Origin of the sequence: Saccharopolyspora sp. NPDC050389, assembly GCF_040655595.1 — a bacterium.
Taxonomy (GTDB): Bacteria; Actinomycetota; Actinomycetes; order Mycobacteriales; family Pseudonocardiaceae; genus Saccharopolyspora.
Genome location: NZ_JBFAKG010000039.1, coordinates 1 through 54,678 on the forward strand (window position 1 = coordinate 1; position 54,678 = coordinate 54,678).

The following is a 54,678-nucleotide window of genomic DNA, read 5'->3' on the forward strand; positions in this document are numbered from 1 at the left end:
CCCGCGGCGGTGCCGGTTGCGCCAGGTGGGCTAAGCGGCTGCGCCGCTTCAAAGACAAAACGCCCGCGTTACCACATCCGCACGTCACCACATCCCAAACAGCCTCTATAGCAGCCCAAAAGACTCACAGCCCCGGACCTGCGGAAACGCTGCTCCCTCGCGTCGCGGCCGCCGTGCGTACCGTGGCCGCATGGTGCGTGTGATCGGTGCGACCAGGCTCACGAGGATCACCGGCGAGGACTCGTGCAACCGCACGGCCAGCCGGTTCGGCATCCACGCGACGGATCTCGGGATCATGTGGGACGACGGCCGGGGCGGTGTGCTCGCGGCGTTCGGGGACACCTACGGCGACGGTTGGGGCGGGCACGGCGCGGGCCCCAAGCGCGCCGACTGGCGGTACAACGTGATCGCGCGGTCCACCAACACCGATCTGGACGCCGGCCTGAAGTTCGACTCGGTCCTGCCGCGCGCGGACGGCATGGCCGGGCAGGTGCTTCCCGGCGACCGGACCGGGGTGCGCGAGCACACCGTGATCCCGACCGCGGGCATCGCGATCGGCGGCCGCAACTACCTGCACTACATGTCCGTGCGGCGGTGGGGGATGCCGGGCGTGTGGCACACGAACTACGGCGCGCTCGCGTACTCCGACGACGGCGGGGCCACCTGGACGAAGTCGGAGACGGCGGTGTGGCCGAACTCGCGGCAGCCCTGGTCGAGCCGGTTCCGGCGCCGCGACCAGGGCGGGCACCCGTTCCAGATGATCGGTTTCGCCGGCGTGCTGGACCGCCGCGCCTACCTGCTCGGCACCCCGAGCGGCCGGTTCGGCGCCGGGCACCTCGCCCGCGTCGGCGCCGACGACCTGCTCGAACCGGCGGCCTACGAGTACTGGACCGGCACCGGCTGGGGCGACGACCCGATCGCCGCCGCGCCCGTGCTGCCCGCGCCGGTCGCCGAGCTGTCGGTGCAGTACAACCGGCACTTCGACCGGTGGTTCGCGGTGCACCTCGACGAGCAGCGCGCGGCGATCGTGCTGCGCACCGCGCCGGAGCTCACCGGGCCGTGGACCGCCGGTGAGGTCGTGGTGTCCGGCGCCGACTGCCCGGGGCTCTACGGCGGCTTCCAGCATCCGTGGGCCGCGGACCGGCCGGCGATCTACTTCGCCCTGACCCAGTGGGGCCCGTACAACGTTGACTTCTTCCGCGCCGACCTGGCGTGAACCGGCCACCCGTTGAGCAGTGACCCGTGTGCACTTTCTGTCGCTATAGCAGCACAAAGTGCACACGGGTCTTTGAAGCCGCGCGTGCTCTCGCCGGCTGGGCCGTCGGGATGATGTTGCGGTCGGCCGCGTCACTTCCTGGTTCCGAGCCCGTTGTGTATCGAAAAGCCGCACGACGAGGTGAGGTTGAAGATGCGGATCAGAGGTGTCCTGGCTGCGCTAGCGGCCCTGCTCGCGGTCACCGCGGTGGCGACGCCCGCGACGGCCCAGCCCGACACGGCCGACGCGCCGTCCGGCGTGAACGACTGGAGCTGCCAGCCCAGCGCCGAGCACCCGACGCCGGTGGTCCTGGTCCACGGCCTCGGCGGTGCCGCCACCACGAACTGGGCGTACCTGGGGCCGGTGCTGGCCGACCAGGGCTACTGCGCCTTCGCCCTGACCTACGGCCTCCCGCCCGGGGTACCGCAGGTCACCGGCGGTTTCGCGCCGATGGAGGAGAGCGCACCCGAGCTCGCCGACTTCGTCGACCGGGTGCTGGCCGCCACCGGCGCCGAGAAGGTCGACCTGGTCGGCCACTCCGAGGGCACCGTGATGCCGCAGTACTACCTGAAGTTCCTGGGCGGAGCGGAGAAGGTGCAGCGCTACGTCGCGATCACCCCGCTCTACGACGGCACGACGCTGCAGAACACCTCGGAGCTGCTCGACCGGCTGGCCGAGGAGCTGCCGATCGTCGGCGAAGTCCCGGACGAGCTGTGCGGTTCGTGCCGCCAGTTCTTCAAGGACTCCGAGTTCATGACGAAGCTCAACGCGGGCGGTGCCGCGGTGCCCGGTATCGAGTACACGACGATCATGACCAAGTACGACCAGCTGGTCACCCCGTACACCAGCGGCCACCTGGACGCGCCGAACGCGACCAACATCGTGCTCCAGGACGTCTGCCCGCAGGACTTCTCCGAGCACCTCGCGGTGGCGTTCAACCCGCACGTCGGGCGCATGGTGCTCAACGCCCTCGACCCCGCCGACGCCCAGCCCGTGCGGTGCTGATCCCGGTCGTCGGCGGCCGCTTCCGCCCTCGCCGCCCTCGTCACTCACACCGCTACCGGCACTGCTGAGGGGGACGAGCCCGGAACACCTTCATTAACCAGAACCGGTTCGAGGTCACGACCCCTCGAACCGTAGGCTAAGCACCATGAGTGCCTCTGTGTTGACCGCTGTGGCCTGGCCCTATGCGAACGGTCCACGGCACATCGGCCACGTCTCCGGTTTCGGTGTGCCCTCGGACGTCTTCTCGCGCTACCAGCGAATGGCCGGCAACCGGGTGCTCATGGTGTCCGGCACCGACGAGCACGGCACGCCGATCTCGGTGCAGGCCGAGAAGGAGGGCCTGACCACCCGTCAGCTCGCCGACAAGTACAACCGGGTGATCGCCGAGGACCTGCAGGGCCTCGGCCTGTCCTACGACCTGTTCACCCGCACCACCACGGGCAACCACTACGAGGTCGTCCAGCAGATCTTCCTCGCGCTGTACCGCAACGGCTACGTGCTGCCGAAGACCACCACCGGCGCGATCAGCCCGTCCACCGGCCGCACGCTGCCCGACCGCTACATCGAGGGCACCTGCCCGATCTGCGGTTACGACGGCGCGCGCGGCGACCAGTGCGACAACTGCGGCAACCAGCTCGACCCGGCCGACCTGATCAACCCGGTGTCCCGGATCAACGGCGAGAAGCCGGAGTTCGTCGAGACCGAGCACCTGTTCCTGGACCTGCCCGCGTTCACCGAGTCGCTGGGCAAGTGGCTGTCCACGCGCACCGGCTGGCGGCCCAACGTCCTGAAGTTCGCCCAGAACCTGGTCGAGGACATGCGGCCCCGGGCGATCAGCCGGGACCTGGACTGGGGCGTGCCGATCCCGCTGGACGGCTGGCGCGACCAGCCGATGAAGCGGTTCTACGTCTGGTTCGACGCGGTGATCGGCTACCTGTCGGCCAGCGTCGAGTGGGCCCGCCGGACCGGTGACGCGGACGCCTGGAAGCAGTGGTGGACCGACCCGGCCGCCCAGGGCTACTACTTCATGGGCAAGGACAACATCACCTTCCACGCCCAGATCTGGCCGACGCTGCTGATGGGCCACAACGGCCAGGGCGACCGCGGCGGCGAGGTCGGCCCGTACGGCGAGCTGAACCTGCCGGACGAGATCGTCTCCAGCGAGTTCCTCACCATGAGCGGGTCGAAGTTCTCCACCTCCCGCGGCACGGTGATCTACGTGCGGGACTTCCTGCGCGAGTTCGGCCCGGACACCCTGCGGTACTTCATCTCGGTCGCTGGGCCGGAGAACCAGGACACCGACTTCACCTGGGACGAGTTCGTCCGGCGCACCAACTTCGAGCTGGCCAACGAGTGGGGCAACCTGGTCAACCGGTCCATCTCGATGGCCGCGAAGAACAACGGCGCGGTGCCCGCGCCGACCGCGCCCCACGCCGCCGACGAAGAGCTGAAGGCGTTGTCCCGCAACGCTTTCGGCACCGTCGGCGCGCACCTGCAGCGGTCCCGGTTCAAGGCCGCCTCGCAGGAGGCCATGCGGGTCGTCTCGGCGGCGAACAAGTACCTGTCCGACCAGGAGCCGTGGAAGCTCAAGGACGACCCGGACCGGCGGGACGCCGTGCTGCACACGGCGCTGCAGGTGGTTTCCGACGCCAACACGCTGCTCACCCCGTTCCTGCCGCATTCGGCGCAGAAGGTGCACGAGCTGCTCGGCGGCACCGGGGTCTGGTCGGCGCAGCCGGAGATCCGCGAGGTGACCGACCTGGACGACGAGAGCATCGAGTACCCGGTGCTGATGGGCGACTACGCCGGCGAGCAGGCTGCGTGGCGGTCCACCGAGATCGAGGTCGGCACGCCGCTGCAGAAGCCGACGCCGCTGTTCGCCAAGCTGGACCCGAAGCTCGGCGAGACCGGCCCCGAGTGGGCCCCGATCGAGAGCTGATTCTTCGACGTGGAGGGCATCTTCGGGCAGGCGAGCCGCCCGGAGGTGCCCTCCACCGCGTGGGAGGTGCGATGAGCAAGCGGGACAAGAAGCGGGAGTTGCCGCCGGTGCCGGAGGCGCTGCCGGCCTCGGCGGTCGACGCGCACACCCATCTCGACGCGTGCGGCGCGAAGACGCCCGACGAGGTGCGCGCCATCGTGGACCGCGCGCAGGCCGCAGGCGTCGGCCGGGTGGTGACCGTCGCCGACGACATCGCCTCCGCGCAGTGGGCCGTCGAGGCGTCCACTTGGGACGACCGGGTGTTCGCCGCGGTGGCGCTGCATCCCACCCGGACGAAGGACTTCGACGACGCCGACCGGCGGGTGCTGGAGCAGCTCGTCGAGCACCCCCGGGTGGTCGCGGTCGGCGAGACCGGGCTCGACTACTACTGGGACTACTCGCCGCCGGAGCCGCAGCAGGAGGCCTTCCGCTGGCACATCGACCTAGCCAAGCGCGCCGGCAAGCCGCTGATGATCCACGACCGCGAGGCGCACCAGGACATCCTGCGGATCCTGGCCGAAGAGGGCGCCCCCGAAACCGTGGTGTTCCACTGCTTCTCCGGGGACGCCGAGTTCGCGCGGTCCTGCGTGGACGCCGGCTACGTGCTGTCCTTCGCCGGGACGGCGACCTTCCGCAACGCCAATGCCAAGGCGCTCCGGGAGGCCGCGCAGCTGGTGCCGCTGGAGCAGTTCGTGGTGGAGACCGACGCGCCGTTCCTGACTCCACACCCGTTCCGTGGACGCCCGAACGAGCCGTACTGCGTCAATTACACCCTTCAGGACCTTGCGGAACTCCGTGGCATGACGCTTGAAGAACTCGTGGTAGCGACCACGGCCACGGCCGAGCGAGTATTTCGGCTCGATCAGGCGTAACCCCACCCGTATTCTTCTCACTCGCCGTTCTTTGATACTGCGCGCCGAATCGCGCCCGCTTGCAGTCCGCGACGCGGTCCCTACCGTCCACTTCGGAAGCCGGGATGGGGGCTAGCACCCCGAAATTCCGCCCGCTGGGCGGAGAACCTCCTGCCCGGAGGCACGGCAGTCAGGATTGCGATGAAGTTCGGTTTGTTCGCGAAGGCGACGGTAGTGGCGAGCATCGTGGTCTGCGGTGCGGCGCCGATGGCGGCGGCGTCTCCGAGCGCGCCGCCAACCGCGCGGGCGAGCGTTTGGGACCGGCTCGCGAAGTGTGAATCGGGCGGCAACTGGGCCGCCAACACGGGCAACGGCTACTACGGCGGCCTGCAGTTCAACCGCCGGACCTGGGCCGCGCACGGCGGCAACCAGTTCCACCGGTTCCCGCACCGGGCGTCGCGGGAGCAGCAGATCGTCATCGCGGAGGCGCTGCGCGTTGCGCGCGGCGGCTTCGGCGCCTGGCCCGCGTGCGCGCGGAAGCTGGGATTGCCGCGATGAGGTGATCGACTCGCTGCGGGGGCACAGACCCCTCGGGTGAGGGGAGGGAGGGTCCGGCCCGAGCGCGTTGCGTGCTCGGGCCGGGCTCCGTTCCCGGCCCGGAACCCGCGGTGCCGATCATGGAAACCGCAGGTGTCGGGGACGTGTGATATGTCACCAAGCTGGCCGGTCGCCCAGTTAACGGGCCGCCGACGGTACCCCCGAATGGACCAAAAGCGGGCGATCTCGCTTACTGGTCGTGCTCGGTTGCTCGGCAACTCGGCGTAATGCAGATCACAAGCTGGATCGGGGTCCTTGGCTGCATCCATTGATCACGCTAGAGTCTCGGCCTCGTAACCGATGACAACCAGTCATGGGGAACGCCCGTAAGTCTCGCCGGTGTACGTCGGGGAAGCGGGCCGTGGGCAAAGGAGCTCCGGTCGGCTAGGACGGCGCTTGGCTGCGGGAGTCGGATACAGACACGAAGCACGAAGGTTGTGTGCACGCGAGGAGCGAGGGAGTTGAGCGACGACATGGGTCTCGCCCGACACCGCCCCCGTTCCGCATCACGCGAGCGCGACTTCCGCCTTCGGGAGGTAACGACCCTGTGAACGGACGCGGCGAGCCCAGCTATCCCGGCCATGCCTACCGGTCGGACGACGGCTACTGGGCCGAATCCTTCGAGCCTACGACGGACTGGTTCACCCCGGTTCAGGCCGAACAGCACACCGCAGTCGGACTCCTGGACCGCCCGGAGCCGCAGCGGTACCCGGCTGATGACCACCCGAGCTTCCCGCCGGGCGCGCTCGACATCACCCCGGCGGACATCTACGAGGTCCTCGGCCCGGACGCCGAGGACATGCTCGCCACCGCCGAGATCGACGTCGACGAGGTCATCCGGCTGATCAACGCCGAGACCACGGTGCTGCCGCCGCTGGTCATCCCGGACGCGTTGCCTGAGGCGGAGGAGGACGACACTCCGCCGCAGGAAGTCGTCGAGGCGATCACCACCTGGAAGCGGCGCTTCCTCAAGGGCGCGGTGGCCGGCGTGCTGCTCACCCTCACCGGCACCGGCGGCGCGGCCGCCGCGATGGACAAGTCGGTGACCGTCGAGGTCGACGGGCACGAGCGCACCGTCAGCACCTACGAGGGCACCGTCGCCGACGTGCTCGAGGACGAGGGCATCGCCGTCGGCCAGCACGACGCGCTCAGCCCCTCGCCGCAGGCCAAGGTCAGCCACGGCGACACCATCACCCTCGACCGCGGGCGGCTGCTGAAGCTGAACGTCGACGGCGAGCAGCGCGAGGAATGGGTCCGCTCGGTCACGGTGGACCAGGCGCTGCGCCAGCTCGGCGTGCCGGCCGACGGGGCGTGGCTCTCCGCCGACCGCACCATGGCCGTGCCCGAGCAGGGCCTGGACCTGGTCATCAAGACCAGCAAGAACATCACCGTCTTCGACGGTGGGAACGAGCCGCGGCAGCTGACCACGACCGCCGTCAACATCGACGAGCTGGTCAAGGAGCAGAAGCTCGAGCTCGGCCCCGAGGACCAGATCACGCCCGGCGGCGACCAGAAGCTGGTCACCGGCGCCGAGGTGCGCATCGACCGCACCGGCAGCACCGTCATCAACGTGACGACGCCGGTTGCGCCTCCGGTGCAGGAGATCGTCGACAACACGATGTTCAAGGGCGAGGAGCGGGTCGAGTTCCCCGGCGTGCCCGGCGAGAAGATCGTGTTCACCCGGGTCACCACCCGCAACGGCGAGGAAACCGGCCGGGAAGCCGTCGGCGAGAAGATCACCAAGGAAGCGCAGCCCAAGGTCGTGCGCGTCGGCGGGAAGCAGCCGCCGAGCAGCGGGGTCTGGGACAAGCTGGTGCAGTGCGAGGCCGGCGGCAACTGGGCGATCAACACCGGCAACGGCTACTACGGCGGCCTGCAGTTCAACAAGTCCACCTGGGACGCCTACGGCGGCGACCAGTACGCGCCGTACCCGCACCAGGCCAGCCGCGAGCAGCAGATCGCGGTCGCGGAGAAGGTCCGCGCGGCCCGAGGCGGCGGCTACGGAGCCTGGCCGGGCTGCTCCTCCAAGCTCGGCCTCAGCTGAGCATTTCCCGTTGTCCCGAAGGGCACCTCTTGCCGGATGATCCGGTGGTAGGTGCCCTTCGCGGTTCTGCTGGTCGGGGTGCGGGGACGGTGGCTTCGGGGCGCGGGTAGTTTTTCCGTGTGGACGACCAGCAGGCGACTCTGCTCGGCCCGGCCGACGTGCGCCGGTTGGCCGAGGAGCTCGACATCCGCCCGACGAAGAAGCTCGGCCAGAACTTCGTGCACGACCCGAACACGGTGCGCCGCATCGTGGCCGCGGCGTCGGTCACGGCCGACGACGTCGTGCTGGAGGTCGGCCCCGGCCTGGGCTCGCTGACGCTCGCCCTGCTTCCGGCCGCAGGCGCCGTGACGGCCGTCGAGATCGATCCGGTGCTCGCGGCGCGGCTGCCGCGCACCGCCGCCGAGTTCGCCCCGGCGCTCGCCGATCGGCTCACCGTGATCGAGGCCGACGCCCTGCGGGTGAGCGCCGCGGACTTCCCGGCGCCGCCGACCGCGCTGGTCGCGAACCTGCCGTACAACGTGGCCGTGCCCGTGGTGCTGCACCTGCTGGCCGAGTTGCCGAGCCTGCGGCGCGGCCTGGTCATGGTGCAGTCCGAGGTCGCCGACCGGATGGCCGCCAAGCCGGGCAGCCGGGTCTACGGCGTGCCCAGCGCCAAGGCCGCGTGGTACGCCGACGTGCGGCGCGCGGGTCCGGTGCCGCGCAAGGTGTTCTGGCCGGTGCCCAATGTGGACTCCGGCCTCGTGTCTTTCGAGCGCGTCGAACCGCCGTCGACCGCGCCGCGCCAGGACGTCTTCCGGGTGGTGGACGCGGCGTTCGCGCAGCGGCGCAAGACGTTGCGCGGCGCGCTGTCCGGCTGGGCCGGGTCCGCGGCGCGCGCGGAGGCCGTTCTCCGGGCCGCCGGGGTGGATCCGTCGATTCGCGGTGAGCAGCTGGAGATCGCCGACTTCGCGCGCATCGCGGAGGCCGCGGCTACCGAGAGCGGCCACTGAACCACCCTTCCGGGCGCTTGCCAACCGAGATCGATCCACTACTCGGAGTCACCGACAACACCTGGTGTGCCAGGAAAATTCCCGCTCGTCCGGGTGTGTGATTTGGCAGACGATTTCGGAAAGTGACGGCTATCAACTTGCGCTGGAATCCGCCAGTGGGTTCTACTATTCGGGAAATCCATCCCGAGCGGCCGAGAGACCTGGCTCCGCGACGCCGCAGCAACCACCCGATTCGGGCAGGTGCTAACGCCAGGACCGATGGAGTTGTTGTGGAGTCCAACGCGCTGTTAGCCAGCCCGCCCGCGGGTCAGACCCGAGCACAGCTGGCCCGATCCCGGCAGAACCACATCCGGAGGCTGCTGACGCAGCGTCGCGTCATCGACCACGGGCGTCGCACCACCACCGCCTGTCGTCGCGAGATGTGACCCAGTCCTTCCTCCCTTTCCGAAGTTCCTTGGCCTGCCGCCCTTGCGTGTGCGCGGCCGTCGCGAGCTGATGTGGAGCCGATCGTGATCACAGTCGAGAACCTGACCAAGTCTTTCCAGCACAACAACGGAACCGTCCGCGCCCTCGACGGCGTGTCGATGGAGGTTTCGGCCGGCGCGGTGTGCGGCGTGGTCGGTCCGAGCGGGGCTGGCAAGTCGACCCTGGCCCGGTGCATCGCGTTGCTGGAGAAGCCGGACGGCGGCGCCATCCGCGTCGACGGCACCGACCTGGTTTCCCTTGGCGGCAAGGCGCTTCGCGCCGCCCGCCGGCAGATCGGCGTTGTGCCGCAAGGTGATTCGCTGCTGCGGCAGCGCACCGCCGCGGGCAACGTCGCGTTGCCGCTGGAAGCGGCCGGTGTCAGCGGCCCGCAGCGGCGCACCCGCGTCGGCGAGCTGCTGGACCTCGTGGGCCTGACCGACAAGGCCTCGGTCTACCCCGACCAGCTCTCCGGCGGGCAGCGCCAGCGGATCGCGGTGGCGCGTGCGCTGGCCGCCAAGCCGTCGGTGCTGCTGGCCGACGAGCCGACCTCGGCGCTCGACCCGGGCACCACCGACTCGGTGCTCACGGTCCTGGACCGCGCCCGCGCCGAGCTTGGCGTCACCGTGCTGGTGGTCACCCACGACATGGCCGTGGTGCGCAAGATCGCCGACGACGTCGCGGTGCTGGAGGACGGCCGGGTGGTCGAGCACGGCAAGGTCATCGACCTGGTCGCCGAGCCGGGCAGCCGGGTGGGCGACTCGCTGCTGCCGGGCACCGACCAGGGTGATTCGCTGCGGCCGGGCGGGCGGCACGACGTCGTCGCCGAGGTCGTGCTGGTCGGATTCGCCGCGGTCGGCGCGTTGCTGCCGGAGGCAGCCAGCCAGTTCGGGGTCGAACTCGCGATCCTGGGCGGCGGGTTGACCAGGCTGGGCGACACGCCCGTGGCTAAGTTCAAGGTCGGCCTGACCGGCGAGCGAGCCGAGGCGGCCCTGAAGTGGATGGTCGAGCGGGACGCGCATGTGCGACGCGCCCCGGTGTGCGTTGACGGAGCTGCTGCGTGAGTGATGTGACCCCCTGGTCGGAGGTCGTTGGAATTCTTGGTGAAGCGACGGTCGAAACGCTCTACATGGTGTTGGTGTCGACCCTGCTGGCGGTGCTGGGAGGCCTGCCGCTCGGGGTGCTGCTGCACCTGACCTCGCCGGTCGGCCTGAACCCGAAGCCCGTGCTGTACCGGGTGCTCGGCGTGGTCGTCGACGTGGTGCGTTCGGTGCCGTTCGTCGTTCTGCTGGTGGTGCTGGCGTCGTTCACCCGGCTGCTGATCGGCACGTCGATCGGCAGCACCGCGGTGATCGTGCCGCTGACCATCGGCGCCGTCCCGTTCTTCGCGCGGTTGACGCAGAACGCGTTGCGCGAGGTCAGCTTCACCGTGGTCGAGGCCGCGATCACGACCGGATCGAGCCGGCTGCGGATCGTCTGGACGGTGCTGCTCGGCGAGGCGCGGGCCGCGCTGGTCGGCGCGGTCGGCGTCACCGCGGTGGCGCTGGTCGGCTACGCCGCGATGGCGGGCGCGATCGGCGGCGGCGGGCTGGGCACGACCGCGATCCAGGACGGCTACCAGGGCTACGACGACCGGATCCTGTGGGGATCGGTGGTCGTGCTCGGTGTGCTGGCCTTCGCGATGCAGCTGATCACCGACCGGACCGCGAAGCTCGTCGACCGGCGCCGGAGCGCGACGAGCTGACCCGCGTGGGCGACGCCCACCTGATTCTTCTCTCGACTGGGATGACTTCCCAACCACTGTCCAGAAAGGACGAACTCTGATGCGTTTGCGTTTTGCCGCCCTGGTGGCCGCGGCCGGCGTGGTGCTGGCCGCGTGCGGCGGCGGCAGCCAGGTCTCCACCGACCCGAACGCCCCGCTGCGGGTCGCGGTCAGCCCGACGCCGCACGGCGAGATCCTGCAGTACGTCAAGGACAACCTGGCGCAGCAGGCCGGGCTCGACATCGAGATCGTCAAGTTCGACGACTACAACCGGCCGAACGAGGCCGTCGCGAACGGCGAGCTGGAGGCGAACTACTTCCAGCACCAGCCCTACCTGGACGAGTACCGCAAGCAGCGCGGCGGCGACTTCGTCTGGATCCAGGCCGTTCACCTGGAGCCGCTGGCGGTGTACTCGAACAAGGTCAAGTCGCTGCAGGAGGTCCAGGACGGCGCGACGGTCACGCTGTCCAACGACCCGGCGAACCAGTTCCGCGGCCTGAAGCTGCTGGAGCAGGGCGGCCTGATCAAGCTCAAGCCGGAGGCCGCGGTGGGCACCCGGTTGGAGTCGGCGATCGCCGAGAACCCCAAGAACATCAAGTTCAAGGACCTCTCGCCGGACCAGCTGCCGCGCTCGGTGGACGACGCCGCCGCCGCGGTGGTCAACGGCAACTACGCGATCAAGGCGAACCTGCAGAACCCGGTCGTCGTGGAGAGCCCGGAGAACAACCCGTACGCCAACGGCCTGGTGACCAGCCCGGCGCTGGAGAAGGACCCGCGGATCCAGAAGCTCGCCGAGCTGCTGCGCTCCCAGCAGGTCAAGGACTTCATCAACCAGAAGTACGGCGGCGTCGCCGTCATCCCGGCGGCCTGACCGGAGCATCCGCGGTGAAGGGCACCTTCGAGCGAGTTGATCGCCCGGCGGTGCCTTTCACCGTATTTTCCGGTCCTGTACGCAGGGAAGTCGGCGGCGAGCTTTCCCCGACACGTACGCTCTAAGAGTGCTCTCCGTGGTTCCTACCCCCATCACCGTTCGCGTCCCGGCCAAGGTGAACCTGCACCTGTCGGTCGGTGACCCGCGCCCGGACGGCTACCACGAGCTGGTCACCGTCTTCCAAGCGCTGTCGATGACCGACGAGGTCACCGTGCTGGTCGCCGAGGAACCGGGCATCGACGTGCACGGCGACGGCGCGGACTCGGTGCCCACCGGCCCCAGCAACCTCGCTTGGAAGGCCGTGCAGCTGCTCGCCGAGCACAGCGGGCGCGATCCGGAGGAACCCGGGGTGCGGCTGTCGATCAGCAAGGGCATCCCGGTCGCCGGCGGGATGGCCGGCGGCAGCGCCGACGCGGCGGCGACCCTGCTGGCGCTGAACCACCTCTGGCGGCTGGAGCTGGGCCGCGACGACCTCAGCGAGATCGCCGCGAAGCTGGGCAGCGACGTCCCGTTCTCGCTGCAGGGCGGCACGGCGCTGGGCACCGGTCGCGGTGAGCGGCTCGTGCCGGTGCTGGCGCGGCACACCTACCACTGGGTCATCGCACTCGATCGCCGCGGTCTGGGCACGCCCGGCGTCTACACCGAACTCGACCGGCTGCGGGCGGAGTCGAAGCCGAACCGCGTCGGAGAGGTCGAGCCGCTGCTGGAGGCGCTGGCCTCCGGCGACCCGCGGCAGCTCGCCCTGTTGCTGGGCAACGACTTGCAGGCCGCGGCCGTGTCGCTGCGCCCCGGGCTGCGGCGCACGCTGCGCGCGGGCGTGCAGGCCGGCGCGCTCGCCGGCATCGTCTCGGGCTCGGGCCCAACCTGCGCATTCCTCTGCACCGACGCGGACGCGGCGGTCCGGGTGGCGGCGGAGCTCTCCGGCGCGGGCGTGTGCCGCACGGTCCGCGTCGCCCACGGCCCCGTCCCGGGAGCCCGAGTGGTCTCCGAAGAGCCCACCCACCGACCCACCCCGCCCCAGGTCCACGCCTAGCGAGGTGCCGATTTCGCGAGAAATCACCCGTCACCCGGGTGAACGTCGATTTCTCGCGAAATCGTCCCTGGCCCAGCCCTGATCACGCAACGCAGTTGATGGAGTAGACGAACACCCGATGGTGAACCTGGTCAATCTGGAATCGGTCAGCAAGAGCTACGGCGTGCGCCCGCTGCTGGACGGCGTTTCGCTCGGAGTCTCGGCGGGCGAGCGCATCGGGGTCGTCGGGCTCAACGGCGGCGGCAAGACCACGCTGCTGGAGGTGCTCGCCGGCATCGCGGAGCCCGACAGCGGCCGGGCCAGCCAGACCCGCGACCTGCGGATGGCGGTCGTCACGCAGCGCACCGAGCTGCCCGCCGACTCCACGGTGCGCAACGCGGTGCTCGACCCGCACGGCTTCAGCGCCGAGCACGAATGGGCCGCCGATCCGCAGGTGCGTTCGGTGCTCAGCGGCCTCGGCATGACCCGCCTCGGACTGGACACCCCGGTCACCGACTTCTCCGGCGGCGAGCGCCGCCGCGTCGCGCTGGCCGCCGCGCTGGTGCGCGACCTGGACCTGCTGGTGCTCGACGAGCCGACGAACCACCTGGACATCGAAGGCGTGCACTGGCTGGCCGATCACCTGCTGGAGCGCAAGTGCGCGCTGGTGATCGTCACCCACGACCGCTGGTTCCTGGACACCGTCTGCAACCGCACCTGGGAGGTCGTCCAGGGCCGCGTGGAGCAGTACGAAGGCGGCTACGCCGACTGGGTCTTCGCCCGCGCCGAACGCGCCCGCATCGCCCAGCAAGCCGAGGAGAAGCGGCAGAACCTCGCGCGCAAGGAGCTCGCGTGGCTGCAGCGCGGCGCGAAGGCCCGCACCTCGAAGCCCCGGTACCGGATGGAGGCCGCCGAGGCGCTGATCGCCGACGTGCCACCGCCGCGCGACACCGTCGAGCTGGTGGCGTTCGCCAAGCGGCGCCTCGGGAAGACGGTGCTGGAGCTGGAGGACGTCGACCTCCGGATCGCCGACCGCACGCTGCTGGACGGAGTCACCTGGCGCATCGGCCCCGGCGACCGGATCGGCCTGGTCGGCGTCAACGGCTCCGGCAAGACCACGCTGCTCAAACTGCTCGCCGGAGAACGCGAAGCTGACGCGGGCAAGCGCACCGAGGGCAAGACGGTGCGGCTGGCGCACCTGACCCAGGAACTGCACGACCTGCCCGGGCACTGGCGGGTGCTGGAGGCGATCGAAGACGTCGCCGAGCGGGTCACGCTCGGCAAGTACGAGCTGTCCGCCTCGCAGCTCGGCGAGCGCTTCGGGTTCGGCAAGGGCCGGCAGTGGACGCCAGTCGAAGACCTCTCCGGCGGCGAGCGCCGCCGGCTGCAGCTGGCCCGGCTGCTGATGGCCGAGCCGAACGTGCTGGTCCTCGACGAGCCCACCAACGACCTCGACATCGACACGTTGCAGCAGCTCGAAGACCTGCTGGACACCTGGCCCGGCACGCTGGTGGTCGTCTCCCACGACCGCTACCTGGTGGAGCGCGTGTGCGACAGCGTGCACGCGCTGTTCGGCGACGGCAGCCTCACGCACCTGCCGGGCGGCATCGACGAATACCTGCAGCGGCGGCAGTCGCTGCTGGGAGCCGCCGAAGACAGCGTCGGCAAGCAGGCGACGGGCGCGGCGAAGCCGCGAGGGCTCTCCGGAGCGGAGGAGCACGCGGCGCGCAAGGAGCTCGCGCGCTGCGAGCGTCAGCTCGACAAGCTCGCGGAGCGCGAGGCGCTACTGCACGAGAAGCTCGCGGAGGCCGCGACAGCGCCGGAGCGGCTGGCGGAGCTGAACGCGGAGCTGCGCGGGCTTCAGCAGGAGAAGGACGAAGTCGAAATGCGCTGGATGGAGCTCGCCGACCAGCTCGGCTGACCTGGCGGTGCCCGATTTCGCCTGAAATTGGGCACCTTCCTCACGTTTCGGAAGGCGCGGCGCGAGCCCTCGATCTTGCCTGAAATCGGGACTTTCGCCGTCGCGAGGCGCTTCGGGCGCGCTCGATGTGCTGGGCGTTGTGCCGAAACCTGTGCGCGCGATCACGGTGCTCGTAAGCTGCGTCACATGAGTCGGTTCGTGGAGACACTGGTGGCGTCCGCACGGGAGAACTCCGGCCCGGAGGCGCGGGGGCTCACGACGGGCGAGCCCGATGAGCCGTGGTTCCGGACGTGGGCGGAGGTGCACGCCGACGCGCTGCGAATGGCCGGCGCGCTGGGCGACGATCTCGGGCCCGGGCGGGTCGTCGCGATCCTCGCGGCCGATCCCGGCCTGATCGCTCCCGCCGTGCAGGCCGTGTGGCTCGGCGGCGGCAGCGTGACGATGCTGCACCAGCCGACGCCGCGCACCGATCTCGCGCACTGGGCCGAGGACACCGTCCGGGTGCTCAAGATGATCGGCGCCCGGCTGGTGCTGCTGGGCGCCCCGTTCGAGCAGCTCGCCGATGTGCTGGAGGAGAACGCGATCGGCTGCCGGAACCTGGCCGGGCTCACCGGCGGCGAACCGATCGCCGAGCTGGTCGACGTCGACGAGGACGCGACCGCCCTGCTGCAGCTGACCAGCGGTTCCACCGCCGATCCCAAGGCCGTGCGGATCACCCACGGCAACCTCTTCGCCAACCTGCGGGCGATGGTCTCCGCCGCCCAGCTCGATCCCGCGCGCGACGTCGCCGTGTCCTGGCTGCCGCTGTTCCACGACATGGGGATGGTCGGTTGCCTGACGGTGCCGATGGCGATCGGCATGTCGGCGGTCAAGGTCACCCCGGCGGACTTCCTGGCCCGGCCGCTGCTCTGGCCCGAGCTGATCAGCCGGTACGGGGCGACCGTGACCGCCGCCCCGAACTTCGCCTACGCCATCGTCGGCCGCCGGATGGCCCGCGCCGACGACGGCGACTTCGACCTGTCGAGCCTGCGGTTCACGCTCAACGGCGCCGAACCGATCGATCCGGCGGCGGCGCAGGCGTTCACCGACGCGGGCGCCCGGTTCGGGCTGAACTCGGACTGCATGGTGTGCGCATTCGGGATGGCCGAGGCGACGCTCGCGGTGTCGTTCGCGCCGCTGGGGCGCGGGCTGGAGGTCGACGCCGTCGACGCGGACGCGCTGGAGCAGCAGCGGCGGGCCGAGCCGGTGTCGCCGGACGCCGAGCGGGCGCGGCGGTTCGCGCTGCTGGGAAACCCGTTGCCGGGCCTGGAGGTCGACGTCGTCGACGACTCCGGCCGGCGGCTGGGGGAGCGGCAGGTGGGGCGGCTGCGGATCCGGGGCGCGGCGGTGACGCCGGGCTACCTCACCATGGACGGCCCGCTGTCCACACAGGACGATGACGGCTGGCTGGACACCGGGGACGAGGGCTACCTGGTCGACGGCCAGGTGGTGATCTGCGGGCGCCGCAAGGACGTGATCATCATGGGCGGCCGCAACATCTACCCGGTGGACATCGAGCGGGCCGCCTGCCAGGTCGAGGGCGTGCGCGCGGGCAACGCCGCCGCGGTCCGGCAGGACGCCGGGAGCCGGCGCGAGCGGTTCGCGGTGGTGCTGGAGTCGCGCCTGGCGGGCGATGAGACCGCGGAGAAGGCGCTGCGCAAGGAGGTCGCGGCGCGCATCGTCGACGCGGTGGGCGTGCGCCCGTCGGCGGTCGTGGTGCTGGCTCCGGGCTCGCTGCCGAAAACCCCGTCCGGGAAGCTCAAACGAGCCGCCACCGCGTCCCTGGTCCCCAGCAACTGACCAATGTGGACGATCGCGCCGATCCGGTGGTCACCGGGGGCGGCGATTTCGCGCGAAATCGCCGCCTGGGGTGTCAGTGGAAGCGGTTCTGGGCGGCTTCGAGGCCGTTGGTGACCAGGGCTTCCACCGCGTCCGCGCAGACGTCGATGAAGTACGCGAGCTCCTTGCGCTCGGCACCCGAGAAGTCCTTCAGGACGTAGTCGGCCGGATCCATCCGGCCGGGCGGGCGGTCGATGCCGAAGCGGACCCGCAGGTAGTCGCGGGTGCCGATGGACTTGCTGATCGAACGCAGCCCGTTGTGGCCGTTCTCGCCGCCGCCGCGCTTGAGCCGGATGGTGCCGAACGGCAGATCGAGCTCGTCGTGGATCACGATCACGGATTCCGGCGGCACCTTGTAGAACTTCACCGCGCCGGCCACCGGGCCGCCGGAGAGGTTCATGAACGAGCGCGGCTTCACCAGCACGGCGCGCGCACCGGCCAGCCGTCCCTCGACGACCTCGGCGCCGGCCTTGTGCGCCTTGAACTTCCCGCCGACCCGGTCGGCGAGCTCGTCGGCGACCAGGAAACCGATGTTGTGCCGGTTTCCCTCGTAGCGCGGCCCGGGATTGCCGAGTCCGACGATCAAAGCGACCGAATCCGGAGTGCTCACGGGAAGAAGTCTCCTGCTCTAAGGACTGTGCCGAAGATTGCTTGCGTGGCGGTGCGGGTGGCGGCCCCCTGCGGGAATTACCGTCGCCTTCTCGCTGCGGGATCCCCGACATCATGAATGCCAATTCACCACGTCGGGGCTGTCCTCGCGAGGAGACGCCTGAGAACCCGCGGCGGTGCGAGCTGAGTCCCACACCGCAAGCGGCTGACGCCGCTTGTGGAACAGACCCTAGATGGCACGCAGCGCGCCGTCCCGACCGAACGGTTCGGGACGGCGCGCGGTGCGCCCGACGTCGGAGGCTCAGGCCTCTTCGGCGGTCTCGCCTTCGGTCGCCCCGACGGCTTCCTCGGCCATCGAAGCCGCGGCCTCGGAGACGTTGACGACCAGCGCCTCGGGGTCGGCCTGCAGCGTGACGCCCGCGGGCAGCTGGATGTCGGAGGCGTGGAACTGGGTGCCGATCTCGGCACCGGCGATCGACAGCTCCAGCTGCTCGGGGATGTGCAGGGCCTCGGCCTCGATCTCGACCTCGGTGATCTCCTGGCTGACCAGGCCACCGGGGCCGGCCTCGCCGGAAAGCACGACCGGCACCGCGACGGTGACCTTCTCGCCGCGCTTGACCAGCAGCAGGTCGACGTGCTCGATGTAGTTCTTGATCGGGTGCGTGGTGATGGTCTTGGTCAGCGCGAGCTCGCTGTCGCCGCCGGACACATCAAGCGTCAGCACCGCGTTGTGCCCGTTCTCGCGAATGGCGCGGGCGAACTCCACGGAAGGCAGGGACAGGTGCTTCGGGTCGGAGCCATGACCGTAGAGGACCGCGGGGATCTTGCCGGCGCGGCGGGTGCGGCGAGCCGCTCCCTTGCCGAACTCGGTGCGCTGCTCGACGGCGATACGTACCTCGGACACGGTGGTGCACTCCTCATGACGTCGGGCGGAACGTGAATTGGTCGCTGGCCTGCGGCGGTGGGGCGCGCTACTGGCGTGATTACGACGCGGTGCCGAACGGGCACCCGGGGTGTGAGCGACATCAGTGCACCAACCAAATTGGTCGGCGGCCACCGTGCCACCGCGCCGATCACGCCGGGCGAACGTCCCGACCTCGCCGAGGCAACCCGAATAGTCTAAACGGTGCTTGCATAGTCGTTTTCGCACGGGTGACCCGACCCGGTTCCGGCCCTCTCCGGCCAATGGTTACCCGCAGGAACTCAGCGCACGTTGAAGTCACCGGTAACCGGTGGTTAGCGTCGATGACCAGCACACGAGGAGGAAGCGATGCGACTGGTTCTGTTCGGCGCGACCGGCTACGCCGGCGGCGGGATCCTGCGGGAAGCGAAGCGGCGCGGTCACGAGGTGATCGGCGTGGCCCGGGACGTCGAGTCGTTGGCCGAGCCCAGGACGGCGGGTTCGCTGCACGACGAGCAGTTCGTGCTCGACGTCGCGGCGGGCGCGGACGCGCTGCTGGTGGCGATCCCGGGGCGGCCGATGCCCGACGGCACGAAGCTGCTCGACGCGGTGCCCACGCTGTTCGCGGCGGCCGAGCGGCACGGGCTGCGGATCGGCGTGGTCGGTGGCGCGGGGAGCCTGCGCGTTGCCGAGGGCGGCCCGCGGGTGATCGACACGCCGGAGTTCCCGGACGAGTTCAAGCCGGAGGCCGGCGCGCACGCCGAGGTGCTCGCGGCGCTCCAGCAGGCGCCCGCCGAGGTGGACTGGTTCTACCTCAGCCCGGCGGGGACCTTCGGGGCCTACGCTCCGGGCGAGCGGACCGGCTCCTACCGGCTCGGCGGCGACGTGCTGGTGACCGACGCCGACGGCAACTCCGCGATCGGCGGCGACGACTACGCGATCGCGTTCGTCGACGAGCTGGAGAAGCCCGCGCACCGGCGGCAGCGCTTCACGGTCGGCTACTGACGCGTCGTCGTGGCGCCGGTCACAGTAGGCCGGTTCCGGAATATTTGAAAGCTCAAGCAATGTTGGTATAGGACGGATCGGCCCGCGCTCCGCGCGTGGGCGATCCCCAGAATCCCGACCGCTCCAGGAGTGAGTTCATGACCGCGATCGACCAGACCGAGCAGCTGGTGCTCGGCGCGGACGCCCAGAACCTGCTGTTCCGCGAGGCCCGCACCGCCAACAGCTTCAGCGACGAGCCGGTCACCGACGAGCAGATCCAGGCCATCTACGACCTGGTCAAGTGGGCCCCGACATCGATGAACCAGCAGCCGCTGCGGATCGTGCTGGTGCGCTCCGAAGAGGGCAAGCAGCGGCTGCTGCCGCACCTGATGGAGGGCAACCGGGTCAAGACCGAGAAGGCCCCGCTGGTGGCGATCCTGGCCGCCGACACCGACTTCCACGAGAACCTGCCGCGGGTGTTCCCGCACGCGGAGGGCGTTCGGGAGATGTTCGCCGGCAACGAAGAGCTCCGGCTGACCAATGCGAAGCTCAACGCGAGCCTGCAGATCGCGTACTTCATCCTCGGCGTGCGCGCCGCCGGGCTGGTGGCCGGCCCGATGACTGGTTTCGACAAGGCGGGCCTCGACGCGGAGTTCTTCCCGGGCGGCAACCAGCAGGCGCTGGTGGTGGTGAACATCGGCAAGCCGGGCGAGAACCCCTGGTTCGACCGCCTGCCCCGCCTCGACTACGACGAGGTCGTCACCACCGTCTGAGCCGGGACGGACGCGGCGACGCCCAATTTCAGGCGAATTCGGGAAATTCCGAAAACAGAACGGCCCCGGTCCAGCTGGACCGGGGCCGTTCTGTTCGCGCTCTTGCTCGTGAGCGTTTTGGATCGCTATGGCACTCCAAAACGCTCACGAGCCATCGCCGCGGGTGCGCCTGGAACCAGCGGCTCAGGCGCGGCCGTCGAAGAGGCTGGTGACCGAGCCGTCCTCGAAGACCTGGTGGATCGCTTCCGCGACCAGCGGGGCGATCGACAGGACCGTCAGGTTCGGGAACCGGCGCTCCTCCGGGATCGGCAGCGTGTTGGTCAGCACGACCTCCTTCGCGCCGCAGGACGACAGCCGCTCCACCGCCGGGCCGGACAGCACCGCGTGGGTGGCCGCGATGATGACGTCCTTCGCGCCGGCCGCCAGCAGCTGCTCGGTGGCCTTGGTGATCGTGCCGCCGGTGTCGATCATGTCGTCGACCAGCACGCACAGCCGGCCCTCGACGTCACCGACGACGCGGTTGGCCACCACCTGGTTGGGCTTGCTGGGGTCGCGGGTCTTGTGGATGAACGCCAGCGGCGTGCCGCCGAGGTCGTCGGCCCACTTCTCCGCCACCCGGACCCGGCCCGAGTCGGGGGAGACCACGGTGATCTGCTCGCCCGCGTAGGTGTCGCGCATGTAGCTGGCCAGCAGCTTCTGGGCCATCAGGTGGTCCACCGGGCCGTCGAAGAAGCCCTGGATCTGGTCGGTGTGCAGGTCCACCGCCATGATCCGGTCCGCGCCGGCGGTCTTGAACAGGTCCGCCATCAGCCGCGCCGAGATCGGCTCGCGGCCCTTGTGCTTCTTGTCCTGGCGGGCGTAGCCGTAGAACGGCATGACCACGGTGATGCGCTTGGCGCTGGCGCGCTTGAGCGCGTCCACCATGATCAGCTGTTCCATGATCGCGTCGTTGAGCGGGTTGCAGTGCGACTGGATGACGAAGGCATCACACCCGCGAACCGACTCGTCGTAGCGCACGAAGATCTCGCCATTGGCGAACTTGTAGGCAGCCTGGGGCGTGACCGTTACGTCGAGCTGCTTGGCCACCTCCTCGGCAAGTTCCGGGTGACTGCTGCCGGAGAAGAGCTTGAGGCTCTTCTTCGGGGTCGCAGACATCGCACTCACGGTCATCGTCCCTCCCCGTAAGACGCCCGTCATTGGGCGTCATTCGTCGGATTGGTGGTTGGTTCTTTCGACAAAGCCTGTTGTGCGGCCTGGTCTGCGGCGGTGCCGGGGCGGCGTCTGGCGACCCAGCCTTCGATGTTGTGTTGCTTCCCGCGGGCGACCGCCATCGCGCCGGGCGGGACATCCTGGGTGATCACCGAGCCGGCGGCGGTGTAGGCGCCGTCGCCGATCTCCACCGGGGCGACGAACATGTTGTCCGCGCCGGTCCGGGCGTGTGATCCGATCACGGTGTGGTGCTTGGCCACCCCGTCGTAGTTGACGAAGACCGTGGCGGCGCCGATGTTGCTCTTCTCGCCGATCGTCGCGTCGCCCACGTAGCTCAGGTGCGGCACCTTGGTGCCGTCGCCGATCGCGGCGTTCTTGGTCTCGACGAAGGTGCCGATCTTGCCCTTGGTGCCGAGCCGGGTGCCGGGGCGCAGGAACGCGAACGGCCCGACCTTGGCGTCCGGCCCGATCTCGGCGCCCTCGCCGTGGGTGCGCACCACCGACGCGCCGGGGTGGATCACGCAGCCGGTGAGCGTGGTGTCCGGGCCGATGATCGCGCCCTCGCCGATCTTGGTGCCGCCGCGCAGCTGCACGCCCGGCTCCAGCAGGACGTCGCGGTCCAGCTCCACGTCGCAGTCCAGCCACACCGAGTTCGGGTCGATGATCGTGACGCCGGCGCGCATCCAGCGCAGCAGCAGCCGGCGGTTGAGTTCGGCGCCGAGGCGGGCCAGCTGCACCCGATCGTTCACGCCCTCGACCAGCCACGGGTCGGCGCAGATCAGCGCGCCGACCGGACGGTCGTCCGCGCGCGCGATCGACAGCACGTCGGTCAGGTAGAGCTCGCCCTGGGCGTTGTCGGTGGAAAGCCGCTTCAGCGCGTCGGTGAGCACTTCCGCGTCGAAGGCGTAGACGCCGGAGTTGATCTCGGTGATCGCCGCCTGCTCGGCAGTGGCGTCCTTCTGCTCGACGATCCCGGTCACCCGGCCGTCGGCGTCGCGCAGCATCCGGCCGTAGCCGGTCGGGTCGTCGACGACCGCGGTCAGCACGGTGACGGCGTTGCCGGCGTCGCGGTGCTCGGCGAGCAGGGCGCGCAGCGCTTCGCTGTCCAGCAGCGGCACGTCGCCGTAGCTGACCAGCACCGTGCCGGTGAGGTCGGCGGGCAGCTCGGAAAGTCCGCAGGAGACCGCGTGTCCGGTGCCGAGCTGCTCCTCCTGCACCGCGGTGCCGACCGGGCGGTCCAGAGAGTCGGCCAGGCCGGTCAGGTGCTCGGCCACGGCGTCGCGGCCGTGCCCAAGCACGACCACCAATGCGTCGGGGTCGAGACCGGCCGCGGCGCGCACGGCGTGTTCGACCAGGGGCCTGCCCGCAAGCCGGTGCAGCACCTTCGGTGTCGCCGATCGCATCCTGGTGCCCTCGCCCGCGGCGAGCACGATCGTGCTGACGGTTTCCGAAGACGCATCGCTGCGGGAGGAGGGCTGGGCGGTGTCGCCCTGGAGCATCAGCGCTCTCCCTTGATCTCTAGAAGCGGCTCGGCGGCGTGGTTCAGCCGTCGGGCCGACTGTGCCTGTTGCGTCCAAGCGGGTGAAGAGTAACCGGCCCGGTGCCCCCTCGGCTCCGGTGCCCCTGCGCGCCTGTCCGACGGGTGTGATGTTACCTCCGACCGGCGGTTATACGTGCCCGGAGCCCGCCTTCTAGCTGCGGTTTTGTGATCTTCGATGCACTCGCGGCGATCCGCGCCGGGCTCCGCTGTGGCCGATCACACGGGTGATTTCGGGCCGACCGAGCGGCAGATCCGGTCGGCGCGGCCCGGCGGGGCGCCCGCTGCGCAACACCTGATCGGGTTAGAGGGCGTCCGGAGGAATCCACACCGAGTTATCCGCCGGGTTCTCCGCCGCCGAGCTGCTCGGCGGCGGAGCGGTCACGCCGGAGAACGCCGCGACGCGGTTGCCGCCGTCGCGCTTGGCCTGGTACATCGCGGCATCCGCGCGCGCCAGCACCTGCGCGGCCGATTCCTGCGGGCGCATCGCGACGACGCCGATCGACAGGGTCACCCCGTACGACAGCTCGCCGGGCAGCCGGTCGACGGCCTCGGTGGTGCGCTGCAACGCCGCTTCGGCGGCGCCGAGCGTCGCGCCCGGCAGCAGCACGACGAACTCGTCGCCGCCGTAGCGGGCCACGAAGTCGTCGGTGCGAAGGGTGTCGCGCAAGGTCATCGCGACCGTGCGCAGCACGTCGTCACCTTCGGCGTGCGAGCAGCGGTCGTTGACGCCTTTGAATCCGTCGAGGTCGACCAGCGCCACCGCCAGCGGCTGCGCGTCGGGCGAGTTGAGCAGCGTCTCCAGCCGGTCGTCCAGCGCGCGGCGGTTGGACAGGCCGGTGAGCGGATCCTGCAGCGCCTGCCGGGTGATCGCGTCGTGCTTGTGGTTCAGCCGCGAGTTCTCCAGCCTGATGACCAAAGTGGACAGTCGGGCCTGGCGCATCGCCCACAGCTCGGTCTCCAGCTCCAGCGCGTAGTCCTGCAGCGCGTCGCGATCGCCTTCGCCGCCGTGGTCGACCAGCTGCGCGTACTCCCTGGCCAGCGAGATCCGCAGCGTCGGCTCCGAGGTGTCGGTCTCCATGTCCGCGCGGGCCTCCGAGAGCACCTGCACCGCCTCTTCGCCGCGATCCGCGCGGGTCAGACACCGGGAGAGCGCGATCGCGACGATGATCTTCTCCCGCGGGTGGATCGCCCGGTCCAGGTTGCGCAGCACTTCCAGCCGCTCGATGTACTCGATGCGCGGCTGGGCCAGCGCGTGGGCGGCACCGAGCACCGGGACCTGTTCGGCGGCGGGGCGGTCGGACATGCGGGGGAACAGCGACTCCCGCCATGGGCCCTCCACCGCGACCGCGATCGCCGAGGCGGTGGTGAACCGGGTGCTCGCCTCCTCGTCCTGCCCGATGCGCTCCAGCCGCAGCCCCCAGCCGAGCAGCATCCGGCACCGGTTGATCATGTGCACCGCGATCTCGTGCGGCCCGCCGCTCTCCCGGATCCGCTGGTGGGCGCGGGTCATCACCTCGTCGGCCGTCTCGTAGACGCCGAGCTGGGTGAGCACCAGGCCGATGTCGATCAGCGAGGTGGCCAGCAGCCGCTCCCACGACCGGCGGCCCAGGGTTCGGTCCGGGACCAGCTCGTCGTCGAGCATCGCCAGGCCGTACGCCACCTCGGTCAGCGCGCTGTCCTCGCTGCCGCCGATCAGCGCGCGCCGGCTGCGCAACGCGTACGCGTCGGCTTCCAGGACGTTCAGCCCGTGCCGCCGGGTGTGCATGAGGAGCTCGTCGAGCAGCGGGTCAGCGCTGTCGACCAGGCCGGGCGTCACCAGTCGCATCGAGGCGCAGTGCCGCAGGAGTTGGCCGACGATGCGCGGTTCGCCGCGCCGCTGGGCCTCGGCGAGCAGGTCGTCCGCCTCGCGGATGGTGCTGCGCTGGCCGGACGCGTCGCTGTGCTGGCCGACTGCGTTGAGTTCGCGTGCGCGCCCCACCAGCCACGCGTCGGATACCTCGCTCAGCGTGGTCATCGGGTCTTCGCGCACGGCGGTCGTGTCGTCGCGCAGCGGCGCACACCCCCTGTTCACCATCCCTCCCCGGCGGCCCGGGCGGTGCGCTGAGCCTCGCGAGGGGCTGCGCACCGCGCCGGGTCCGGGAGGACCGCTCGCTCCGCCGCCAGGATTCGAACCTGGACCATCGGAACCAAAATCCGAGGTGCTGCCTTTACACCACGGCGGATCGGGCGCTGTCGGCCCGCGATGCCGGCTTGTGATCCCCGGCACCGCGGCCCGAGCTTACCGGCCCGGGCCGACAGGCGGTGGTACCCGGCCGACATCGTGGCATGCCCCGGTCGCCGGGTCGGCGTCGGGCTTGCGGGTTCTCGGGTTTCGTCGCGAGCTCGCACGTGTATGTGACGTGCGCCGGGCTCCACCGGTTGCGTACAAGATCACCGCTGTTCGGGTGAACAAGGGTGATTCGGACACGCCCGGACGGGTACGACACGCCGCAATGTTGCCGCCCGGGGGTGACGATTCGGCATCGAATAACTTACGCTTGCGTAGGTTACGGTCCCGTAGGGTGGAGGTGTTGCGGGGCCGTGCTTCCCGGCGCTGACCACAGTTTTCCCACCTCCCCAACGCCATTCGAGGTATTGAGTATGACCGCAGCAACCGAGCGCGTGGCCACGTCAGAGGCCCGCGACGAGTCCGGGCCGAAGCCCCTGATCGCGGGCACCCGATCGTGGGTGGCGCAGCTGTCGGTGTATGTGTTCGTCCTGGTGCCGTTCCTCGCCCTCGTGCTGGCGGTGCCGGCAGCCTGGGGCTGGGGTCTCGGCTGGGTCGACATCACCTTGGCGCTGGTCTTCTACGCCGCGTCGGGGCTGGGTGTGACGGTCGGCTTCCACCGGTACTTCACACACGGCTCGTTCAAGGCCAAGCGCGGTGTCAAGATCGCCTTGGCGATCTTCGGCATGATGGCCGTGCAGGGCCCGGCGATCACCTGGGTCGCCGACCACCGCCGACACCACGCCTTCTCCGACCGCGAGGGCGACCCGCACTCGCCGTGGCGCTTCGGCAGCTCGCCCGCCGCGCTGGCGAAGGGCTTCTGGCACGCGCACATGGGCTGGCTGTTCGAGCGTGACCTGACCAACGAGGACCGCTTTGCGCCGGACCTGCTCAAGGACGCGGAACTGGTGAAGGTCAACCGGCTGTTCCCGCTGTGGACGGCCCTCAGCCTCGTGCTGCCCGCCGTGCTGGGCGGGCTGTTCACCTGGTCGCTGTGGGGCGCGTTCACCGCGTTCTTCTGGGCCGGGCTGGTCCGGGTGTCCTTCCTGCACCACGTGACCTGGTCGGTGAACTCGATCTGCCACATGATCGGTGAGCGGCCGTTCAAGAGCCGCGACAAGGCGGCGAACTTCTGGCCGCTGGCGATCCTGTCCTTCGGCGAGTCGTGGCACAACCTGCACCACGCCGACCCGACCTGCGCCCGGCACGGCGTGCTGCGCGGTCAGATCGACATCTCGGCGCGCACCATCTGGATCTTCGAGAAGCTCGGCTGGGCCTGGAACGTCCGCTGGTCCAACGAGAAGCGGCTCGCCCGGATCTCGGTCACCGAGTACAAGGGCTGATCCCACTCCGGTTCGAGGTGCCCGCGCGGCGAAATCGCGCGGGCACTTTTTCGTCAGGCCAGGACATTCGTGTCGGCCCCGCACCTTAGGGTTGTGCAAGTGGTATCACGGCGACGCGGGCGGACTGCGCCCGAACCGGAGGCGCGGCCGAAAGGGCGCACCGCACGGGTCAGGATGACGGGCAAGGAACGCCGGCAGCAGCTGCTGGACGTCGCTAGGGCGTTGTTCGCGGAGAAGGGTTTCGACGGCACGTCGATCGAGGAGATCGCGCACCGCGCCGGAGTGTCGAAGCCGGTCGTCTACGAGCACTTCGGCGGCAAGGAAGGCGTCTACGCGGTGGTGGTCGACCGCGAGATGCGCAACCTGCTTGACCTGGTCGTCTCCGCCCTGTCGGCGGGGCATCCGCGGGATCTCCTGGAGCAGGCGGCGCGGGCCCTGCTGGACTACATCGACAACAGCACCGACGGCTTCCGGGTGCTGGTGCGCGATTCGCCGGTGGCCAGCAACAGCGGCACCTTCTCCAGCCTGCTCAACGACATCGCGAGCCAGGTCGAGCACATCCTCGCCCTGCAGTTCAGCGCGCGGGGCTACGACGCGAAGCTCGCCCCGCTGTACAGCCAGGCGCTGGTCGGCATGGTGGCGCTGACCGGCCAGTGGTGGCTGGAGGCGCGCAAGCCGAAGAAGGAAGAGGTGGCCGCGCATCTGGTCAACCTCGCCTGGAACGGCCTCTCCCACCTGGAGCACAAGCCCCGCCTGTCCACGAAGTGACGCTCGTGAGTGAAAATTCCGGTTCTTACCGGAGTTTTCACTCACGACCGGTGCGGAGCGCTCGTGAGTGCCTGTTCCGGTTCTTACCGGAAGAAACGCTCACGAGGTCAGGCCGCGGTGATGCGGAGGACCTTGTCGTCGGTGCCGTTGGACGTGGTCACGTAGAGGGCTCCGTCGGGGCCTTGGCGGGCGGCGCGGAGCCTGCCGTGGGTGTCGTCCAGTTCCGGCGGGATCGCCACCTCGTCGATCACGCCGTCCGGGCGCACCTCGAACAGCAGCAGCTTGGCGCCCTTGAGCGCGGTGACCGCGAGCATCCCGTCGAAGCGGCCCCACTGCGGGCCGGTCAGGAACGCCGCCGCGCTGATCGCCTCGGTGTGATCGCCGGATGACCAGACCGCCTTGACGGCGTCCGGGAAGTGGTGCAGGTCGGTCATCGGCACCGACTCGTCGTAGGTTCGTTCGGCGCCGCCGCGCGACGGGTCCCAGCCGTAGTTCCCGCCCGGCCGCAGCAGGTTGATCTCGTCGTCGACGTCCGGCCCGTGCTCCGCGACGAACACCTGACCGCCCGGCCGCGGCGCAACGCCCTGCGGATTGCGGTGCCCGTAGGTGTGCAGCAGGCGCTCGGGCGGGTTCGGCGAAGCGATGAACGGGTTGTCCGGCAGGGGAGCGCCGTTGTCGATGTTCATCCGCAGGACTTTCCCGCCGAGCGAACCGCGATCCTGCGCGATCGCGGGCCGCGCCGTGTCCCCGGTGCTCACCAGCAGTGCGCCGTCCTCGGCCAGCGCCAGCCGACAACCGGAGTGCCGGCCGCTGGGATTCACCGGCAGCCCGGTGAGCAGGTCGCCCACGCGATCCGCGCGCGAGCCGTCCTCGGAAAGCTGCCAGGTGATCAGTCGAACGTCCACCGCGGCGCCGTGCTCCTGGTGCGTCTGGCAGGTGATGAACCGCCGGTTGTCGGCGAACGACGGGTGCACCAGCAGGCCCATCAGCCCGCCTTCGCCCTTCGCGAGCACGTCCCCGAAATCCGCCTGCACCGGCCGAACCAGCGCGCCGGGCCGGTGATCGGCGAGCAGCGCGAGCCGGCCGGGGCGCTGGCTGACCAGCGCGGTGCCGTCCGGCAGGAATCCGATGTCCCAGGGATGTTCCAGCCCGGTCGCGACGATCTCTACACGCAGTGCCGATGGCGCCGGGGCGGCCGTGCTGACCGGTGCGGGCCGATCGTCGCTGTTCGCGCTGGCGCAGCCGGCCAAACCGCCGATAAGTGGGAGGAACGCGGCGAACGCGGCGAACCGGCGCATGGGCATGCGCACAGTGTGACACCGGCCATGCGGTGCGTTCGGGCCGTCGCGTTCGTGTCACACCGGAGTCGTAGTCTGGAACGCGTCGCCCCTGCGGTCTCGGCGTTCGTCCCGGGCAGGGGTGTGCCCGCATTCGCCATGTCTTGCTGCGAGGTAGCTCCATGAGCCAGGCCGGTCCCTTGCGAGGACTGCTCGAAATCGTGCTGCGCGATCCCGCCATCCGGCAGGTCGTGGCGGCGGCCGGGCGCCCGCGCCTGGTGCTGGAAGGTCCCGTCGCGGCCCGGTCGCTGACCGCCGGGTCGCTGGCCGCCGAGGGCGGCGCCGGGCGGCCGGTGCTGCTGGTCACCGCCACCGGCCGGGAGGCGGAAGAGGCCGCGGCGGCGCTGTCGGACCTGCTCGGCCCGGCCGGCATCGAGGTGTTCCCGTCCTGGGAAACCCTGCCGCACGAACGACTTTCGCCCCGCGCCGACACCGTGGGCCGGCGGCTGTCGGTGCTGCGCCGCCTCGCGCATCCCGAGGAGCACGCGCACGGCGCCGTCCAGGTGCTGGTGACCACGGTGCGCAGCCTGATCCAGCCGATCGCGCCCGGGCTGGGCGAGCTGGCCCCGGTGCGGCTCGTGGTCGGCGCCGAGCACGACTTCGAGGAACTCGTCGAGCGGCTCGCGTCGCTGGCCTACGACCGGGTCGACATGGTCGAGAAGCGCGGCGAGTTCGCGGTGCGCGGCGGCATCGTCGACGTGTTCCCGCCGACCGAGGAACATCCGCTGCGGGTGGAGTTCTGGGGCGACGAGGTCACCGAGATCCGCCCGTTCGCCGTCGCCGACCAGCGCTCGCTCCCGGACTCGCAGAGCACCGAGCTGTTCGCCCCGGCCTGCCGGGAGCTGCTGATCACCGAGCAGGTCGCCGAGCGCGCCGCGAAGCTCGCCGAGCAGCACCAGACCGACACGCACCTCGCCGAGATGCTGGAGAAGATCGCCGGCGGTGCCCCGGTGGAGGGCATGGAGGCGCTGATCCCGGCGCTGTGCGAAGGCGAGATGCGGCTGCTGACCGACCTGGTCCCGGCGGGCACGCACGTGCTGCTCGCCGATCCGGAGAAGATCCACGCCCGCGCCGCCGACCTGGTGCGCACCGGCCAGGAGTTCCTGGAGGCCTCCTGGATGGTCGCCGCCGACGGCGGCAAGGCGCCGATCGACTTGGGCGCCTCGGCCTACCGCGCCCTGGCCGAGGTCGCCGAGCACACCCGCTCGGTCGGCCTGCCGTGGTGGCCGCTGACCCAGCTGACCAGCGAGGAAGGCGAGGACGACGACGAGGTCATCCGGCTCGTCCTCAAGCAGGTGGACGCCTACCGCGGCGAGATCGAGCGCGCCTTCGCCGACCTGCGGGCGCACACCGCCGCCGGCGGCGCGGCGGTGCTGGTGGTGGCCGGTGCGGGCACCGCCCAGCGCGCGGTGCAGCAGCTGCGCGAAGCGGAGCTGCCCGCGCGGCTGGCCGAGGACGGCCTGGCGGCGGAGCCGGAAGCCGGCGTGGTGACGGTGGTGCGCGGTGGGCTGGAAGACGGCTTCGCCGCGCCCGGGATCGCGCTGGTGGTGCTCACCGAGGCGGACCTGACCGGCGGCCGGGGCGGCACCTCCACGAAGGACATGCGCCGGATGCCGTCGCGGCGGCGCAACGCGGTCGATCCGCTGGCGCTCAAGAGCGGCGACTTCGTGGTGCACGAGCAGCACGGCATCGGCAAGTACGTGGAGATGGTGCAGCGCACCGTCGCCGGCGCGACCCGCGAGTACCTGGTGCTGGAGTACGCGGCGAGCAAGCGCGGCCAGCCCGGCGACCGGCTGTTCGTGCCGACCGACCAGCTCGACGAGGTCACCCGCTACGTCGGCGGCGAGACGCCGACGCTGAGCAAGCTCGGCGGCTCGGACTGGAAGAACACCAAGGCCAAGGCGCGCAAGGCGGTCAAGGAGATCGCCGCCGAGCTGGTGCAGCTGTACGCGGCGCGGCAGTCCTCGCCCGGGCACGCTTTCGGCGGGGACACGCCGTGGCAGCGGGAGCTGGAGGACGCCTTCCCCTACACCGAGACCGGCGACCAGCTGGCCGCCATCGACGAGGTGAAGGCCGACATGCAGCGCCCGGTGCCGATGGACCGGGTGATCTGCGGCGACGTCGGCTACGGCAAGACCGAGATCGCGGTGCGCGCGGCGTTCAAGGCGGTGCAGGACGGCAAGCAGGTCGCCGTGCTGGTGCCGACGACGCTGCTCGCCCAGCAGCACCTGAACACCTTCACCGACCGGATGCGGTCGTTTCCGGTGACGGTCAAGGGCCTGTCCCGGTTCACCGACCAGATGGAGTCCGAGGAGACCATCAAGGGCTTGGCCGACGGCGCGGTCGACATCGTGATCGGCACGCACCGGTTGCTGCAGACCGGGATCCGCTACAAGGACCTGGGCCTGGTGATCGTCGACGAGGAGCAGCGCTTCGGCGTCGAGCACAAGGAGCACATCAAGGCCCTGCGCACGCACGTCGACGTGCTGACCATGTCGGCGACGCCGATCCCGCGGACGCTGGAGATGAGCATGGCCGGCATCCGGGAGATGTCGACCATCCTCACGCCGCCGGAGGAGCGGCATCCGATCCTGACCTACGTCGGCGCGTACGACCAGAAGCAGGTCGGCGCCGCGATCCGGCGCGAACTGCTGCGCGACGGCCAGGTGTTCTTCGTGCACAACCGGGTGCACGACATCGAGAAGGTCGCGCGCCAGCTGCGGGAACTGGTGCCGGAGGCGCGGATCGTCACGGCGCACGGGCAGATGAACGAGGACCGGCTGGAGAAGATCATCCAGGGGTTCTGGGAGCGCGAGCACGACGTGCTGGTGTGCACCACGATCGTCGAGACCGGCCTGGACATCTCCAACGCGAACACGCTGATCGTGGACCGCTCCGACCTGCTCGGCCTCGCCCAGCTGCACCAGCTGCGCGGCCGCGTCGGGCGGGCGCGCGAGCGCGGCTACGCCTACTTCCTGTACCCGCCGGAGAAGCCGCTGACCGACACGGCGCACGACCGGCTGGCGACCATCGCGCAGAACTCCGAGCTCGGCGCGGGCATGGCGGTCGCGATGAAGGACCTGGAGATCCGCGGTGCGGGCAACATCCTCGGCGCCGAGCAGTCCGGGCACATCGCGGGCGTCGGCTTCGACCTGTACTTGCGGCTGGTCGGCGAGGCCGTCGACGCGTTCCGGCGGCACGCGGGCGCGGAGCCGGGCGAGGTGGAGGAGGAGCTCACCGAGGTCCGGGTCGACCTGCCCATCGACGCGCACATCCCGCACGACTACGTGCCGGGGGAGCGGCTGCGGCTGGAGGCGTACCGCAAGCTCGCGGCGGCCGTCGACGACGAGGCGCTGGAGGCGGTGCGCGCCGAGCTCGTCGACCGGTACGGCCAGTTGCCGGAGCCGGTGGAGCGGCTGCTGAAGGTGGCGCGGTTCCGGCAGGTCTGCCGGGAACACGGCGTCCGGGAGGTGACCCTGCAGGGCGCGTCGCTGCGGATGGCGCCGTTGGAGCTGCCGGACTCGAAGCAGGTGCGGCTCAAGCGCCTGTACCCGAAGGCGGTGTACAAGCCGGCGGTCCGCACGGTGTCGGTGCCGAGGCCGACGGAGGGCGCGGCCGGCGGCCGGATGGGCGCGCCGCAGCTGCGCGACGAGGCGCTGCTGGAGTGGTGCGCCAGGTTCCTGGCGGACCTCACCACCGCCCCGGCCCCGGTCGCCTGAGCCCAGCGCCGGTGTCTTCCCGATTTTGCCTAGAATTTGGAAAACACCGGCGCTGACCTGGCCTTTCGCGGCTGGTCGAGGGTTTTCGATCTCGCCTGAGATCCCGCGCTGGCCCGGCGCCTTCCGCCTGCGGGAACTTCCGCGATTCCGCCGGGCAACGGAGCGCGAGCACCTCCGGGCGTCGTAGCGGCCCAGAAGCACGGCGCCTGGCAGGAGAGCCGCCGTGCTTCTGAGTTGCCGGGATCCCGGCCCGGCGTGACGGTTGATCCGGCTTCGCAGGCCGTCACGAGGAGGCGGGGGATCATGACCAGGAAGTCCTCGGAACCGGAGAAGGCGGGCATCGGCATTCCGCAGTCCCCCGCCGCCTTCGCCGTCGAGCACGCGCCGCGCACCGATTTCTTGGTCTTCGGGGTCACCGCCGCGATCACGGTCTTCTTCGTCTGCTGGGGCGTGTTCTCCACCGACTCGCTGGCGCGAGTGTCGTCCGCCGCGCTGTCCTGGCTGGTCACCAACATCGGCTGGGGCTTCGTGCTCGCCGCCACCGGGTTCGTGGTGTTCGCGCTGTGGCTGGCGGTCAGCCGCTACGGCGTGATCCCGCTCGGGCAGGACGACGAGGAGCCGGAATTCCGCACCGTGTCGTGGATCGCGATGATGTTCAGCGCCGGCATGGGCATCGGCCTGATGTTCTTCGGCGTCGCCGAGCCGCTGGCGCACTTCGTCAAGCCGCCGCCGGGCACGGTGCCGGCGTTGAGCGAGGCGGCGGTGGAGACCGCGATGGCGACGTCGTTGTTCCACTGGACGCTGCACCCGTGGTCGATCTACGCGGTCGTCGGCCTGGCCATCGCCTACGGCAGCTTCCGGCGCGGCCGCAAGCAGCTGATCAGCGCGGCGTTCACGTCGCTGATCGGCAGGCGCAACGCGGAGGGGTGGATCGGCAAGCTGATCGACATCCTCGCGCTGTTCGCGACGCTGTTCGGCTCCGCCGCGTCGCTGGGATTGGGGACGCTGCAGATCCAGAGCGGCATGCAGTCGGCGGGCTGGATCGCGGGAGTCGGCAACACGGTGCTGGTGCTGATCATCGTGGTGCTGACGATCTGCTTCATCTTCTCGGCGGTGTCGGGCGTGGCCAAGGGCATCCAGTGGCTGTCCAACATCAACATGGTGCTCGCCGCGGTGCTGGCGATCTTCGTGTTCGTGGTCGGCCCGACGGTGTTCATCCTCGACCTGCTGCCCACCTCGATCGGCGTCTACCTGCGCGAATTCGGTGAGATGGCCTCCCGGTCCGGCGCCACCGGCGGCGAGGCGATGAACGACTGGCTGTCGAGCTGGACGATCTTCTACTGGGCGTGGTGGATCTCGTGGACGCCGTTCGTGGGCATGTTCATCGCCCGCATCAGCCGCGGCCGCACGATCCGGCAGTTCGTCACCGGCGTGATCCTCGTGCCCAGCGCGGTGAGCCTCGTGTGGTTCGCGATCTTCGGCGGCAGCGCGATCCGGGTGCAGCAGAGCGGCACGGACGTGTTCCGCAGCGGCGGCGAGGAGGCGCAGACGTTCGCGGTGCTGGAGACGCTGCCGCTGTCGGCGATCACCACGGTGCTGGTGATGGTCCTGGTGGCGATCTTCTTCGTCTCCGGCGCCGATGCGGCCTCGGTGGTGATGGGCACGCTGGCGCAACGCGGTTCGATCGAGCCGAAGCGGTGGATGGTGGTCTTCTGGGGCGCGGCGACGGGCGCGGTGGCCGCGATCATGCTCATCGTCGGCGGCGAGAACGCGCTCAGCGGCATCCAGAACCTGACCTTCCTGGCGTCGGCGCCGTTCGCGGTGGTGATGGTGCTGCTGTGCCTCGCGCTGATGAAGGACCTGCGCGAGGATCCGCTGATGCAGCGCGGCGTGAAGGGCGCGCAGGTGTTGGAGCAGGCGGTCATCCACGGCACGGAGCGCCACGGCGGGGACTTCCAGCTGGAAGTTGGCCCGGCAGAAGACGACTCGAAGCGATCTTGATCGTCCGTTGTGGATAGTCCACTTAGGATTTACCGGAGCTGATCCGCGGTGCGGCGGATTGCGCGCCAGCTGTCCGGAAGATCAGTTCGATGCGGTGGGAACCTCGCGCGCCGAGGCGCGTCTATAGGAGCAAAGGCTTTCCTGGCGAGAGGTTCTAACGATGTCGTTGCGCAGCAAGCTCGTTCTGGCGACCGGTTCGATCGCGCTGTCCGCGCTGGCGTTGACCGGATGCGCCGCGGGCGCCGAGACGTCGGCCCCCGCACCCGTGGCCGGTGGCTCCGCGCAGCCCGGTGTCGTCTCCAACCTGACGTCGTCGGCCACCGAGCCGGAGATCCGCGCCGGCGTGCACGGCAGCGAGGAGCGGGTCGTGTTCGACTTCGGCAAGCTCCCGCACGCGTCGGGCCTGAAGGTGATGAAGCACGAGCTCAACGAGCAGTCGCCGGCCTGGGGCGGCTCGGGCGAGCCGGTTGAAGGCATGACCGGCAAGACGTTCCTGCACATCTACGTGGAGATCGCCGACCAGGACCGGAGCACCGCCGGGCCGGAGCAGCTCGGCCAGAAGCTGGCGAAGAGCGCGGTCGTCAACGACAACTCGCACGGCACCGGCGAGCTGACCATCGGGCTGTCCCAGGGCGTCGACTACGAGGTGCTCGTCGAGGGCGAGAAGGTGATCGTCAACATGGCTGAGGGCCCGTTGGGCCGTTGAGCCGAACCGGCGTCACGAGCGTCGACTTCGGACTGTGTCGAGGCTTCACCGGAACGTGACTTCGTGAGAGGGTGCCCGCTGTGAGGTTCCGCATGCCGCGCCACGGGCGCCTTCTCGCATCGATCGCCGCAGCCGGCCTGCTTCTCGCCGGTTGCGGTTCCGGCCCCAGCCAGGTCGGTGCCGCCGCCATCGTCGGTGAAACACGAATCCCGGTCTCCGACGTCCAAGCCTGGTTCGGCGAGGTGCTCGCGAAAGAACCGGACCTCAAACCGCAGCTGCGGCAGCAGGGCAACCTCGACGAGCTCGGCAGGCAGCTGGCCGCGCAGCTCGTCCGGCAGGAGCTGGTCGAGCAGGCGGCCCGCGACGAGCGGTTGACCGTCACCGACCAGCAGATCGCCGACGTGATCAACCGAATGGGTGGCCCGGAGGCGGCGACCGCGGGCAAGATCTACACCCCGCAGAACCTCCGCGAGGTGGTCCGAACCCAGCTGCTGACAACGGAACTCGGCCGCAAGTACTTCGACCGGCTGGAGATCACCTTCGACTACGCCCAGGCGACCACGCGCGGCGAGGCGGAGGAGAAGGCGCGCCGCATGGCGCAGGGCCCGGCGGAGGCCGCCGCGGTCGTCAACGAGGCCGCCAAGGCGGGCGTCCCGGCGGCGCTCGACCAGAAGTTGCGCGCCACCGACAGCCCGCAGCTCGCGGCCACGACGCCGCTGTTCGGCGCGCAGCCCGGCACGGTGCTGGCCTTCGAGCCTGAGCAGAACTCCGGCCAGTGGTTGATCGCGCGGATCAAGGAGCGCCGCACCGACGCGCCGCCGGTGCCTGCCGCGGGCGGCGCGGACGACGAGACGCTGCAAGGCGTCGGCACGTACCTGCTCGGCATCACCGCGGACCGCGTCGGGGTGCGGCTCAGCCCGCGCTACGGCACGTGGGATCAGGTGAAACTGACGGCGGTCCCGAGCGAAGGTGAAACCACCGGCTTCCGCCTGACCGGCCGGCCCGCGGCCGGTTGACCGGCGAACTCCCGGTCCCAGTTGAAAACGCGGTCGAGGTGACCAACGCCTCGACGCCCGCGCCCACGGCGGAGGTTGCGGCTGGGACAATCGCAGCATGAGGGAGGTCCGAGTGGCGGAAGGTTCTGCGGTCGTTCTGGTCGACGACCGGCTTGGCGAGGTCTTACCGGCCGCGGCGCTGCCGCTGCTGCGCAGCGCGGCCGCCGTCTACGCCGAGCCCGGTCTCGCGCCCGCGACGCGAGCGGCGCTCGAGGCTCCCGCCCCGCCTCCGGCGGCGGACCTGCTGGCGCAGGCCGCCCGGGAGCCGGTCGTGCTGATCGTCGGCGAGCTCGGCTCCGCCGAGGCCGATGGCCTGCGCGCCGCTGGCGCGCGGCTGATCGCGGCCCCGGCGCCGGCCGGGATCGAGCTGCTGGACGCGGTGACGGTGATGGACCGGCTGCGCTCGCCCGGCGGCTGCCCGTGGGACGCCGAGCAGGACCACGACACGCTGCGCAAATACCTCGTCGAGGAGACCTACGAGCTGCTCGACGCGATCGAGCTCCGCGATCGGGACGCGCTGCGCGAGGAGCTGGGCGACGTGCTGCTGCAGGTCCTGTTCCACGCGCGGGTCGCGACCGAGGATCCGGCCGATCCGTTCGACATCGACGCCGTCGCCGCAGGCCTGGTCAGCAAGCTCGTGTCGCGGCACCCGCACGTCTTCGCCGGCGACCCGGAGCTGCTGGACGCCGAGTCGCAGCACGCCCGCTGGGAAGAGCTGAAGCAGCGGGAGAAGCAGCGCGAGTCCATTGTGGATGGTGTGGCGCTGGGGCAGCCGGCGGTGGCACTGGCCGCCAAGCTGGTGCAGCGCGCGGAGCGCGCCGGGATCCCGGCGGACGCGATGCCGCGCGGCGAAACGCCCGGCGAGGCGCTGTTCGGCACCGCCGCGCAGGCGAAGCTGGCCGGTCGCGATCCGGAGGACGAGCTGCGCGCGGTCGCGCTGGCCTTCGCCGAGCGCATCCGCGCGGCCGAGCGGCGGGCCCGCGAGTCCGGCCGGGAGCCGGCGGCGCTCTCGGCGGCCGACTGGCGGGAGCTGATGGCCGATTTGCCGGATCCTGCGGGTGCGCGCTCGGAAGTGTGACGCACACTGATCGCGGGCGAATCGGCTGACAAAATCGCGGCCCGCGGCGATATCTCTTGATGGGGCACGCCCTGCTGAATCGGCGCCCCGTGCATCTGGGTGCGTAGAGGGAGGATGCTCTTGCCGCGTCGGTTATGGCTGCTGCTGGCCCCCGTGATCACGTTGCTGGCGTCTTGCGCGCCGCAGGTCCCGTCGTCGTCGCGGAGCAGCGGCGAGTTCGCACTGCCGTCGGCGGTCGCGCCGCCAGACGCGGGTGTCAATCCGCCGTCGGTGCGGCTGCTCGCGCCGGGCGGGCCGCCGCTGCCGCCGAGCGCCCGGCCACAGGGGCAGCTCGCCCCCTGGGCCGAGTCGATGGCCGACGAGCTCAACGTCCCGCGCGCCGCGCTCCAGGCCTACGGCTACGCGCAGCAGCTCATCGGGGAGAACTCGCCGAACTGCGGCCTGAGCTGGTCGCTGCTCGCCGGGATCGGTGCCGTGGAATCCAGCCACGGCCGGTACGGCGGGGCGCGGCTGGACGAGACCGGACGGCCCAGCATCCCGGTCATCGGGCTGCCGCTGGACGGCAGCGCCGGGGTCAAGCGCATCCCGGACACCGACGACGGCGAGTTCGACGGCGACCGGACGTGGGATCGCGCGGTGGGGCCGCTGCAGTTCATCCCGAGCACCTGGCGCGACTGGCAGTACGACGCGGACGGCGACGGAGTCGCGGATCCGCAGGACATCGACGACGCGGCCGTCGCCGCAGGCAACTACCTGTGCAGCGTGGGCGGCGATCTGCGCGATCCGGAGCGGTTCTGGAAGGCGCTGCTGACCTACAACGAGAGCCGCAGCTACGGCCAGGAAGTGCTGGATTACGCCGACTACTACGGCAAGACCAGCCGCCGAATCCCGGTCGAGGGCTGACCGCGACAGCGCCTGCCCATGGCGCCGACGGGCTTGGGCCAACGTTCTGGCAGGTCCAGGGCCGTGAGTGTTTTGGGTCGCTGTAGAGCCTGTTTCCGAACTCGTCCTGCGTGGCGGTGCGGGTGGCGGAACCTCAGAGGTCTTCTCGCTGTGGGATCCCCGACATCATGAATGACCAATTCACCACGTCGGGGCTGTCCTCGCGAGAAGACCTCTGAGAACCCGCGGCGGTGCCGGTTGCGTGGGTGGGCTAAGCGGCTGCGCCGCTTCAAATACAAAACGCCCGCGTTACCACATCCGCACGTCACCACATCCAAAACAGCCTCTATAGCACCCCAAACCGTGCACGGCCCCGTGACCAGCGAAAACCCGTGTCCGGTTGGGTGTGACCGGGTGGGCGCGGAGTGCGCCGTCCGGGGTGTGGAACGACTGATCGGACGCTGGAGATCCGGGGCTACTAGCAAGTAGCCTGGGCGGCGTGATCAAGACCACCTCGCCGCTGTCGGCCGCATCGGGGCGGCTCGCGGTCGCCGTTGCGCTGCTGGCCGCGACGGTCGGCGGGGTGGGGCTGGTCAGCGCGTTCGCCGAGCCGCCGGCGGCGCCGGTGGCCGCGCCGCCGCCCGAGCAGCAGGAAGTGGAGCCCGCGCCGGTGGCACCCGGCTCGATCGCGCCCCCGATAGAAGAACCCCTCCCGCAACCCGGCCCCGACCTCGACCCGGCGCGCGCCGATCCGGTGCGGGAGTGGGCGGACCAGGTGTCGGTGGTGGTGGACATCCCGGCCCGCGCGATCGTCTCCTACGTCAACGCGGACCTGGCGATGCGCCGGTACCAGCCCGGCTGCCGGATCTCCTGGGCGACCCTCGCGGGTATCGGGCGCATCGAATCCAACCACGGCCGCTTCGCCGGCCGGTTGCTGCGCGAGGACGGCCGTCCGTCGAGCCCGATCATCGGGGTGCCGCTCGACGGCGGGCCGGGCATCCGGCTGATCCCGGACACCGACGGCGGCGCGTTCGACGGCGACACCCTGCACGACCGCGCGGTCGGCCCGATGCAGTTCATCCCGTCCACGTGGCGGAGGTGGGCGACCGACGGCAACGGCGACGGCCTCGGCGATCCGCAGAGCATCGACGACGCCGCGATGGCCGCGGCCCGCTACCTGTGCGCGGGCGGCCGGGACATGACCACCGGCTCGGGCTGGTGGGCCGGGGTCTTCTCGTACAACAACTCCGTGGAGTACGGCCAGAAGGTGTTCGCGCTGGCGGAGTCCTACGCCGAAGCGGGCAACCGCCGCCGCTGATCGGCGGTGCGCCGTTTTCGCGCGAAAACGCCGCGCGCCGCTCGGCCGGGGTCAGATGTCGCGGGTGGCGATGTGGGCGTTGATCTCGCCCAGCGCTTCCTGGTACGCGGGCACCGGATGCATCGTCGCGGCCAACCTGATCTGGGCGCGCGCCTCGTTCAGGCGGCCCAGGCGTTGCAGCGTGCGGCCCAGCACCAGGCGCGCGTAGTGGTCCGACGGATCGAACTCCAGCACGCGCAGGAACGCCCGTTCGGCGCGGCGCAGCTGGGCCGAGAAGTAGTAAGCCCGCCCGAGCAGCAGCTGCACGCTCGGCTTGTCGGCAGCGACGTCGAGCACGGGTTCTAGGACGCGGATGGCTTCCAGGGGACGGCGTTGCGCGAGCAGGTCCTCCGCCCGGCGGAACGCTTCGACGGTGCCTTCGGTCGTCATGGCGGGGACAACGTTACGTGTCGATCGGCTGTTCCGAGACGTCCGTCCGGATGGTCTTCCGGTGTCCGCGGTGCGAACACCGGCCGAACGCCGGTTTGCCGGCCGGGGGCGAAATGTCCGGCCCGCGGCGGCGGCGAGCGAGCCTGCGGCGGCGCCTCTACCGGCCCGGTTAGGCTCGTAGTCGGTCGTCGGGCGTTCGGCCGGTTCGCTGCGTGCGGGAACGCCGGGGCGGCCCGCTTCGTCCATAGTTCAAAGGCTGGTTAGGAGCACACGTGGCGATCATCGAGCAGGTAGGCGCCCGCGAGATCCTGGACTCCCGCGGGAATCCCACCGTCGAGGTCGAAGTGGCATTGGAGGACGGCACGCTGACCCGCGCTGCGGTCCCCTCGGGTGCCTCGACCGGCGAGCACGAGGCCGTCGAGCTGCGCGACGGCGACGCCGGCCGCTACGGCGGCAAGGGCGTTGAGAACGCAGTCGCGGCGGTGCTGGACGAGATCGGCCCGGAGCTGACCGGGCTGGACGCCACCGAGCAGCGCGTCGTCGACCAGAAGCTGGTCGACCTGGACGGCACGCCGGACAAGTCCCGGCTCGGTGCCAACGCGATCCTCGGCGTCTCGCTGGCGGTGGCCAAGGCCGCCGCGGAGACCTCCGGGCTGGAGCTGTTCCGCTACGTCGGCGGCCCGAACGCGCACGTGCTGCCGGTGCCGATGATGAACATCCTCAACGGTGGCGCGCACGCCGACACCGGCGTCGACATCCAGGAGTTCATGATCGCGCCGATCGGCGCGGACACCTTCTCCGAGGCGCTGCGCTGGGGCGCCGAGACCTACCACGCGCTGAAGTCGGTGCTGAAGGCCAAGGGCCTGGCCACCGGCCTGGGCGACGAGGGCGGCTTCGCCCCCGACCTGCCGAACAACCGCGAGGCGCTGGACCTGATCGCCTCGGCGGTGGAGAAGGCCGGTTACAAGCTGGGCCGCGACATCGTGCTGGCGCTGGACGTCGCCGCGACCGAGTTCTTCACCGAGGGCACCTACAACTTCGAGGGCTCCAAGCGCACCGCCGAGCAGATGGCGGCGTACTACCAGGAACTGATCGGCGCCTACCCGCTGGTGTCCATCGAGGACCCGCTGTCCGAGGACGACTGGGACGGCTGGACCGCGCTGACCGAGCAGGTCGGCGAGCAGGTGCAGCTGGTCGGCGACGACCTGTTCGTCACCAACCCGGAGCGCCTGGAGGAGGGCATCGGCCGGGGCGCGGCGAACGCGCTGCTGGTCAAGGTCAACCAGATCGGCACGCTGTCGGAGACCCTGGACGCGGTCAGCCTGGCCACCTCGTGCGGCTACAAGAGCATGATGAGCCACCGCTCCGGCGAGACCGAGGACACCACCATCGCCGACCTGGCGGTGGCCACCGGCTGCGGCCAGATCAAGACCGGTGCCCCGGCCCGCAGCGAGCGCGTCGCCAAGTACAACCAGCTGCTGCGCATCGAGGAAGCCCTCGGTGACGCGGCCCGCTACGCGGGCGAGCTGGCCTTCCCGCGGTTCACTCCGGAGAGCTGAGCCATGCCGGTCGGGCGCGCATCCGATCCACAGCGGCGGAACCGCCGGGGCGAGTCCCCGGCGGAACGCCGCGGTGAGCGCGCCCGCCGGGACCGGGCCAAGACCTCGGGCCGGCGACCGGGACGGCCGACACCGACCCGGTCCCGCCCGAAGTCCAGCACCGGTGGAGCGTTCAAGCTCTCCTCGACCAGGCGGGCTGCGGGCCTGGCGATGCTGGTCTGCGTGATGGCGCTGAGCGTGTCGGTGCCGTTGCGCACCTACCTGAGCCAACGCGCCGAGCTGACCGCGCAGGAACAGCAGCAGATCGAGCTGTCCCGGCAGGTCCAGGAGCTGGAGCAGCGCAAGCAGGAGCTCTCCGACCCGGCGCAGCTGGAAGCGGAAGCGCGGGCCCGGCTGGGCTACGTCCGGCCGGGCGAGACGCCGTACATCGTGGAGGTGCCGGCCGAGCCGACACCGCCGCCCCCGGTCACGTCCGCCGACGACAGCTTGCCGTGGTACGAAGAACTCTGGAATTCGGTGATGGGAAAGGGATCTTGACGGTGAACTCGGGCGTGCCGGCGATCAGCGATGCGGATCGGGAGTGCATCCGGCGGCAGCTCGGTCGGCCGCCGCGCGGGCTGCACGCGATCGCGGCGCGGGACACGGCCGGAGATCCCACGGTGGTGCAGACCTGGCCGAGGCTGGAGGACGGCACCCCGTTCCCGACGCTGTACTACCTGACCGCGCCGCAACTGGTGGCGCACGCCTCGACCTTCGAGGCCGAAGGCCTGATGCGGGAAATGGCCGACCGGCTCACCACCGACCCGGACCTGGCGGAGCACTACCGCCGGGCGCACGAGTCCTACCTCGCGGAGCGGAACGCGCTCGAATCGCTGGGCACCGAGGTCAGCGCGGGCGGCATGCCGGACCGGGTCAAGTGCCTCCACGTGCACATCGCCCACGCCCTGGCCAAGGGGCCGGGGGTGAACCCGTTCGGAGACGAGGCGGTCGACCTGATCGCCGAACGCTGGCCGGAACACCGCTACCTGCTCAACCGCTGAGCCGGCCCGGAGCGGAAGCGCAGTGTCGTTTCCGATCTTGCCTGAAATCGGGCACCCGTGAACCGGGCGGAACGGTCTCAGATTTCGCCTGAAATCAGGAATCCCCACCGCGGCCTTGCGGGCTGCGGTGGGGATTCCCGACTTTGGCTGAAATCGGGAGTTTTCGGCATGCGCCGGAGCTCTCCCGGAACCGACCTATGCCGGATCACCGCGTCGGAGCGATCCGGTCGAGGAGGGCGCGGGCGCCCGGGATCGGCGTCGCACCGAAGGTGCGGCCGGAAGCGGCGAGCCGCGTCGCGGCGAACGCCTCCGCGACGTGCGTCGGCGCGTAGCGCAGGAGCAGCGACGCCTGGAGCGTCAGCGACAGGAGCTCCGCGAGGCCGCGCGCCCGTTCGGGCGCCGGCGCGGCGAGCTCGCCGCGGAGCCTGCGCAGCGCCGCGTCGTAGTCGGCGTGGCCGCCGGAGGCGGCGTCGAGCTCCGCGTGGACGGAGTCCAGTGTGGACGGTTGCTTTTCCAGTGCGCGCAGCAGATCCAGTGCGGTCACGTTGCCCGATCCTTCCCAGATCGAGCTCAGCGGCGCTTCCCGGTACAGCCTCGGCATGCCGGATTCCTCGACGTATCCGTTGCCGCCCAGGCATTCCAGCGCTTCCGCCACCACCGCCGGGGCTCGCTTGCAGACGTAGTACTTCGCCGCCGGTAGCGCCAGGCGCAGCAGGTCGTTCTCGCCCTGCTCGACCGCCGCCGCCAGGCGCATCGCCAGCGTCGTCGCCGCTTCCGATTCCAGCGCCAGGTCCGCCACCACGTTCTGCATCAGCGGCAGGTCCGCGAGCCGGTGGCCGAACGCGCTGCGGTGCTGCACGTGGTGGGCCGCCTCCGACAGCGCGATCCGGACGTTCGCCGCCGAGCCGAGCACGCAGTCGAGCCTGGTCATCGACACCATCTCGATGATGCAGCGAACCCCGCGGCCTTCCTCGCCGATCAGGTGGCCCAGCGCGCCCGCGTACTCGATCTCGGCCGATGCGTTGGACTTGTTGCCCAGCTTGTCCTTCAGCCGTTGCAGCCGGATCTCGTTGCGGCTGCCGTCCGGCAGCACCCGCGGTACCAGGAAGCAGCTCAGCCCGCCGGGCGCCTGCGCCAAGATCAGGAACAGGTCGTTCATCGGCGCCGAGGTGAACCACTTGTGCCCGACGATCCGGTAGGTGCCGTCGGCGAGCGGCTCGGCGGTGGTGGTGTTGGCCCGCACGTCCGAGCCGCCCTGCTTCTCGGTCATCGACATGCCCGCCAGCAACGCCGGCTTCTCCAGCGGCGGGCGCAGCCCGAACTCGTAGGCGGAAGCCGCCAGCTTCGGCTCGTACTGGCCAGCCAACGCCGGCGCGTACCGCAGCGCGGGCACAGCGGAGTACGTCATGGAGATCGGGCAGCCGTGCCCAGCCTCGACCTGCGACCAGAGGTAGAAGCCCGCCGCGCGGCGCAGGTGCGCGCCCGGCCCCAGCGACCACGGCGCCGCGTGCAGGCCGTGATCGATCGCGCGCGACATCAGCCAGTGCCAGGACGGGTGGAAGTCGACCTCGTCGACCCGGTTGCCATAGCGGTCGTGGGTGCGCAGCTCCGGCGGGTGCTCGTTGGCGAGCCGGCCGTGCTCGCGGGCCTCGGCGGAGCCCGCCTCCAGCGCGAGCGCGGTGAGATCGCCGACGGCGTAGCGGGTGAGCGCGGCGCCCAGGGCGGGATCGCAGGCGAGCGGATCGAACCCGGCCAGCGGTGGCGGCTGGTTGGCCACCCGGTGGGTGGTGAACGCGGGAGGCTCGTCGATGAGCGTCATGTTCGGAGAGTAGGCGCAAACCCCGTCCGGAACGCACAGGTTCGGGTGATCACGCCGCCCGCACGGAGCAATGGGGCCGGTTGGCCGGGGCCGCCGCCAGTCGTACGGGTGATGTGCCCGCCCGCCATCCGGCGTTCCTCGAATCGGTGGTGTATCCAGGGACCCGTCTCGGTTTTTCCGGTGATGGTCGGTCTGGGGATGGAGCTAGTGACGGCTCGCAGCAAGCGCCACGGCAAGCACGAATGGAAAACGGTGCCGCGGCTCGGTGCCGCGGCCCGACGCAGGGCGCGGAGGTGGGTCGCGCTGACGGCCATGGCTCCGGTGCTGCTGGTGCCGACCACGTTGATGGGAGCGTCGAGTTCGTTCCTGGCCGAGCCGCGGCAGCCGGTCGATCCGGACCCGCGCGAACTGGGCGTCAGCGGGAACCTCCCGCAGGCACCGCTGCTCAGCCCCGACGTGCTGGAGCGAGCGGCCGATCCGCAGCAGCTCGCCACCGGGGCGGAACCGCAGGTGGAACTGCCTACCGGGCCGCTGGGCATCCCGGCGGCGATGCTGGCCGCGTACGTCAAGGCCGCGGGCCAGGCGGATCGCGGCTGCGGCCTGCACTGGTCCGTGCTCGCGTCGATCGGCCGGATCGAGTCCGGCCACGCCCGTTCCGGCAGCGTCGACGTGCTCGGCACGACGGTCCGGGCCGTCCTCGGCCCGCGGCTGTCCGGCGGGCCGGGCATCGCGGCGATCCCGGACACCGACGCGGGCCGCTACGACGGCGACCCGGTGTGGGACCGGGCGGTCGGGCCGATGCAGTTCATCCCGTCGACCTGGAACAAGTTCGCCGTCGACGGCAACGATGACGGCGTCGCCAGCCCGCACAACATCCACGACGCGAGCCTCGCGGCGGCGCGCTACCTCTGCAGCGGTGGTGGCGACCTGCGCAACGCGCAGGGCCTCGCGGCGGCGGTGTTCCGCTACAACCACTCCGACAGCTACGTGCGGACGGTGCTGATCTGGGCGTCGGCGTACGAGAAGGGCGTGACGCCGACGCCGTCGGAGCTCGCACCGGAGGTCGGCGACGTGCTCGACGGCGAGCGCCTGCCGGACGGCCCGCCGGTGCTGGCGATGGGACCGGCCGCGCCGCCGGCCCAAGCCCCGGCTCCGGCCTCTGCGCCTCCTGCCGCGCCCGCGCCGACCGGCCCGCTGCCGCCCGCGCCGGAATCCCGCCCTGCGGAGCCGCAGATCAGCGTCACGCCGCCGGAGATCCCGCAGCCGTCCCCACCGGACATCGACCCACCGGCCGCGACCCCACCGAACTCGCCGAGCTCAGCGCAGCCGGGCGTCCCGCCGGCGCTTCAACCGGCGCCGCCGAGCTCAATGCAGCCGGGCTCCCCGCCCGCGCTTCAACCGGCACCGCCGAGCTCAGCGCAGCCGGGTGTCCCGCCTGCGCCTCAGCCGGCACCGCCGAACTCAACGCAGCCCGGGCCGCCGCCGAACTCAACGCAGCCCGGGCCGCCGCCGGGTGCGACTCAACCGGGCCCGGCGCCGGACTCGACTCAGCCCGGCTCGCCGCCTCCGGCGCAACCTGGCCCACCGCCTGCGGCCGACCCGGCTACGCCGCCCGGCACACCGCAGGATCCGCCGCCTGCGGCGGATCAGCCCGGGGCTCCGCCGCCGGAATCGACGAGCCCGCCGCCGTCGACGCCGGACGAGGCGCCGAAGGCTTGCGATCCGGCGGTTCTCGCCAACGGGGAGTTCGCCACCGGCGAAGCTTCGCCGGGCACCGTCCTCGGCCCCGGCGCGAGCGATCCGCACGCAGCGGTGCCTGGCCAGACCGTCTACGTCGATCAGGGAACGGCGGGCCTGCTCAAGCCCTGCGTCGTCCCGGACGGCTTCGTCGCTCCTGCTCAGTAGCGACCCGTAGCAACGGGGCCGTGAGTCTTTTGGGCTGCTATAGCAACCCAAAAGACTCACGGCCCCGTTGTTGCGGAACGGCGCTTGGGAGGTGCGTGTCGGGGTGGGCCGGGCGGTTCGTGGTGGCCGGTAGCGTTAGCGGTGGGTGCGCGATGGGCGGCCCCGGCGAGCGAGGAGGACGCAGATGTCACGGGTTGCGGCTATCGACTGCGGGACCAATTCGATCCGCCTGCTGGTGGCCGATGTGACCGTGCACGACGACGGTCGGCGCGACCTGCGCGACATCTACCGCGCGATGAAGATCGTCCGGCTCGGGCAGGGCGTGGACGCCACCGGGCGGCTCGCCGACGAGGCGCTGGAGCGCACCCGGGCGGCGCTGGTCGACTACGCCGCGATCGCCGTTCGCAAGGGCGTCGAGCGGATCCGCATGGTCGCCACCTCGGCCACCCGGGACGCGTCCAACCGCGAGGATTTCTTCGCCATGGTGCGGGAAACGCTCGGCGTGGACGCCGAGGTGATCACCGGTGACGAGGAGGCGCGGCTGTCGTTCACCGGCGCGGTCGGCGATCTCGACCCGGCCGACGGGCCGTTCGTGGTCACCGACATCGGCGGCGGCTCCACCGAGCTGGTCGTGGGCACCTGGGACGGCGTGCGCGCGGACATCACCGCGGCGCATTCCGCCGACGTCGGTTGCGTGCGGCTGACCGAGCGCTGCCTGCACAGCGATCCGCCCACCGACGAGGAGGTGCGGGAGGCCGAGAAGGTGACCCGGCAGATCCTCGACGACGCGTTCGCCGCGGTGGACTGCTCGGGGGCGCGCACCTGGGTCGGGGTGGCCGGCACGGTCACCACTTTGTCCGCCATCGCGCAGGAACTGCCCGAATACGATCCGGTGGCAATTCATCTTTCCCATGTTTCCCAGAAAAGAGTCGAACAAATCACCGAGGGCCTGCTCGGGATGTCGCACGACGAACGCGCCGCGATCGGTGCCATGCATCCGGGCCGCGTCGATGTGATCGGCGGAGGTGCGCTGGTCGTGAAGGTGCTAGCGGAAGAATTGGCGGAGCGCGCGGGCATTTCTGCCATGACTGTCAGTGAGCATGACATTCTCGATGGTATTGCCCTGTCTATCAGCTAGTTCCCAGAATGTGGACGCATGATTCCATCTTTTGGGTGGAGAATCGTCTGGACCGATTCAGAAAGTGACGGCTTTGTGACAGGGCATTGCCGTGAACGGGTTCTCACTTATGTTTACGCTCGTCTGACGCGGCGGTGAATGATCCGCCGCGCGTGATGACCCCGGAAATCACTGCTGGGGCACGCGTGGAAGCGGGAGGACCTACATGCGAAAGGGACGTTTGGCCGCATTGGTCGCCGCCCCGCTGGCGGTGGCGATGCTCGCCACCGGCTGCGGTGGTGGCGGCAGCGGCTCCGGAGAGGACGGCATCATCACCCTCGACTGGGGTGAGCCGGAGAATCCTCTGGTCCCGGCGAACACCACCGAAGAGAACGGTGGCTTCATCGTCAACGCCATGTTCACCGGCCTGGTCAACTACCGGGCCAGTGATCTGAAGGTGGAGAACGCGGTCGCGGAGTCGATTGAGTCCACCGACCACCAGAACTACACGATCAAGCTGAAGCCGGGCTGGACGTTCCACGACGGAACCCCGGTCAAGGCCAAGAACTTCGTGGACGCCTGGAACTACAACGCATACGGTCCGAACGGCCTCCAGGGCGCGAGCTTCTTCGAGCAGATCGACGGCTACGACCAGATGCAGTCCGAGGACCCGGACGGCGAGGACGGCCCGCAGCAGGCCCCGGCGCCTGCGGCCAAGGAGCTGTCCGGCCTCAAGGTCGTCGACGACAACACCTTCACGGTCAAGCTGAAGCAGCCGTTCACGATCTTCCCGGTCGTGCTGGGCTACTCCTCTTACATGCCGCTGCCGGACTCCTTCTTCAAGGACCCGAAGGCCTTCGAGGCTCACCCGATCGGCAACGGGCCGTTCAAGTTCGAGTCCCGCATTCCGAACCAGGAGCTCAACCTCGCCGCGTACGAGAACTACGTGGGCACGGACAAGCCGACCATCAAGGGCGCCAAGTTCAAGGTCTACGAGCAGCTCGACGGCGCCTACCAGGACCTGGCCTCGGGCAACCTGGACTTCCTGCGGGCCATCCCGGTCTCCGCGCTGGTCGGCGACAAGTGGAAGCAGGACCTCGGCGAGCGCGCGAAGCAGAAGCCGGGTCTGCTGACCCAGACCATGGGCTTCCCGATCTACGACCCGAAGTTCAAGAACCCCTTGGTTCGCAAGGCGATCTCGATGTCGATCGACCGCAAGACGATCACCCAGCAGGTGTTCGCCGGTGGTCGTGACCCGATGGACGGCTTCGCCACCCCGGCCGTCGAGGGCTACCGCCCGAACCAGTGCGGCGAGGCCTGCGAGTTCAACCCGGAGAAGGCCAAGCAGTACCTGCAGCAGGCCGGCGGGTTCCAGGGCGTGCTGACCATCGAGACCAACGGCGACGGCGGCCACAACGAGTGGGCGCAGGCCGTGGCCGCGAGCATCCACCAGAACCTCGGCATCGAGACCCAGTTCGTCCCGGTCCCGACGTTCGGCGAGTTCCGGCAGAAGGCCAACGCGTTCAAGTTCACCGGCCTGTTCCGGACCGGCTGGAAGGCCGACTACCCGAACATCGAGACCTTCCTGACCCAGCTGTACCGCACGGACGCGTCGTCGAACGACTACAAGTACGACAACCCGGCGTTCAACGCGGCGCTCGACAGGGCGAACGCGGCTCCGTCCATCGAGGCTGCCACTGCCGCCTACGCCGATGCGGAGAAGCTGCTGGCCGACGACCTGCCGCTGGTCCCGCTGTGGTCGCAGCCGGTGCAGTACGGCTTCTCGGAGCGGATCGCTGAAGGTGAGGTCAAGGCTTACCGTGAACTTGACCTGACCACGGTGCGCCTGAAGCAGTGACGAACTGAGCCAGAGCCCGGCCCACCGTGATCCGGTGGGCCGGGCCCTGCATTGGCTGTGATTAGGAGGCCCGAATGGGTCGCTACGTGTTGCGGCGGCTGCTGCAACTGATCCCGGTGTTCATCGGGACAACTCTGATCATCTACTTGCTCGTCTGGGCGATTCCGGGTGACCCGTTCGCGGGAAAGTGCGGCGACCGCGGTTGTCCGCCCGCCTACATCGCCGAGATGCACGCGAAGTACAACCTGGACGATCCGCTGGTCGTTCAATACTTCAAGTACCTGGGGAAGCTCCTCACCGGTGACTTCGGGGAGACCTACGCGGGCGTGGAGATCAGCACGCTGATCCAGAACGCCTACCCGACCACCATCAAGCTCGCCGTCGTCGCGCTGATCATCGAGGGTGTCATCGGCCTGGCGGCCGGCATCCTGACCGGCCTGCGCGGCCGCGGATTCCTGGACAACCTGGTCCTGGTGTCCACCCTGTTCCTGATCTCGCTGCCGGTGTTCGTCACCGGTTTCGTGCTGCAGATCACCCTGGGCAGCGAACTCGGCATCATCAAGCCCACGGTCAGTTCGAACCCGTCCATCGGCGAGCTGATCGTGCCCGGCTTCGTGCTCGGCTCGTTGTCCATGGCCTACGTGGCCCGGCTGACCAGGACCAGCATGATGGAGAACCGCCACGCGGACTTCGTCCGGACCGCGGTCGCCAAGGGCCTGGAGCCCAAGCGCGTGGTCGGCGTGCACCTGCTGCGGAACTCGCTGATCCCGGTGATCACCTTCCTGGGGACCGACCTCGGCACGCTGATGGGTGGCGCGATCGTCACCGAGGGCGTGTTCAACATCCGCGGTATCGGCGGCCTGGTCTTCAAGTCGATCCTGACCAAGGAAGGCGCCACGGTGACCGGGATCGTCACCCTGCTGGTGCTGGTTTACCTGCTGATGAACCTGATCGTGGACATCCTCTACGCGGTTCTCGACCCGAGGATCCGATATGACTGACCCAAGTGCTGGCACCTCCGGTCTGGCGACCGCGTCCACGGCGGGCGGGAACGCTGCCGAGAACACGGCCAAGGCTTTGCGCAACAAGAACGAGAAGCCCCGCGGCCTCTGGGGCGACGCGTGGCTGGACCTGCGGCGTCGCCCGCTGTTCATCGCGGCGTCGCTGATCATCCTGGTGCTGCTGTTCATCGCCGCGTTCCCGAGCGTGTTCACCTCGGCCGACCCGGCCTTCCAGGACCTCTCCAAGGTGCGGCAGACCCCGTCCGCGGAGGCCTGGTTCGGCTACGACAACCTCGGCCGGGACATCTTCGCCCGGGCCGTTCACGGCACCCGCGCGTCGATCGCGGTGGGCCTGCTGGCCACGCTGCTGACCGTGGTGCTCGGCGGCGGCGTCGGCATCGTCGCCGGCTACTTCGGCGGCTGGGTGGACAACCTGCTGTCCCGGTTCTCCGAGATCTTCCTGGGCCTGCCGTTCGTGCTGGGCGCGATCGTCATCCTGACCACCTTCAACGCCGAGGTGACCATTCCCAGCGCCACGCGGATCGTCGCCCAGGTGGTGCTGACCATCGCGGTGCTGTCCTGGCCGATCTCGATGCGCATCATGCGGTCGGCGGCGATCTCGGCGAAGCAGCAGGACTACGTGAAGGCGGCGCGGGCGCTCGGCGCCAGCGCGCCGCGGATCATCCTGCGGCACATGCTGCCGAACTGCCTCGCCCCGGTCCTGGTGTACTCGACGATCGCGCTGGGCGGCTTCATCGGTGCCGAGGCGACGCTGTCGTTCCTGGGCATCGGGTTGCGCGACCCGGTCGTGTCGTGGGGCGTGATGATCGCCGAGTCGCGGAACTACATCCAGGCTGCGCCGCACCTGCTGTTCTTCCCGGCCGGGTTCCTGGTGATCACGGTGCTGGCGTTCGTGATGCTCGGTGACGCCGTGCGCGACGCGCTCGACCCGAAGCAGAAGTAGGAGAAACCGCTTTGTCTACTGTGGACAACAAGGCCCCGGCGGAGCGGCTGCTGGAGGTCGAGGACCTGCACGTGGAGTTCCGCACCCGGGACGGCGTGGCCAAGGTCCTCAACGGCGTCAGCTACCACGTCGACGCCGGTGAAACCCTTGCCGTGCTGGGCGAATCCGGCTCCGGCAAGAGCGTCACCGCGCAGACCATCATGGGCATCCTGGACATCCCGCCGGGCGCGATCACCGGCGGCTCGATCAAGTACCAGGGCGAGGACCTGCTCGCCGCGTCGGACCGCCGCCGGCGGGAGCTGCGCGGCGAGTCGATGGCGATGATCTTCCAGGACGCGCTGTCCGCGCTGAACCCGGTCTACACCGTCGGGTTCCAGATCTCCGAGCAGCTGCGGACCCGCCGCGGCATGTCCCGCAAGGACGCCATGGCCAAGGCCGTCGAGCTGCTGGACCAGGTGAAGATCCCGAACGCGAAGCAGCGCGTGAAGGAGTACCCGCACCAGTTCTCCGGAGGCATGCGGCAGCGCGCGATGATCGCGATGTCGCTGGCGCTGGACCCGGACCTGCTCATCGCCGACGAGCCGACCACGGCGCTGGACGTCACGGTGCAGGCCCAGATCATGGACCTGCTCGACGAGCTGCGCCGGGACCGCGGCATGGGCCTCATCCTGATCACCCACGACCTCGGTGTGGTCGCCGAGGTCGCGGACCGGATCGTGGTGATGTACGCGGGCCGGATCGTGGAGAGCGCGGACGCCTACTCGCTCTACCGGCAGCCGGGCCACCCCTACACCGAGGGCCTGATGCGGTCGATCCCGCGCCTGGACCTCAAGGGGCAGGAGTTGGAGACCATCAAGGGGCTGCCGCCGAACCTGCTCGCGGTGCCCTCGGGCTGCCCGTTCCACCCGCGCTGCGCGCGCGCCGTGGAACGCTGCAGCCAGGAGGTCCCGACCTACCACCAGCTGGGCCTCGGGCGGGCCAGCGCCTGCCACTTCGCCGAGGAGTTGATTACCCGTGGCTGAGCCGATCCTCCAGGTGCGGGACCTGGTCAAGCACTTCCCGGTCACCCAGGGTGTGCTGCTCAAGCGCACCATCGGCCACGTGCGGGCCGTCGACGGCGTGTCGTTCGACCTGAACAAGGGCGAGACCCTCGGCGTGGTGGGTGAGTCCGGCTGCGGCAAGTCGACCCTGGCGCAGGTGCTGATGCGGCTGGAGAAGCCGACCAGCGGCAGTGCCCTGTTCGAGGGCCGCGACATGTTCAAGATGCGCGGTTCCGAGCTCCGCAAGCTGCGCCGCGACCTGCAGATCGTGCTGCAGGACCCGTACACCTCGCTGAACCCGCGGCGCACCGTCGGCGACATCATCGGAGAGCCGTTCGAGATCCACCCCGAGGTGGCGCCGAAGGGCGAGCGGCGGCGGAAGGTGCAGGAGCTGCTGGAGGTGGTCGGGCTCAACCCGGAGCACATCCAGCGCTACCCGCACCAGTTCTCCGGCGGCCAGCGGCAGCGCATCGGCATCGCGCGGGCGCTGGCGCTGAAGCCGAAGGTGATCATCTGCGACGAGCCGGTGTCGGCGCTGGACGTGTCGATCCAGGCGCAGGTGATGAACCTGCTCGGCGACCTGCAGCACGAGTTCGGGCTGTCGTACGTGTTCATCGCCCACGACCTCGGCGTGGTCCGCCACCTGTCGGACCGCGTGGCGGTGATGTACCTGGGCAAGGTCGTGGAGATCGGCTCGGACGAGCAGATCTACGAGCACCCGCAGCACCCGTACACGCAGGCGCTGCTGTCGTCGGTGCCGGTCCCGGACCCGACGCTGCGCGGCAAGCGCGAGGTGATCCGCCTGACCGGCGACGTGCCGAGCCCGGCGAACCCGCCCTCGGGCTGCCGCTTCCGCACCCGCTGCTGGAAGGCGCAGGACATCTGCGCGGAGCAGGTCCCGGAGCTGGAGGTCCGCCTGGGCAGCCACCCGTCGGCCTGCCACTTCGCGGAGGAACGTCCGCACGTGGTGTCCTGACGGGCGATTTTCGAGTTGGAGGGCACCTTCGAGCGGTTTGCTCGGAGGTGCCCTTCTCCTATTCGGTCGCCTGGTTCCGGGCTCGTGAGTGGTTTGGGCTGCCGGGGCGCTCCAAAGCACTCACGGGCCCGGGGATCAGCCGAGCGGGCGGAGTCCCGCGTAGAGGACCGCCAGCTCGCTGGCCGGGCGTTGTTCCGCGACCGCGCGGCGGTGCATGTTCAGGCCTCCCACGATCAGCGATCGCGCCTCGGCCGTCGTTAGGTCGGCGCGCACCGCGCCCGCTTGCTGCGCGCGCTCCAGCAGGATGCCGAGGGCGTCGTCGAAGTCGCTTTCCAGGCAGGCCGCTTTCGGTTGCTGCCCGGTCGATTCCAGTGCGTCGCAGATGTCCTTGTTCAGCGCGGCGTACTCGATCACGCGCTGGAAGTAGTCGAAGAACGCCTGGCCGGCGTCGTCGGCCTTCGCCTGGTCGCGGGCCTCCTCGATCATCGCCCGGATCCGCTCGGCCACGACGGCCTCGAAAAGCGCTTCCTTGGTGGGGAAGTGGCGGTAGACGGTGCCGGGGCCGACGCCTGCGCGGCGGGCGATGTCGTCCAGCGGGACGGCCAGGCCTTCGGCGGCGAACAACTCCTGGGCCGCGGCGAGGACCCGCTCGCGGTTGCGCTGGGCGTCCGCGCGCAGCCGCTTTCCGGGGGCGTTCTCGGTCGTCACGGGCCGAGCTTACCGCTTCCGTGGACAACCGGGGCGGTCGTTCCGTATATTGCAAAAGCGGGGCGCACGTTCCGGTTGCGCCCGTCGATGCGGAGGATGAAGTGTCCACACCAGAGAAAGTCGTGCTCGTCGTCGGAGCGACCGGGCAGCAGGGCGGCGCCACGGCAACCCGGCTGCTCGCCGGGGGTTGGCGGGTTCGAGCACTCACCCGCAACACCACCGGCGCCGCCGCGCGGCGGCTGGCCGAGGCCGGGGCGGAGCTGGTCCAAGGCGACATGGGCGACCGGGCGGCGCTCGATGCCGCGATGCGGGGCGTGCACGGCGTTTTCAGCGTCCAGCCGACCTTCATAACGCCCGAGCTGTCCCCAGAAGTCAGCCACGAGGAAGAACGCCGCTGGGGCAAGAACGTGGCGGACGCCGCTAAAGCCGCCGGCGTGCAGCACCTCGTCTACGCCTCGGCGGTCAACGTGGAGCTGCGCACCGGCATCGTCACGCTGGAGAACAAGTGGGAGATCGAGGAGCACATCCGCGCGCTGGGCATCCCGGCCACGATGCTGCGGCCGGTGTCGTTCATGGAGAACTACGTGGCGATGATGCCGGGCCAGGCCGCCACGAGTGACGAGCTGGTGAGCGCGATCCGGGCCGACGTGTCGCAGCCGCTGATCGCGCTCGACGACATCGGCACGCTCGCCGTGCTGGCCTTCGAGAATCCGGGCGACTACATCGGCCAGGCGGTGGAGCTCGCCGGGGATTCGCTGACGCCGCCGGAGATCGCCGCCGCGCTGTCCCGCGCGACCGGGCGGCGGCTCCGCCACGTCGAGCTGCCGCTGGAGCCGCTTCGCGAGCAGAACCCCGATCTGTACCGCGCCTACACGGCGCTGAACGAGCTCGACATGTCGGTGGACATCCCGGCCTTGCGCCGTCGCCACCCGGGCCTGATGACCTTCGAAACCTGGCTGGACACCCGAGGGCGAGCCCTGCTCGGATCGTGAAGAAGTCGTGAGTGCTGAGTCCGGTAAGAACCGGACTCAGACTGCAGCACATTGAGCCGGACCAAGGCGTCTTCTCTGTCGCACCGTTCCAGCAGG

The 54,678-nt window shown here is 70.2% G+C and carries 43 protein-coding genes, 1 tRNA gene, 1 pseudogene and 1 riboswitch; of the genes and pseudogenes, 35 read left to right on the top strand and 10 right to left on the bottom strand.

Annotated elements, in window-relative coordinates:
* The first annotated feature begins 190 nt into the window (after positions 1-190).
* The 13 genes and pseudogenes from AB0I53_RS24760 to AB0I53_RS24820 all read left to right on the top strand — a co-directional run bounded on the left by AB0I53_RS24760 (position 191) and on the right by AB0I53_RS24820 (position 16,646).
* On the top strand, positions 191-1,216 hold the full coding sequence (locus AB0I53_RS24760; protein ID WP_358607324.1) for a DUF4185 domain-containing protein: 1,026 nt from the start codon (positions 191-193) through the stop codon (positions 1,214-1,216).
* Positions 1,217-1,408: 192 nt separating this feature from the next.
* Positions 1,409-2,260, top strand: a complete 852-nt coding sequence (locus AB0I53_RS24765) for an alpha/beta fold hydrolase (RefSeq protein WP_358607327.1) — start codon at positions 1,409-1,411, stop codon at positions 2,258-2,260.
* A 145-nt stretch (positions 2,261-2,405) separates the two neighbouring features.
* The gene (gene metG, locus AB0I53_RS24770) at positions 2,406-4,199 is read left to right on the top strand and encodes a methionine--tRNA ligase (protein WP_358607330.1); all 1,794 of its coding nucleotides are present in this window, start codon (positions 2,406-2,408) and stop codon (positions 4,197-4,199) included.
* Between the two features lie 71 nt (positions 4,200-4,270).
* Entirely contained in the window at positions 4,271-5,110 is an 840-nt protein-coding gene (locus tag AB0I53_RS24775) for a TatD family hydrolase (protein WP_358607333.1), read from the top strand.
* A 288-nt stretch (positions 5,111-5,398) separates the two neighbouring features.
* Positions 5,399-5,647, top strand: a pseudogene (locus AB0I53_RS24780) (transglycosylase family protein); the annotation flags it as partial.
* Positions 5,648-6,233: 586 nt separating this feature from the next.
* Positions 6,234-7,730 (top strand): transglycosylase family protein, encoded by a 1,497-nt coding sequence (locus AB0I53_RS24785; protein WP_358607335.1) that lies wholly within the window; start codon positions 6,234-6,236, stop codon positions 7,728-7,730.
* Positions 7,731-7,849: 119 nt separating this feature from the next.
* Positions 7,850-8,719 carry a 16S rRNA (adenine(1518)-N(6)/adenine(1519)-N(6))-dimethyltransferase RsmA gene (gene rsmA, locus AB0I53_RS24790; protein WP_358607338.1) on the top strand — a complete coding sequence of 290 codons (870 nt, stop codon included), beginning with the start codon at positions 7,850-7,852 and terminating at the stop codon, positions 8,717-8,719.
* A gap of 175 nt (positions 8,720-8,894) precedes the next feature.
* Positions 8,895-8,984, top strand: a riboswitch (SAM riboswitch).
* A gap of 244 nt (positions 8,985-9,228) precedes the next feature.
* Positions 9,229-10,245, top strand: coding sequence for a methionine ABC transporter ATP-binding protein (locus AB0I53_RS24795; RefSeq protein ID WP_358607342.1), 1,017 nt, complete (start codon positions 9,229-9,231; stop codon positions 10,243-10,245).
* Entirely contained in the window at positions 10,242-10,925 is a 684-nt protein-coding gene (locus AB0I53_RS24800) for an ABC transporter permease subunit (RefSeq protein ID WP_358607345.1), read from the top strand. Before AB0I53_RS24795 ends, AB0I53_RS24800 begins: the two co-directional genes overlap by 4 nt.
* Before the next feature lie 79 nt (positions 10,926-11,004).
* A complete protein-coding gene (locus tag AB0I53_RS24805) occupies positions 11,005-11,814 on the top strand; it encodes a MetQ/NlpA family ABC transporter substrate-binding protein (protein ID WP_358607348.1) in 810 nt (269 codons plus the stop codon).
* Positions 11,815-11,950: 136 nt separating this feature from the next.
* The gene (locus AB0I53_RS24810) at positions 11,951-12,907 is read left to right on the top strand and encodes a 4-(cytidine 5'-diphospho)-2-C-methyl-D-erythritol kinase (RefSeq protein ID WP_358607552.1); all 957 of its coding nucleotides are present in this window, start codon (positions 11,951-11,953) and stop codon (positions 12,905-12,907) included.
* A gap of 118 nt (positions 12,908-13,025) precedes the next feature.
* Positions 13,026-14,807, top strand: a complete 1,782-nt coding sequence (locus AB0I53_RS24815) for an ABC-F family ATP-binding cassette domain-containing protein (RefSeq protein ID WP_358607351.1) — start codon at positions 13,026-13,028, stop codon at positions 14,805-14,807.
* Between the two features lie 186 nt (positions 14,808-14,993).
* A complete protein-coding gene (locus AB0I53_RS24820; protein ID WP_358607353.1) occupies positions 14,994-16,646 on the top strand; it encodes a fatty acyl-AMP ligase in 1,653 nt (550 codons plus the stop codon).
* Between the two features lie 73 nt (positions 16,647-16,719).
* Here the strand turns inward: AB0I53_RS24820 and pth are convergent, their stop codons facing one another.
* Both pth and AB0I53_RS24830 read right to left on the bottom strand, forming a co-directional pair.
* On the bottom strand, positions 16,720-17,295 hold the full coding sequence (pth, locus tag AB0I53_RS24825) for an aminoacyl-tRNA hydrolase (protein ID WP_358607356.1): 576 nt from the start codon (positions 17,293-17,295) through the stop codon (positions 16,720-16,722).
* A 300-nt stretch (positions 17,296-17,595) separates the two neighbouring features.
* Positions 17,596-18,198, bottom strand: coding sequence for a 50S ribosomal protein L25/general stress protein Ctc (locus AB0I53_RS24830; protein WP_358607359.1), 603 nt, complete (start codon positions 18,196-18,198; stop codon positions 17,596-17,598).
* A gap of 366 nt (positions 18,199-18,564) precedes the next feature.
* On the opposite strand from AB0I53_RS24830, the gene AB0I53_RS24835 reads away from it, so the two are divergent.
* Both AB0I53_RS24835 and AB0I53_RS24840 read left to right on the top strand, forming a co-directional pair.
* Positions 18,565-19,200: an NAD(P)H-binding protein gene (locus AB0I53_RS24835; protein WP_358607362.1), complete on the top strand. Its 636-nt coding sequence runs from the start codon at positions 18,565-18,567 to the stop codon at positions 19,198-19,200.
* A gap of 137 nt (positions 19,201-19,337) precedes the next feature.
* Positions 19,338-19,952: a malonic semialdehyde reductase gene (locus tag AB0I53_RS24840; protein ID WP_358607365.1), complete on the top strand. Its 615-nt coding sequence runs from the start codon at positions 19,338-19,340 to the stop codon at positions 19,950-19,952.
* A gap of 183 nt (positions 19,953-20,135) precedes the next feature.
* Here AB0I53_RS24840 and AB0I53_RS24845 read toward each other — a convergent pair whose 3' ends face one another.
* The 4 genes from AB0I53_RS24845 to AB0I53_RS24860 form a co-directional block, all read right to left on the bottom strand.
* Positions 20,136-21,107 carry a ribose-phosphate diphosphokinase gene (locus tag AB0I53_RS24845; RefSeq protein WP_218157324.1) on the bottom strand — a complete coding sequence of 324 codons (972 nt, stop codon included), beginning with the start codon at positions 21,105-21,107 and terminating at the stop codon, positions 20,136-20,138.
* A gap of 38 nt (positions 21,108-21,145) precedes the next feature.
* Entirely contained in the window at positions 21,146-22,660 is a 1,515-nt protein-coding gene (glmU, locus tag AB0I53_RS24850; protein ID WP_358607368.1) for a bifunctional UDP-N-acetylglucosamine diphosphorylase/glucosamine-1-phosphate N-acetyltransferase GlmU, read from the bottom strand.
* A gap of 342 nt (positions 22,661-23,002) precedes the next feature.
* Entirely contained in the window at positions 23,003-24,715 is a 1,713-nt protein-coding gene (locus tag AB0I53_RS24855; RefSeq protein ID WP_358607555.1) for a tetratricopeptide repeat-containing diguanylate cyclase, read from the bottom strand.
* 137 nt (positions 24,716-24,852) lie between these two features.
* Positions 24,853-24,923: transfer RNA gene (locus AB0I53_RS24860), tRNA-Gln, on the bottom strand.
* A 418-nt stretch (positions 24,924-25,341) separates the two neighbouring features.
* Between AB0I53_RS24860 and AB0I53_RS24865 the strand changes: the two genes are divergently transcribed.
* On the top strand, positions 25,342-26,310 hold the full coding sequence (locus AB0I53_RS24865) for an acyl-CoA desaturase (RefSeq protein WP_358607371.1): 969 nt from the start codon (positions 25,342-25,344) through the stop codon (positions 26,308-26,310).
* A gap of 174 nt (positions 26,311-26,484) precedes the next feature.
* Positions 26,485-27,078, top strand: coding sequence for a TetR/AcrR family transcriptional regulator (locus AB0I53_RS24870; protein WP_358393035.1), 594 nt, complete (start codon positions 26,485-26,487; stop codon positions 27,076-27,078).
* A gap of 107 nt (positions 27,079-27,185) precedes the next feature.
* Here the strand turns inward: AB0I53_RS24870 and AB0I53_RS24875 are convergent, their stop codons facing one another.
* Positions 27,186-28,376 carry a PQQ-dependent sugar dehydrogenase gene (locus AB0I53_RS24875; RefSeq protein WP_358607558.1) on the bottom strand — a complete coding sequence of 397 codons (1,191 nt, stop codon included), beginning with the start codon at positions 28,374-28,376 and terminating at the stop codon, positions 27,186-27,188.
* A 161-nt stretch (positions 28,377-28,537) separates the two neighbouring features.
* Between AB0I53_RS24875 and mfd the strand changes: the two genes are divergently transcribed.
* The 7 genes from mfd (at position 28,538) to AB0I53_RS24910 (ending at position 39,174) form a co-directional block, all read left to right on the top strand.
* On the top strand, positions 28,538-32,134 hold the full coding sequence (gene mfd / locus AB0I53_RS24880) for a transcription-repair coupling factor (RefSeq protein ID WP_358607374.1): 3,597 nt from the start codon (positions 28,538-28,540) through the stop codon (positions 32,132-32,134).
* Positions 32,135-32,437: 303 nt separating this feature from the next.
* The gene (locus AB0I53_RS24885) at positions 32,438-34,135 is read left to right on the top strand and encodes a BCCT family transporter (RefSeq protein ID WP_358607377.1); all 1,698 of its coding nucleotides are present in this window, start codon (positions 32,438-32,440) and stop codon (positions 34,133-34,135) included.
* 160 nt (positions 34,136-34,295) lie between these two features.
* The gene (locus tag AB0I53_RS24890) at positions 34,296-34,841 is read left to right on the top strand and encodes a hypothetical protein (protein WP_358607380.1); all 546 of its coding nucleotides are present in this window, start codon (positions 34,296-34,298) and stop codon (positions 34,839-34,841) included.
* Between the two features lie 92 nt (positions 34,842-34,933).
* A complete protein-coding gene (locus tag AB0I53_RS24895) occupies positions 34,934-35,857 on the top strand; it encodes a SurA N-terminal domain-containing protein (protein ID WP_358607383.1) in 924 nt (307 codons plus the stop codon).
* A 97-nt stretch (positions 35,858-35,954) separates the two neighbouring features.
* On the top strand, positions 35,955-36,974 hold the full coding sequence (locus AB0I53_RS24900; protein ID WP_358607386.1) for a MazG family protein: 1,020 nt from the start codon (positions 35,955-35,957) through the stop codon (positions 36,972-36,974).
* A 120-nt stretch (positions 36,975-37,094) separates the two neighbouring features.
* A complete protein-coding gene (locus AB0I53_RS24905; protein WP_358607389.1) occupies positions 37,095-37,877 on the top strand; it encodes a lytic murein transglycosylase in 783 nt (260 codons plus the stop codon).
* A 478-nt stretch (positions 37,878-38,355) separates the two neighbouring features.
* Positions 38,356-39,174, top strand: a complete 819-nt coding sequence (locus tag AB0I53_RS24910) for a lytic murein transglycosylase (protein WP_358607392.1) — start codon at positions 38,356-38,358, stop codon at positions 39,172-39,174.
* 51 nt (positions 39,175-39,225) lie between these two features.
* Here AB0I53_RS24910 and AB0I53_RS24915 read toward each other — a convergent pair whose 3' ends face one another.
* Positions 39,226-39,603, bottom strand: coding sequence for a tetratricopeptide repeat protein (locus AB0I53_RS24915; protein WP_358607395.1), 378 nt, complete (start codon positions 39,601-39,603; stop codon positions 39,226-39,228).
* Positions 39,604-39,875: 272 nt separating this feature from the next.
* Between AB0I53_RS24915 and eno the strand changes: the two genes are divergently transcribed.
* Genes eno through AB0I53_RS24930 form a run of 3 tightly spaced genes read left to right on the top strand, consistent with a single transcriptional unit; the run spans position 39,876 to position 42,202 of the window.
* Positions 39,876-41,162: a phosphopyruvate hydratase gene (gene eno / locus AB0I53_RS24920; RefSeq protein WP_358607398.1), complete on the top strand. Its 1,287-nt coding sequence runs from the start codon at positions 39,876-39,878 to the stop codon at positions 41,160-41,162.
* 3 nt (positions 41,163-41,165) lie between these two features.
* A complete protein-coding gene (locus tag AB0I53_RS24925) occupies positions 41,166-41,699 on the top strand; it encodes a septum formation initiator family protein (RefSeq protein ID WP_358607401.1) in 534 nt (177 codons plus the stop codon).
* A gap of 2 nt (positions 41,700-41,701) precedes the next feature.
* Positions 41,702-42,202, top strand: a complete 501-nt coding sequence (locus tag AB0I53_RS24930) for a DUF501 domain-containing protein (RefSeq protein ID WP_358607404.1) — start codon at positions 41,702-41,704, stop codon at positions 42,200-42,202.
* A 205-nt stretch (positions 42,203-42,407) separates the two neighbouring features.
* On the opposite strand, the gene AB0I53_RS24935 is transcribed toward AB0I53_RS24930, so the two are convergent.
* On the bottom strand, positions 42,408-44,021 hold the full coding sequence (locus AB0I53_RS24935; protein WP_358607407.1) for an acyl-CoA dehydrogenase family protein: 1,614 nt from the start codon (positions 44,019-44,021) through the stop codon (positions 42,408-42,410).
* A 198-nt stretch (positions 44,022-44,219) separates the two neighbouring features.
* Here AB0I53_RS24935 and AB0I53_RS24940 point away from each other — a divergent pair, with 198 nt between their 5' ends.
* From AB0I53_RS24940 to AB0I53_RS24970, 7 genes are all read left to right on the top strand, one after another.
* A complete protein-coding gene (locus AB0I53_RS24940; RefSeq protein ID WP_358607409.1) occupies positions 44,220-45,926 on the top strand; it encodes a lytic murein transglycosylase in 1,707 nt (568 codons plus the stop codon).
* Positions 45,927-46,110: 184 nt separating this feature from the next.
* Positions 46,111-47,064 (top strand): Ppx/GppA phosphatase family protein, encoded by a 954-nt coding sequence (locus tag AB0I53_RS24945; protein WP_358607561.1) that lies wholly within the window; start codon positions 46,111-46,113, stop codon positions 47,062-47,064.
* 205 nt (positions 47,065-47,269) lie between these two features.
* A complete protein-coding gene (locus AB0I53_RS24950) occupies positions 47,270-48,901 on the top strand; it encodes an ABC transporter substrate-binding protein (RefSeq protein WP_358607412.1) in 1,632 nt (543 codons plus the stop codon).
* A 74-nt stretch (positions 48,902-48,975) separates the two neighbouring features.
* A complete protein-coding gene (locus AB0I53_RS24955) occupies positions 48,976-49,902 on the top strand; it encodes an ABC transporter permease (protein WP_358607415.1) in 927 nt (308 codons plus the stop codon).
* Positions 49,895-50,866: an ABC transporter permease gene (locus AB0I53_RS24960; protein ID WP_358607418.1), complete on the top strand. Its 972-nt coding sequence runs from the start codon at positions 49,895-49,897 to the stop codon at positions 50,864-50,866. Before AB0I53_RS24955 ends, AB0I53_RS24960 begins: the two co-directional genes overlap by 8 nt.
* A 20-nt stretch (positions 50,867-50,886) precedes the next feature.
* Positions 50,887-51,888 (top strand): ABC transporter ATP-binding protein, encoded by a 1,002-nt coding sequence (locus AB0I53_RS24965; protein ID WP_358607564.1) that lies wholly within the window; start codon positions 50,887-50,889, stop codon positions 51,886-51,888.
* Positions 51,881-52,882 (top strand): dipeptide ABC transporter ATP-binding protein, encoded by a 1,002-nt coding sequence (locus AB0I53_RS24970; protein ID WP_358607421.1) that lies wholly within the window; start codon positions 51,881-51,883, stop codon positions 52,880-52,882. The genes AB0I53_RS24965 and AB0I53_RS24970 overlap by 8 nt, the downstream gene beginning before the upstream one ends.
* 135 nt (positions 52,883-53,017) lie before the next feature.
* Here AB0I53_RS24970 and AB0I53_RS24975 read toward each other — a convergent pair whose 3' ends face one another.
* Positions 53,018-53,590, bottom strand: coding sequence for a helix-turn-helix domain-containing protein (locus AB0I53_RS24975; RefSeq protein ID WP_358607424.1), 573 nt, complete (start codon positions 53,588-53,590; stop codon positions 53,018-53,020).
* A 101-nt stretch (positions 53,591-53,691) separates the two neighbouring features.
* Here AB0I53_RS24975 and AB0I53_RS24980 point away from each other — a divergent pair, with 101 nt between their 5' ends.
* Positions 53,692-54,582 (top strand): NmrA/HSCARG family protein, encoded by an 891-nt coding sequence (locus tag AB0I53_RS24980; RefSeq protein ID WP_358607427.1) that lies wholly within the window; start codon positions 53,692-53,694, stop codon positions 54,580-54,582.
* Positions 54,583-54,678 lie beyond the last annotated feature (96 nt).

Coding starts and splice junctions, on each gene's coding strand:
- AB0I53_RS24760 (WP_358607324.1), top strand. CDS start 191: ATGGTGCGTGTGATCGGTGCGACCAGGCTCACGAGGATCACCGGCGAG.
- AB0I53_RS24765 (WP_358607327.1), top strand. CDS start 1,409: ATGCGGATCAGAGGTGTCCTGGCTGCGCTAGCGGCCCTGCTCGCGGTC.
- metG (WP_358607330.1), top strand. CDS start 2,406: ATGAGTGCCTCTGTGTTGACCGCTGTGGCCTGGCCCTATGCGAACGGT.
- AB0I53_RS24775 (WP_358607333.1), top strand. CDS start 4,271: ATGAGCAAGCGGGACAAGAAGCGGGAGTTGCCGCCGGTGCCGGAGGCG.
- AB0I53_RS24805 (WP_358607348.1), top strand. CDS start 11,005: ATGCGTTTGCGTTTTGCCGCCCTGGTGGCCGCGGCCGGCGTGGTGCTG.
- AB0I53_RS24815 (WP_358607351.1), top strand. CDS start 13,026: ATGGTGAACCTGGTCAATCTGGAATCGGTCAGCAAGAGCTACGGCGTG.
- AB0I53_RS24820 (WP_358607353.1), top strand. CDS start 14,994: ATGAGTCGGTTCGTGGAGACACTGGTGGCGTCCGCACGGGAGAACTCC.
- AB0I53_RS24835 (WP_358607362.1), top strand. CDS start 18,565: ATGCGACTGGTTCTGTTCGGCGCGACCGGCTACGCCGGCGGCGGGATC.
- AB0I53_RS24840 (WP_358607365.1), top strand. CDS start 19,338: ATGACCGCGATCGACCAGACCGAGCAGCTGGTGCTCGGCGCGGACGCC.
- AB0I53_RS24845 (WP_218157324.1), bottom strand. CDS start 21,107: ATGTCTGCGACCCCGAAGAAGAGCCTCAAGCTCTTCTCCGGCAGCAGT.
- glmU (WP_358607368.1), bottom strand. CDS start 22,660: ATGCTCCAGGGCGACACCGCCCAGCCCTCCTCCCGCAGCGATGCGTCT.
- AB0I53_RS24855 (WP_358607555.1), bottom strand. CDS start 24,715: ATGACCACGCTGAGCGAGGTATCCGACGCGTGGCTGGTGGGGCGCGCA.
- AB0I53_RS24865 (WP_358607371.1), top strand. CDS start 25,342: ATGACCGCAGCAACCGAGCGCGTGGCCACGTCAGAGGCCCGCGACGAG.
- AB0I53_RS24870 (WP_358393035.1), top strand. CDS start 26,485: ATGACGGGCAAGGAACGCCGGCAGCAGCTGCTGGACGTCGCTAGGGCG.
- AB0I53_RS24875 (WP_358607558.1), bottom strand. CDS start 28,376: ATGCGCCGGTTCGCCGCGTTCGCCGCGTTCCTCCCACTTATCGGCGGT.
- mfd (WP_358607374.1), top strand. CDS start 28,538: ATGAGCCAGGCCGGTCCCTTGCGAGGACTGCTCGAAATCGTGCTGCGC.
- AB0I53_RS24885 (WP_358607377.1), top strand. CDS start 32,438: ATGACCAGGAAGTCCTCGGAACCGGAGAAGGCGGGCATCGGCATTCCG.
- AB0I53_RS24890 (WP_358607380.1), top strand. CDS start 34,296: ATGTCGTTGCGCAGCAAGCTCGTTCTGGCGACCGGTTCGATCGCGCTG.
- AB0I53_RS24895 (WP_358607383.1), top strand. CDS start 34,934: ATGCCGCGCCACGGGCGCCTTCTCGCATCGATCGCCGCAGCCGGCCTG.
- AB0I53_RS24900 (WP_358607386.1), top strand. CDS start 35,955: ATGAGGGAGGTCCGAGTGGCGGAAGGTTCTGCGGTCGTTCTGGTCGAC.
- AB0I53_RS24915 (WP_358607395.1), bottom strand. CDS start 39,603: ATGACGACCGAAGGCACCGTCGAAGCGTTCCGCCGGGCGGAGGACCTG.
- AB0I53_RS24925 (WP_358607401.1), top strand. CDS start 41,166: ATGCCGGTCGGGCGCGCATCCGATCCACAGCGGCGGAACCGCCGGGGC.
- AB0I53_RS24935 (WP_358607407.1), bottom strand. CDS start 44,021: ATGACGCTCATCGACGAGCCTCCCGCGTTCACCACCCACCGGGTGGCC.
- AB0I53_RS24940 (WP_358607409.1), top strand. CDS start 44,220: ATGGAGCTAGTGACGGCTCGCAGCAAGCGCCACGGCAAGCACGAATGG.
- AB0I53_RS24945 (WP_358607561.1), top strand. CDS start 46,111: ATGTCACGGGTTGCGGCTATCGACTGCGGGACCAATTCGATCCGCCTG.
- AB0I53_RS24950 (WP_358607412.1), top strand. CDS start 47,270: ATGCGAAAGGGACGTTTGGCCGCATTGGTCGCCGCCCCGCTGGCGGTG.
- AB0I53_RS24955 (WP_358607415.1), top strand. CDS start 48,976: ATGGGTCGCTACGTGTTGCGGCGGCTGCTGCAACTGATCCCGGTGTTC.
- AB0I53_RS24960 (WP_358607418.1), top strand. CDS start 49,895: ATGACTGACCCAAGTGCTGGCACCTCCGGTCTGGCGACCGCGTCCACG.